This is a genomic window from Enterovirga sp. CN4-39 (assembly GCF_049446235.1).
GTDB lineage: Bacteria > Pseudomonadota > Alphaproteobacteria > Rhizobiales > Beijerinckiaceae > Enterovirga.
Map to the genome: position 1 here is coordinate 229,002 of NZ_JBMSEF010000006.1, position 56,024 is coordinate 285,025.

At 67.5% G+C, this 56,024-nt stretch carries 55 protein-coding genes (2 of these 55 cut by a window edge); 34 read left to right on the top strand and 21 right to left on the bottom strand.

Features of this window, described 5'->3' with window-relative positions; translation table 11 throughout:
* From ACO2SS_RS12660 to ACO2SS_RS12670, 3 genes are all read left to right on the top strand, one after another.
* Positions 1–143 carry the 3' end of a response regulator gene (locus ACO2SS_RS12660; RefSeq protein ID WP_423278022.1) on the top strand. The gene continues 514 nt to the left of window position 1, outside the view, so 143 of the gene's 657 nt are visible here — the last part of the coding sequence; the start codon falls outside the window, past its left edge; its stop codon occupies positions 141–143.
* A 1-nt stretch (position 144) separates the two neighbouring features.
* Complete coding sequence (locus ACO2SS_RS12665; RefSeq protein ID WP_423278023.1) at positions 145–1,479, top strand: ATP-binding protein; 1,335 nt, start codon at positions 145–147, stop codon at positions 1,477–1,479.
* Between the two features lie 74 nt (positions 1,480–1,553).
* Complete coding sequence (locus tag ACO2SS_RS12670; protein WP_423278024.1) at positions 1,554–2,249, top strand: VIT1/CCC1 transporter family protein; 696 nt, start codon at positions 1,554–1,556, stop codon at positions 2,247–2,249.
* 85 nt (positions 2,250–2,334) lie between these two features.
* Here ACO2SS_RS12670 and ACO2SS_RS12675 read toward each other — a convergent pair whose 3' ends face one another.
* Entirely contained in the window at positions 2,335–3,690 is a 1,356-nt protein-coding gene (locus ACO2SS_RS12675; protein WP_423278025.1) for a ferredoxin reductase family protein, read from the bottom strand.
* A gap of 675 nt (positions 3,691–4,365) precedes the next feature.
* Here ACO2SS_RS12675 and ACO2SS_RS12680 point away from each other — a divergent pair.
* Complete coding sequence (locus tag ACO2SS_RS12680; protein WP_423278026.1) at positions 4,366–4,812, top strand: DUF1236 domain-containing protein; 447 nt, start codon at positions 4,366–4,368, stop codon at positions 4,810–4,812.
* Positions 4,813–4,833: 21 nt separating this feature from the next.
* Here ACO2SS_RS12680 and ACO2SS_RS12685 read toward each other — a convergent pair whose 3' ends face one another.
* Positions 4,834–6,273, bottom strand: coding sequence for a pyridoxal phosphate-dependent decarboxylase family protein (locus ACO2SS_RS12685; RefSeq protein WP_423278027.1), 1,440 nt, complete (start codon positions 6,271–6,273; stop codon positions 4,834–4,836).
* Positions 6,274–6,433: 160 nt separating this feature from the next.
* Between ACO2SS_RS12685 and ACO2SS_RS12690 the strand changes: the two genes are divergently transcribed.
* Both ACO2SS_RS12690 and ACO2SS_RS12695 read left to right on the top strand, forming a co-directional pair.
* The gene (locus tag ACO2SS_RS12690; RefSeq protein ID WP_423278028.1) at positions 6,434–7,372 is read left to right on the top strand and encodes a DMT family transporter; all 939 of its coding nucleotides are present in this window, start codon (positions 6,434–6,436) and stop codon (positions 7,370–7,372) included.
* A gap of 100 nt (positions 7,373–7,472) precedes the next feature.
* A complete protein-coding gene (locus ACO2SS_RS12695; RefSeq protein WP_423278029.1) occupies positions 7,473–7,802 on the top strand; it encodes a hypothetical protein in 330 nt (109 codons plus the stop codon).
* Positions 7,803–7,894: 92 nt separating this feature from the next.
* On the opposite strand, the gene fumC is transcribed toward ACO2SS_RS12695, so the two are convergent.
* The gene (gene fumC / locus ACO2SS_RS12700; protein WP_423278093.1) at positions 7,895–9,295 is read right to left on the bottom strand and encodes a class II fumarate hydratase; all 1,401 of its coding nucleotides are present in this window, start codon (positions 9,293–9,295) and stop codon (positions 7,895–7,897) included.
* Between the two features lie 82 nt (positions 9,296–9,377).
* Between fumC and ACO2SS_RS12705 the strand changes: the two genes are divergently transcribed.
* Positions 9,378–10,766 carry a cytochrome P450 gene (locus ACO2SS_RS12705; RefSeq protein ID WP_423278030.1) on the top strand — a complete coding sequence of 463 codons (1,389 nt, stop codon included), beginning with the start codon at positions 9,378–9,380 and terminating at the stop codon, positions 10,764–10,766.
* A gap of 3 nt (positions 10,767–10,769) precedes the next feature.
* Here ACO2SS_RS12705 and ACO2SS_RS12710 read toward each other — a convergent pair whose 3' ends face one another.
* Complete coding sequence (locus tag ACO2SS_RS12710) at positions 10,770–11,366, bottom strand: SspB family protein (RefSeq protein ID WP_423278031.1); 597 nt, start codon at positions 11,364–11,366, stop codon at positions 10,770–10,772.
* Positions 11,367–11,616: 250 nt separating this feature from the next.
* Between ACO2SS_RS12710 and ACO2SS_RS12715 the strand changes: the two genes are divergently transcribed.
* From ACO2SS_RS12715 to ACO2SS_RS12750, 8 genes are all read left to right on the top strand, one after another.
* A complete protein-coding gene (locus ACO2SS_RS12715; protein WP_423278032.1) occupies positions 11,617–12,411 on the top strand; it encodes a thymidylate synthase in 795 nt (264 codons plus the stop codon).
* A 7-nt stretch (positions 12,412–12,418) separates the two neighbouring features.
* On the top strand, positions 12,419–12,898 hold the full coding sequence (locus ACO2SS_RS12720) for a GNAT family N-acetyltransferase (RefSeq protein ID WP_423278033.1): 480 nt from the start codon (positions 12,419–12,421) through the stop codon (positions 12,896–12,898).
* Positions 12,899–12,900: 2 nt separating this feature from the next.
* Positions 12,901–13,431 carry a dihydrofolate reductase gene (locus ACO2SS_RS12725; RefSeq protein ID WP_423278034.1) on the top strand — a complete coding sequence of 177 codons (531 nt, stop codon included), beginning with the start codon at positions 12,901–12,903 and terminating at the stop codon, positions 13,429–13,431.
* 138 nt (positions 13,432–13,569) lie between these two features.
* Entirely contained in the window at positions 13,570–14,751 is a 1,182-nt protein-coding gene (gene hflK / locus ACO2SS_RS12730) for an FtsH protease activity modulator HflK (RefSeq protein ID WP_423278035.1), read from the top strand.
* Complete coding sequence (gene hflC / locus ACO2SS_RS12735) at positions 14,748–15,695, top strand: protease modulator HflC (RefSeq protein WP_423278036.1); 948 nt, start codon at positions 14,748–14,750, stop codon at positions 15,693–15,695. The genes hflK and hflC overlap by 4 nt, the downstream gene beginning before the upstream one ends.
* Before the next feature lie 8 nt (positions 15,696–15,703).
* Positions 15,704–15,898 carry a DUF2065 domain-containing protein gene (locus tag ACO2SS_RS12740; RefSeq protein ID WP_423278037.1) on the top strand — a complete coding sequence of 65 codons (195 nt, stop codon included), beginning with the start codon at positions 15,704–15,706 and terminating at the stop codon, positions 15,896–15,898.
* A 79-nt stretch (positions 15,899–15,977) separates the two neighbouring features.
* Positions 15,978–17,492 (top strand): DegQ family serine endoprotease, encoded by a 1,515-nt coding sequence (locus ACO2SS_RS12745; RefSeq protein WP_423278038.1) that lies wholly within the window; start codon positions 15,978–15,980, stop codon positions 17,490–17,492.
* A 37-nt stretch (positions 17,493–17,529) separates the two neighbouring features.
* On the top strand, positions 17,530–18,051 hold the full coding sequence (locus ACO2SS_RS12750) for a DUF421 domain-containing protein (protein WP_423278039.1): 522 nt from the start codon (positions 17,530–17,532) through the stop codon (positions 18,049–18,051).
* A gap of 3 nt (positions 18,052–18,054) precedes the next feature.
* Here ACO2SS_RS12750 and serB read toward each other — a convergent pair whose 3' ends face one another.
* On the bottom strand, positions 18,055–18,960 hold the full coding sequence (gene serB / locus ACO2SS_RS12755; RefSeq protein WP_423278040.1) for a phosphoserine phosphatase SerB: 906 nt from the start codon (positions 18,958–18,960) through the stop codon (positions 18,055–18,057).
* 48 nt (positions 18,961–19,008) lie between these two features.
* Here serB and miaA point away from each other — a divergent pair, with 48 nt between their 5' ends.
* The 4 genes from miaA to ACO2SS_RS12775 all read left to right on the top strand — a co-directional run bounded on the left by miaA (position 19,009) and on the right by ACO2SS_RS12775 (position 23,199).
* Entirely contained in the window at positions 19,009–19,929 is a 921-nt protein-coding gene (miaA, locus tag ACO2SS_RS12760; protein WP_423278041.1) for a tRNA (adenosine(37)-N6)-dimethylallyltransferase MiaA, read from the top strand.
* 80 nt (positions 19,930–20,009) lie between these two features.
* Positions 20,010–20,897 (top strand): DMT family transporter, encoded by an 888-nt coding sequence (locus ACO2SS_RS12765; protein ID WP_423278042.1) that lies wholly within the window; start codon positions 20,010–20,012, stop codon positions 20,895–20,897.
* Between the two features lie 133 nt (positions 20,898–21,030).
* Positions 21,031–21,198 (top strand): Flp family type IVb pilin, encoded by a 168-nt coding sequence (locus ACO2SS_RS12770; RefSeq protein WP_423278043.1) that lies wholly within the window; start codon positions 21,031–21,033, stop codon positions 21,196–21,198.
* A 147-nt stretch (positions 21,199–21,345) separates the two neighbouring features.
* Positions 21,346–23,199 (top strand): acetolactate synthase 3 large subunit, encoded by a 1,854-nt coding sequence (locus ACO2SS_RS12775; RefSeq protein ID WP_423278044.1) that lies wholly within the window; start codon positions 21,346–21,348, stop codon positions 23,197–23,199.
* Positions 23,200–23,228: 29 nt separating this feature from the next.
* Here ACO2SS_RS12775 and ACO2SS_RS12780 read toward each other — a convergent pair whose 3' ends face one another.
* Positions 23,229–23,600, bottom strand: coding sequence for a hypothetical protein (locus ACO2SS_RS12780; protein WP_423278045.1), 372 nt, complete (start codon positions 23,598–23,600; stop codon positions 23,229–23,231).
* A gap of 227 nt (positions 23,601–23,827) precedes the next feature.
* Here ACO2SS_RS12780 and ACO2SS_RS12785 point away from each other — a divergent pair, with 227 nt between their 5' ends.
* The 7 genes from ACO2SS_RS12785 (at position 23,828) to ACO2SS_RS12815 (ending at position 29,871) form a co-directional block, all read left to right on the top strand.
* Positions 23,828–24,400 carry a F0F1 ATP synthase subunit delta gene (locus ACO2SS_RS12785; protein WP_423278046.1) on the top strand — a complete coding sequence of 191 codons (573 nt, stop codon included), beginning with the start codon at positions 23,828–23,830 and terminating at the stop codon, positions 24,398–24,400.
* Positions 24,400–25,932, top strand: a complete 1,533-nt coding sequence (gene atpA / locus ACO2SS_RS12790; RefSeq protein WP_423278047.1) for a F0F1 ATP synthase subunit alpha — start codon at positions 24,400–24,402, stop codon at positions 25,930–25,932. Before ACO2SS_RS12785 ends, atpA begins: the two co-directional genes overlap by 1 nt.
* A gap of 122 nt (positions 25,933–26,054) precedes the next feature.
* Positions 26,055–26,930, top strand: coding sequence for a F0F1 ATP synthase subunit gamma (locus tag ACO2SS_RS12795; protein WP_423278048.1), 876 nt, complete (start codon positions 26,055–26,057; stop codon positions 26,928–26,930).
* Between the two features lie 29 nt (positions 26,931–26,959).
* Positions 26,960–28,402, top strand: coding sequence for a F0F1 ATP synthase subunit beta (atpD, locus tag ACO2SS_RS12800; RefSeq protein ID WP_423278049.1), 1,443 nt, complete (start codon positions 26,960–26,962; stop codon positions 28,400–28,402).
* Positions 28,403–28,517: 115 nt separating this feature from the next.
* Entirely contained in the window at positions 28,518–28,919 is a 402-nt protein-coding gene (locus ACO2SS_RS12805) for a F0F1 ATP synthase subunit epsilon (RefSeq protein ID WP_423278050.1), read from the top strand.
* Between the two features lie 34 nt (positions 28,920–28,953).
* The gene (locus ACO2SS_RS12810; RefSeq protein ID WP_423278051.1) at positions 28,954–29,469 is read left to right on the top strand and encodes a 2'-5' RNA ligase family protein; all 516 of its coding nucleotides are present in this window, start codon (positions 28,954–28,956) and stop codon (positions 29,467–29,469) included.
* A gap of 75 nt (positions 29,470–29,544) precedes the next feature.
* A complete protein-coding gene (locus ACO2SS_RS12815; protein WP_423278052.1) occupies positions 29,545–29,871 on the top strand; it encodes a DUF1330 domain-containing protein in 327 nt (108 codons plus the stop codon).
* Positions 29,872–29,891: 20 nt separating this feature from the next.
* On the opposite strand, the gene ACO2SS_RS12820 is transcribed toward ACO2SS_RS12815, so the two are convergent.
* The 5 genes from ACO2SS_RS12820 to ACO2SS_RS12840 form a co-directional block, all read right to left on the bottom strand.
* Entirely contained in the window at positions 29,892–30,926 is a 1,035-nt protein-coding gene (locus tag ACO2SS_RS12820) for an esterase-like activity of phytase family protein (protein ID WP_423278053.1), read from the bottom strand.
* Positions 30,923–32,824: a cobaltochelatase subunit CobT gene (gene cobT, locus ACO2SS_RS12825; protein WP_423278054.1), complete on the bottom strand. Its 1,902-nt coding sequence runs from the start codon at positions 32,822–32,824 to the stop codon at positions 30,923–30,925. Before cobT ends, ACO2SS_RS12820 begins: the two co-directional genes overlap by 4 nt.
* Positions 32,824–33,309, bottom strand: coding sequence for a DUF29 domain-containing protein (locus ACO2SS_RS12830; protein WP_423278055.1), 486 nt, complete (start codon positions 33,307–33,309; stop codon positions 32,824–32,826). Before ACO2SS_RS12830 ends, cobT begins: the two co-directional genes overlap by 1 nt.
* A 55-nt stretch (positions 33,310–33,364) precedes the next feature.
* Entirely contained in the window at positions 33,365–34,351 is a 987-nt protein-coding gene (gene cobS / locus ACO2SS_RS12835) for a cobaltochelatase subunit CobS (RefSeq protein WP_423278056.1), read from the bottom strand.
* A gap of 150 nt (positions 34,352–34,501) precedes the next feature.
* On the bottom strand, positions 34,502–35,113 hold the full coding sequence (locus ACO2SS_RS12840) for a J domain-containing protein (RefSeq protein ID WP_423278057.1): 612 nt from the start codon (positions 35,111–35,113) through the stop codon (positions 34,502–34,504).
* Between the two features lie 68 nt (positions 35,114–35,181).
* On the opposite strand from ACO2SS_RS12840, the gene ACO2SS_RS12845 reads away from it, so the two are divergent.
* Positions 35,182–35,457 (top strand): BolA family protein, encoded by a 276-nt coding sequence (locus ACO2SS_RS12845; protein WP_423278058.1) that lies wholly within the window; start codon positions 35,182–35,184, stop codon positions 35,455–35,457.
* Positions 35,458–35,475: 18 nt separating this feature from the next.
* On the opposite strand, the gene ACO2SS_RS12850 is transcribed toward ACO2SS_RS12845, so the two are convergent.
* Complete coding sequence (locus tag ACO2SS_RS12850) at positions 35,476–36,657, bottom strand: MFS transporter (protein ID WP_423278059.1); 1,182 nt, start codon at positions 36,655–36,657, stop codon at positions 35,476–35,478.
* Between the two features lie 284 nt (positions 36,658–36,941).
* Entirely contained in the window at positions 36,942–37,172 is a 231-nt protein-coding gene (locus ACO2SS_RS12855) for a hypothetical protein (protein WP_423278060.1), read from the bottom strand.
* A 363-nt stretch (positions 37,173–37,535) separates the two neighbouring features.
* On the opposite strand from ACO2SS_RS12855, the gene ACO2SS_RS12860 reads away from it, so the two are divergent.
* Positions 37,536–38,669 (top strand): mechanosensitive ion channel family protein, encoded by a 1,134-nt coding sequence (locus ACO2SS_RS12860; protein WP_423278061.1) that lies wholly within the window; start codon positions 37,536–37,538, stop codon positions 38,667–38,669.
* A 10-nt stretch (positions 38,670–38,679) separates the two neighbouring features.
* Here the strand turns inward: ACO2SS_RS12860 and ACO2SS_RS12865 are convergent, their stop codons facing one another.
* A complete protein-coding gene (locus ACO2SS_RS12865; RefSeq protein WP_423278062.1) occupies positions 38,680–39,006 on the bottom strand; it encodes a hypothetical protein in 327 nt (108 codons plus the stop codon).
* A 195-nt stretch (positions 39,007–39,201) separates the two neighbouring features.
* Between ACO2SS_RS12865 and dnaG the strand changes: the two genes are divergently transcribed.
* The 3 genes from dnaG (at position 39,202) to ACO2SS_RS12880 (ending at position 43,866) form a co-directional block, all read left to right on the top strand.
* A complete protein-coding gene (dnaG, locus tag ACO2SS_RS12870) occupies positions 39,202–41,187 on the top strand; it encodes a DNA primase (RefSeq protein ID WP_423278063.1) in 1,986 nt (661 codons plus the stop codon).
* 376 nt (positions 41,188–41,563) lie between these two features.
* A complete protein-coding gene (rpoD, locus tag ACO2SS_RS12875; protein WP_423278064.1) occupies positions 41,564–43,555 on the top strand; it encodes an RNA polymerase sigma factor RpoD in 1,992 nt (663 codons plus the stop codon).
* Positions 43,555–43,866 (top strand): HlyU family transcriptional regulator, encoded by a 312-nt coding sequence (locus tag ACO2SS_RS12880; RefSeq protein WP_423278065.1) that lies wholly within the window; start codon positions 43,555–43,557, stop codon positions 43,864–43,866. Before rpoD ends, ACO2SS_RS12880 begins: the two co-directional genes overlap by 1 nt.
* 317 nt (positions 43,867–44,183) lie before the next feature.
* Here the strand turns inward: ACO2SS_RS12880 and ACO2SS_RS12885 are convergent, their stop codons facing one another.
* The 3 genes from ACO2SS_RS12885 to ACO2SS_RS12895 form a co-directional block, all read right to left on the bottom strand.
* Positions 44,184–46,067 carry a hypothetical protein gene (locus ACO2SS_RS12885; protein ID WP_423278066.1) on the bottom strand — a complete coding sequence of 628 codons (1,884 nt, stop codon included), beginning with the start codon at positions 46,065–46,067 and terminating at the stop codon, positions 44,184–44,186.
* Between the two features lie 2 nt (positions 46,068–46,069).
* Positions 46,070–47,329, bottom strand: coding sequence for a DUF2235 domain-containing protein (locus tag ACO2SS_RS12890; protein ID WP_423278067.1), 1,260 nt, complete (start codon positions 47,327–47,329; stop codon positions 46,070–46,072).
* A 232-nt stretch (positions 47,330–47,561) separates the two neighbouring features.
* Positions 47,562–48,854, bottom strand: coding sequence for an OmpP1/FadL family transporter (locus ACO2SS_RS12895; protein ID WP_423278068.1), 1,293 nt, complete (start codon positions 48,852–48,854; stop codon positions 47,562–47,564).
* 257 nt (positions 48,855–49,111) lie between these two features.
* On the opposite strand from ACO2SS_RS12895, the gene ACO2SS_RS12900 reads away from it, so the two are divergent.
* From ACO2SS_RS12900 to sseA, 3 genes are all read left to right on the top strand, one after another.
* Positions 49,112–49,957, top strand: a complete 846-nt coding sequence (locus tag ACO2SS_RS12900) for a fumarylacetoacetate hydrolase family protein (RefSeq protein ID WP_423278069.1) — start codon at positions 49,112–49,114, stop codon at positions 49,955–49,957.
* Positions 49,957–50,667, top strand: coding sequence for an alanyl-tRNA editing protein (locus tag ACO2SS_RS12905; RefSeq protein WP_423278070.1), 711 nt, complete (start codon positions 49,957–49,959; stop codon positions 50,665–50,667). Before ACO2SS_RS12900 ends, ACO2SS_RS12905 begins: the two co-directional genes overlap by 1 nt.
* A gap of 85 nt (positions 50,668–50,752) precedes the next feature.
* Positions 50,753–51,601: a 3-mercaptopyruvate sulfurtransferase gene (gene sseA / locus ACO2SS_RS12910; protein ID WP_423278071.1), complete on the top strand. Its 849-nt coding sequence runs from the start codon at positions 50,753–50,755 to the stop codon at positions 51,599–51,601.
* A 39-nt stretch (positions 51,602–51,640) separates the two neighbouring features.
* On the opposite strand, the gene ACO2SS_RS12915 is transcribed toward sseA, so the two are convergent.
* The 4 genes from ACO2SS_RS12915 to ACO2SS_RS12930 all read right to left on the bottom strand — a co-directional run.
* Positions 51,641–52,939 (bottom strand): YbfB/YjiJ family MFS transporter, encoded by a 1,299-nt coding sequence (locus tag ACO2SS_RS12915; RefSeq protein WP_423278072.1) that lies wholly within the window; start codon positions 52,937–52,939, stop codon positions 51,641–51,643.
* Between the two features lie 120 nt (positions 52,940–53,059).
* Entirely contained in the window at positions 53,060–53,812 is a 753-nt protein-coding gene (locus ACO2SS_RS12920; RefSeq protein WP_423278073.1) for an amino acid ABC transporter ATP-binding protein, read from the bottom strand.
* Positions 53,813–53,847: 35 nt separating this feature from the next.
* Positions 53,848–55,008, bottom strand: a complete 1,161-nt coding sequence (locus tag ACO2SS_RS12925) for an amino acid ABC transporter permease (protein WP_423278074.1) — start codon at positions 55,006–55,008, stop codon at positions 53,848–53,850.
* Between the two features lie 2 nt (positions 55,009–55,010).
* Positions 55,011–56,024, bottom strand: the 3' portion of a protein-coding gene (locus tag ACO2SS_RS12930; protein WP_423278075.1) for an amino acid ABC transporter permease. It continues 186 nt past the right edge of the window; 1,014 of the gene's 1,200 nt are visible here — the last part of the coding sequence; the start codon falls outside the window, past its right edge; its stop codon occupies positions 55,011–55,013.

Here is a 56,024-nt window from a genome sequence, read left to right on the forward strand (position 1 = left end):
CGGAGATCGAGGACCGGCTCTACGGCTGGGACGAGGAGATCGAGAGCAATGCCGTCGAGGTCCATGTCCACCACCTGAGGTCGAAGCTCGGCAAGGAGGCGATCGAGACCGTCCGAGGCCTGGGCTACAGGATGCGGGCCTGAGATGAAGCAGACATCGCTCCGGCTCCGGCTCTTCCTCGTTCTCCTGCTCGCGACCGGCACCGTCTGGCTCTGTGCGGTCGGCTGGATCTACCTGAGCAGCCGCCGGCAGGTGGAGCATGTTCTCGACACACGCCTGCAGGAGGCGGCCAGGATGGTCAGCTCCCTGATCGCCGCCATGCCGGCAACGGCCCCGCTCGGTTCCGCCGGCGTGCCTGGCGGCCCGCCCGGGGCGCTGGGAAGCTACGAGCGCCAGCTCTCCTGCCAGATCTGGTCCGTCGACGGCCGCATGGTCGCGAGGTCGAGCGGCGCTCCCGAGCAGCGCCTGACGGACCAGGCATCCGGCTTCTCGGAGCGGGAGGTCGATGGCGAGCTGTGGCGGGTCTTCGCCGTCGAGGATGCGGCTAAAGGGGTCCGCGTGCTGGTCGGCGACCGCATCGGCCTCCGCGACCGGCTGATCGCGGACCTCGTGAAAGGACTGCTCTGGCCCGCCCTGCTGATCATCCCGGCTCTCGGGGCGCTGATCTGGCTGAGCGTCGGACGCGGCCTCCGGCCGCTCCGGCTGATGGCGCGGGACCTGTCCTCTCGCGAGGCCGACGATATGCGTCCTATCGCGGTGGAGAGCGCGCCGCGTGAAATCCTCCCGCTCGTCCAGGCGCTCAACGGCCTCTTCCTCAAGGTCGACGCTGCCCGTCGCCACGAGCGCGACCTGACGGCCTTTGCCGCCCACGAGCTGCGCACGCCGCTCGCAGGACTGAAGACGCAGGCCCAGGTCGCTCTTGTCGCCGCCGATCCCGAAATCATCAAGGGTGCCCTGAGGCAGATCATCGGGGCGGTCGACCGGACCTCCCGCCTGGTGCGGCAGCTCCTCGACATCGCGCGCCTCGATGCGACCTCGGGCGAGTTGCCGGTCGGCGAGTTGGCGGTCGGGCCGCTCGTCGCCGAGACCGTCTCGGCCGTGAAGACCCCGCCCGGGGTCGACGTCGTCGTCGATCCCGCGCTCGAAGGCCTGAAGGTCCGGGCGAATCGCGAGTGCCTCCAGCTCGCGATCCGGAACCTGCACGAGAATGCCGTTCAGCACACGACGACTGGCACGGTCGAATGGAGCGTGGCCGGCGACGGACAAGCGATCCTCGTCCGCGACACGGGCCCCGGCGTCCCGGCCGAGGAGCTGCCGCAGGTCACGACCCGGTTCTACAGAGGGCGCAACAAGGCCCCCAGCGGGAGCGGTCTAGGCCTCGCCATCGTCGACATGGCGGTCCGACGCTGCGGGGCGACGCTGCACCTGAGGAATCGGGACGATGCTCCCGGACTTCAAGCGGAGATCCGGTTTACGTGAGGCTGGCGGAGAGCGATGCGCATTGCGCCGCTGGGCCGCGAGAATAGCCTTGTCGGGTTTACGAGGGGGACGGCATGCACCCTTTGCATCGGGAAACGCACCTCATCCATCGGATCGGCTGGCTCCGCGCCGCCGTGCTCGGCGCGAATGACGGGATCATCTCGACGGCGAGCCTCGTGGTCGGAGTCGCGGCCGCCGCGAAGGGGCCCGGCGAGGTCATCGTGGCCGGCGTCGCAAGCCTCGTGGCCGGCGCGATGTCGATGGCGGCGGGCGAGTATGTGTCCGTCAGCTCCCAGGCCGATACGGAACAGGCCGACCTGGAACGCGAGCGGCACGAGCTCGCGACCATGCCCGATGCCGAGCTGAACGAGCTGACGCAGATCTACGTGGCCCGCGGCGTCGAACCCGACCTCGCCCGCAAGGTGGCCGAGCAGATGACCGCGAAGGACGCCTTCGCCGCCCATGCCCGCGACGAGCTCGGGCTTGCCGAGCACGTCGTCGCGCAGCCCGTGCAGGCCGCGCTCACCTCCGCGGCGACCTTCGCGAGCGGGGCCCTCCTCCCGCTCGTCATCGCCGTGCTGGCGCCGACGCATCTGACGGGCGTCGCGGTGTCGGTCGGCTCCCTCGCCGGACTGGCGCTGCTCGGGGCCGTGGGGGCGCGGGCGGGCGGCGCCGGCGTGCTGCGCCCGATGCTCCGCGTCACCTTCTGGGGCGCCGTCGCGATGGGCGCGACAGCCCTCATCGGCGCGCTTGTCGGGCGCGCCATCTGACGGGCACGAAGCCCGCGCAACCTGAAGCGCGCCCCCTCGGGACGCGAGCGTCCTTCCGCCCTCGTCGGCCGGGCGCCCTGTGCACTCACCGCATCGCGAACAGTTCCTGGTGGAACCGCTCGGAGACGCGCAGGCCATGTCGCGCCAAGTCGTCCCGCAGCGCCGCTCCGAAGCCCGGCGGGCCGCAGAACCACACGCTGGCCGCCCGCCACTCCGGAACGGCCGCCCGGATCGCATCGCCGCTGAGCCTGCCGTCGCGGGGGTCGTGCAGGACGTGGAGGCGCACTCCGGCGGCAGCCGCGTCCGCAATCAGCTTCCGGATCGCATCCTCGCTGTACTCGGCCGTGCTGTGGAAGAGATCGACCGGCTGGTCGTGCGGCCGGTCCGGATAGTCGCGTCGGTCCATCGCGATCTGCTTCATGCGGGCAATGAACGGCGTGATCCCGATCCCGCCACCGACCCAGATCTGGCGCGGGCAATCGTCGTCGAAGGTGAAGTAGCCGTAGGGGCCCTCGATCGTCACCGGCTGCCCGATCCGGAGCGCATCCGGAAGGCGTTTCGTGTGATCGCCGAGCTCCTTCGTGATGAAGGTCAGTCGGTGCTCGGACGGGCGCCAGGCGGAGGCTATCGTGTAAGGATGCGCGCCCTCGTCCTCATCCGAGGTGACGAAGGCGAATTGCCCCGGCTTGTGGCCGGGCCAGCCCTGCGGAACATCCACGATGCCCTCGATCACCCGCAGGGTCGGATCGTAGTGCAGCCGCTCGATCGTCCCGGCCGTCTTCCGACCGGCGCCGACGCGCCGAAAGAGCACCACCAGGGCGGCCCACGTCCCCCACGCCAGGAGAACCACGAGCGCGATGCCGAGCGGCGATAGCCAATATGCCGGCCGGACCAGGACCAGCGCGTGCAGCACCAGGGCGACATAGACCACGGCCAGTAGGCGGTGCGTCTTGTAGAACAGCCGGTACGGGATGCGGTCGATGAGCGCGACCGCGATCAGCAGCACGGCAGCGTAGAAGGCCCATTCGCCGACGGTCTCCGCCGTCCCGCGCCAGGTCCGGAGAAATTGCTCGATCGCATGATCCGGAGCCGCGAGGGGTGCGCGCTGCGGGCGCTCGAGCCAGCCGAGGCGCACGGCCCATTTCGGGGCTTCCGACCAGAGCCAGTGCAGGCCGGCCAGGACCAGGGCGCCGATGCCGAGCCACTTGTGCAGCCGGTACATCTTGTCGAGCCCGCCGGCCCACCGCTCCGGCCATTTCGGGCGGGTTGCGACGATGGTGGCAAGGCTCATGCAGGTGATCGCCAGAACGCCGCTCAGCTGGACCATCGACCCGCGCAGCGCAAAGAACCCCGACGGCTCTAGGCTCTCCGGATCTGCCGCCAGCCACAGGGCTCCGACGAGCAGAAGGGCACCCCAGAATGCGATCGTGATGCGCCCCATCCCCGCCTCCGCCCGCTCCGGGGCTCAGCCATCAGGCTGAGTTTGGCCGAGCTTGCGAAGGCAAAACGCCCGGCCTCGTTCTCCCGATCCGGTACCGCACGCAGGGGCAACGCCTCAGCCCGGTCCCCGCGATTCGTGCCAGTGTTCGCGCACCGGCTGTTGCTCCATCTCAATTCGACTCAAAGAGAAGGATTGCGGAGATGAGCAGTGGCGCCAGAACCTGCCTGTTGATCGTGACGATCCTTGCCGCGGGGCAGGCCTCCGCCCGTGAGGGCGTGAGGCCGGGGCGACATCTTGTCGAGTCCACGGCGGTGTCGCGCCAGCAGCATCCGGCACTGACTCCGGCCCGAGCCCAGGCCCGACCGGCTGCCCCCGCCAGGCGACCTCCGATCCAGGTGGATACCTCCGACGACAATGTCGGAGGGGGCGGCTCGTAGGGCGCCTCCGGCAGAGAGCGGCCGGGTCCGTCATTGCGGGCGCGGGTGATCCACAAGGCACCCGCGCCGGACTGGGTTGCCCCCTAAGCCCTCACGCGACGAAGCGGGATTTGGCGCAGCGCGCCACCACTGCGAGCAGCAATCATCGGCCAAACCCGCGAAGGTTGTCCGGGAACCTCGGCCGTTACGGCTCCGTTGAGGCCCCGATTGCCGCACAGGCGGCAGACGGAGGACTTCGATGAGGAACACGGTGTTGATGGCCGCAGCGCTCGCGGCCGGTATTGCTGCGGCCCCGGTCTCGGGCGCGCTGGCGCAGGGTACAATCCCGGGCGCGGCCTCCGGCGCACGCAGCGGTGCTGATACGGGCGCAGCGGTCGGCGGCCCGGTGGGCGGCGTGGTTGGCGGCGTCGTAGGCGGCGCTGTGGGCGCGGCGACCGGTACGGTCGGCGGCATCCTGGGCATCGATACGCGCCCACGCTTCCGGACCTATGTCGAGAGCCGCAACGTCCCGTCCTATCGCTACCGCGAGGAGGTCCGGGTCGGCACTGTGCTGCCGGCCGACGGCGTCACCTATTACGAAGTGCCGGCCGAATACGGCGTGCGCGACTACCGCTACACGGTCGTGAACGACCGCACGGTGCTGGTCGAGCCGCGCACGCGCCGCATCGTCGAGATCGTCGAATAGCGCATCCTTCGCCGGGCGGCCTCAGGCTGCCCGGCTTGCGGCCTCGCGCGCCCGCGGGGCCAGTTCGCGGACCACCGCGAGCGTCGCGAGAACGTCTTCCCGGCTTGTGCCCGTCGCGCCGGCCTGGAAGCGGATGACGAACCGCCCCTCATGCGTCGTCTGCGTGAGGTAGATCCGGCCATCTGCATTGACCGCCTCGACCAGCCCGGCGTTGAGCCGGTCGCGCTCCTCCTCGCTCGTCCCCGCAGGCGCGTACCGGAAGGTGAAGAGCGACAAGATCGGCCGTGTGACGATGGCGAAATCCGGCTCCCGCCCGATCGCTTCTGCGAGTTCGCCCGACCAGGCAATGTGGTCGCGGATCATACTCCGTAGCGCCTCGACGCCGTAGGAGCGGATCACAAACCACAGCTTCAACGCCCGGAAACGGCGGCCGAGCGGCACGGACCATTCGTTGTAATCGACGAAGCCCTCCGCCCCGAGAGTGCGCAGGAAGGGCGGGCGGATGCCCAGGGTATCCGTCAGGGCCTTCGGGTCGCGCACGAAATGGGCCGAGCAATCGAAATTCGTGAACAGCCACTTGTGCGGGTTGAACACGAAGCTGTCGGCGAGTTCCGCGCCCCGCATCAGGACGCGGTGCTCGGGGCAGATCATGGCGGAGCCAGCCCAGGCGGCGTCGACATGCAGGAAGATGTCGTGCGCCCGGGCGATCTCTGCGAGTGCCGCGATGTCGTCGCAGGCGCCGATCGAGGTGCCGCCGAGCGCCGCCACGATCGCGGCCGGCTTGAGCCCGGCCGCGATATCCGCCTCCACGGCCTGCCTGAGGGCCCCGACATCCATCCCGAACAAGGGTCCTGCGGTCGGGATGCGGACGAGGTTACGGTCGCCGAACCCGGCGATTCGGACGGCCTTGTCGACCGACGAATGCACCTGGGCCGAGGCGTAGACGCGCAGCGGCGTCTGCCCGAACAGGCCCTCGCTGTTGCCCCTATGGCCGAGCGCCCGCTCGCGGGCCGTCAGAAGGGCGGCCAGGGTCGATGTCGAGGCGGAATCCTGGATCACGCCGGAGAAGGCTTCCGGCAGGCCGATCATGCCGCGCAGCCAATCGAGCATCCGGGTCTCGAGCTCGGTCGCGGCGGGCGAGGTTTGCCAGAGCATGCATTGGGCCGCGATCGCGGCCGTCACCTGCTCGGCGATGACCGAGGGCGGCGAAGCATTGGCGGGGAAGTAGGCGAAGAAGCGCGGATGCTGCCAATGGGTCATGCCGGGCATGATCACGCGGTCGAGATCGGCGAAGATCCTCTCCATCGGCTCGCCTGCCTCGGGCGGAGCATCCGGGATCTGGCGGAAGATCTGGCCTGGCTCCACCTGCGCCCTCACGGGCCTGCCGGGGAGGCTCTCGAGATAGTCGGCAGACCAATCGGCGGCCTGGTGCGACCAGCGGCGAAATTCCTGGCTGTCCAATGGCGTGCTCCGACTCGCTCGGCCGGCCGAGCCGGCGGTACGTAGAGCGGCCGGACGGGCCCGCCAAGCGGCCTTGGCGCCGCGCGCAGGGCTGGCCTGTCACGGATCGCCGTCGGGGAGGACGGGCGGCTGCTATAAGTATCAGGTCCGATTCGCCGCCGTGTCCGCCCCCCACCCATCCGCGCAGAGCGCCTCCCCCGCCCCGGCGAGTCCTGCCCTCGGCGACGAGCCTGGCCGCGCAATCCTGCTCGTCCTCGCCGCGACGGCGATGTTCTCCGTGTCGGACACGCTGGCCAAGCAGCTCTCGGGATCGCTCCCCGCCATCGAAATCACCTGGCTGCGGTGGATCGGCTTCGTGCTGATCATGAGCCCCTCCATCGTCCTTTCCGGCGGAAGAACGCTCCGGACGCGCGCGCCGGGGCTGCAGTTCCTGCGCACGCTCGGCGTACTCGGCTCGGCGGTCTTCTTCATCGCCGGCCTGCACTACCTTCCCATCGCAAGCGCCTCCGCCATCGCCTTCGTGGCGCCGCTGCTCGTGACGGCCCTGTCGATCCCGTTCCTGGGCGAGCAGGTCGGGCCGCGGCGCTGGGCCGCCGTGGTCGTCGGCCTCATCGGCATGCTCGTGGTGATCAGGCCCGGCAGCGGCACCTTCGGCCTCGCCGCCCTCCTGCCCTTTCTCTCAGCCGTGAGCTGGGCCTTCGCGCTGATCGTCACCCGCAAGCTCGGCGGCATCGACCGGACCTCGACCACGATGACCTATTCGGCGCTGGTCGGACTGGTGGCCCTGACCCTCGCGGTTCCGTTCGATTGGGTGACCCCGAGCCTTTCCCACCTCGGGCTCGCGGCCGCGATGGCCATCGCCTCGACTGCCGCCCAGTTCTTCGTCGTGATGGCCTACCGGCTCGGGCGCGCCTCGGTGCTCGCTCCGGTCTCCTATGTCCAGCTCGTCTGGGCGGGCCTCCTCGGCTTCCTGGTGTTCGGCAACATCCCGGACGGGTGGACGCTCATTGGGGCCGGCATCATCATGGCCAGCGGGATCTACACCGCCCACCGCGAGCGCGTGGCGGCGCGCGCCAAGCGAGGCGGCGCCGGCCGCTGAGGACCGGATTCCGCGATCCGCTTAACTCGGGACAAACCCTGATCTCACCCTCGCCGGGACCGATCGGCATCCTCGCCGTTGTGCCCCGCGGGAGTATCTCATGCTCAAGCGGATTAGCTTCGCCGAGCCGATCGTCGTCTGGCTCGTTCCCGAGTGCCACGATCTCGGGGTTCGCCGGATCTGGGACGTCCATGACGGCCTTGCGGCGCTGCACCGCTACGGTTTGGAGCGGCTGCGCGGCGGCGGCAGGCCCTGCCGCGAGTGGCGGGAAGCCGCCGCGGCCCTGAGCATCGCCCGCCGCTATCCGACACCGAACAGCGTCGCGCATGCCCGGCGCGCGCTCGGCGACGCCGCCGCGAAAGCGGGGGCGCTGGCCGTTCCCGACAGCCTGTCCATGCTAGCTGCCAAAGGCTTCGACTTCGCCCCCTGACCGGGGATCCTCTCCCGCTCGACCCTCGATCACGGGCTGGCACAGCCCGGCTGCAAGGAGCCGGGCTGCTGGGTTCGCGAAGCCCCGCAGGCTCAGCGCGGCGCGATCATGTCCTCCGGACGGACCACGCGGTCGAACTCATCCGCCGTCACGAGGCCGAGCGCGACCGCCTCTTCCTTCAGGGTCGTCCCGTTTTTGTGAGCGGTCTTCGCGATCTTGGCGGCGTTGTCGTAGCCGATCGTCGGCGCGAGCGCGGTAACGAGCATGAGCGAGCGGTCGAGCGCCGCCTTGATGTTGTCCTCGCGCGGCTCGATCCCGACGACGAGGTTGTCCGTGAAGGACACGGAGGCGTCCGCGAGCAGCGTGACCGACTGGAGGAAGTTGTAGGCCATCACCGGGTTGAAGACGTTCAGCTCGAAATGGCCCTGGCTGCCCGCGAAGGTGAGGCTCGCGTGGTTGCCGAAGACCTGGGCGCAGACCATCGTGAGCGCCTCGCACTGCGTCGGATTCACCTTGCCCGGCATGATGGAGGAGCCCGGCTCGTTCTCGGGCAGGGCGAGCTCGCCGAGGCCCGAGCGCGGGCCGGAGCCCAGGAAGCGGATGTCGTTCGCGATCTTGAAGAGGCTCGTCGCGACGGTGTTGATGGCCCCGTGGCTGAACACCATCGCGTCGTGGGCGGCCAGCGCCTCGAACTTGTTCGGGGCGGACGTGAAGGGAAGATGGGTGATGTGCGCGATCTTGTCCGCGACCGCCTCAGCGAACCCGACGGGCGCGTTCAGGCCGGTTCCCACGGCGGTTCCGCCTTGGGCGAGTTCCATGAGGCCCGGGAGCGTCAGCTCGATCCGCTTGATGCCGTTCTCGACCTGCTGGGCATAGCCCGAGAACTCCTGGCCGAGGGTGAGCGGCGTCGCATCCTGGGTGTGCGTGCGGCCGATCTTGATGATGTGGTGCCAGGCCTGCGCCTTGTCGTTCAGCGCGTTGCGCAGCTTCTGTAGGGCCGGCAGCAGGCGATGCACGACCTCCTCCGCGCAGGCGATGTGCATCGCCGTCGGATAGGTGTCGTTCGACGACTGGCTCATGTTGACGTGGTCGTTGGGATGGACCGGCTTCTTGGAGCCCATCTCGCCGCCCAGCATCTCGATCGCGCGGTTCGAGATCACCTCGTTGGCGTTCATGTTGGACTGCGTGCCCGATCCGGTCTGCCAGACGACCAGCGGGAAGTGGTCGTCGAGCTTGCCCTCGATCACCTCCTGCGCGGCCTTGACGACCGTCTCGCCGATCTTGGGGTCGAGGCGCCCGAGTTCCATGTTCGCCTCGGCGGCGGCGCGCTTGACGATGCCGAGGGCCCGCACGACGGCCTTGGGCTGCTTCTCCCAGCCGATCTTGAAGTTGCCGATCGACCGCTGCGACTGGGCGCCCCAGTAGCGGTCCGCCGGCACCTCGATGGGCCCGAACGTGTCGGACTCGGTGCGGGTCTTCTGAACAGGTGACATCATGGCCTCTTCTGATCGCCGGGCGTAAGCCTAGATTGACGGAATGCTGGCCGCTTCATCCTCCACACCGCGCCCGGACGCAATGGAGTCTCGCCCGGCGCTGTTCAGGGCTCCTGCCCCCCGGCCTCTCCGCCGCCCTCCGGACCTGTTCACGTTCTTCCGGGCGGCGCGCAAGAACCCGCTCGAAAGCTGGACCGAGGAGCATTTCGAGAAGCCAATCCTCGCCGCTCAGGGCGTGCTCGGACGCGTGACGGTGCTGAGCGACCCGGCTGCCATCCGGCACGTGCTGCTCGACAACGCCCGAAACTATCGCAAGGACGACCTCCAGCGCAGGGTGCTGGCGCCCGGCCTGGCGAACGGACTCCTCACGGCCGAGGGCGAGGAATGGCGGGCTCAGCGACGGGCGCTGGCGCCGCTCTTCTCCCCTCGCCACGTGGCGGGCTTCGCGGCCGCGATGGACGAGGCGGCGCAGCGGTTGATACGGCGTCTCCTCCGCCGCGGCGACGGACGCACGCTCGACGTCGCGGTCGAGATGACGCGCGTGACGCTCGACGTCCTCGAGCGCACGATCTTCACGCATGGCCTCACGCGCGACCCGGACGCGCTCGGGCGGGCGATCACCCGCTACTTCGACGCGATCGGCCCCGTCGATCCGCTGGACGTCTTGGGTCTGCCGGACTGGCTGCCACGCATCGGCCGGATCAGGGCGCGGCCCGCCCTGCGCTTCTTCGACGAGATCGTGACCGAACTGATCGAGGCCAGGAAGGCGCTGCTGACCTCGGGCGAGTCCGCGCCCGAAGACCTCCTGACCCTCCTCCTAGGCGCGACCGACCCGGAAACCGGCCATGGCCTCAAGGACATGGAGGTGCGGGCGAACATCGTCACCTTCATCGGCGCGGGCCACGAGACCACGGCCAACGCGCTGTCGTGGTCGCTCTACCTCCTCTCGCAGGCGCCGGAGATCCGCGCCCGTGTCGAGGACGAAGCCGATACGGTGTTCGACGAGGAACCGGGCGGCCCGCCGGCCCTGGAGCGCCTTCCGCTGACCCGCGCCGTGGTCGACGAAGCCATGCGGCTCTATCCGCCCGTGCCCTTCATGAGCCGCGCGGCGATCCGCGAAGACCGGATCGGCGCCATGAAGATCCCGGCGGGATCCCTCGTGATGATCGCGCCCTACGTCCTGCACCGCCACCGGAGATTGTGGGAGAATCCCGACAGCTTCGATCCCGACCGCTTCATGCCCGGGCGCCGGGAAACGATCGACCGCTACGCCTACCTGCCGTTCGGTGCGGGTCCGCGGGTCTGCATCGGCTCCTCCTTCTCCGTCCAGGAGGCCGTGATCGTGCTCGCGCGCTTCGTCCATGCGCTGGGATTCGAGCTTGCGGAGGGGCACCGGGTCACCCCCGTTCAGCGGGTGACCCTGCGGCCGGGTGGCGGGCTGCCGATGCGGCTGCGCGCGCGGGCGAACTGACGATCAGTTCTTCTTTCGGAAGGAATCGAGGCTGACCACCTCGGCCGTAGCCGGCGCTTCGGGAGAGGTTTCGGCCTCCTTCCCGGCCGGCTTTTCACTCTCGGCCTCCTTGTCGGCCGAACCGGTCTTGCGCGCGGCCAGCTTGGGACCCGTGCTCTTGCCGGCCGGCTTCGGGGGCGCCAGCGGGATCGGCTGCGCTCCTTCCCCGGGCTCCTCGCCAGCTTCGTCGGCGATCCCGTCGCCCTCGCTGGTCTCGAACTTCAGCCCGAACTGGACGGAGGGATCGAAGAACCCGGTCAGCGCGTCGAAGGGCACGCGCAGACGCTCCGGCACGCTCGCGAAGGAAAGCCCGACCTCGAAAGCCTGCTCGTTGACCGTCAGACTGTCGAACTGGTGCTGAAGGACGATGGTCATGTCTTGCGGATACTTGTCGCGCAGGCGCTGCGAGAGCCGCACGCCCGGGTGATCCGTCCGGAACGACACGTAGAAGTGATGTTCGCCCGGAAGGCCGTCCCGCGCCGCGTCCGAAAGGACCCGCCGCACCACGCCCTTGAGCGCCTCCTGCACGAGTAGGTCGTACCGGATGAGATCCGTCGACATAGAATGCCCTGAACCCTCGTCCCCAGACAGACGGGGACCACCCCATGAGTTGCCCAGCGCCCGCCCGCTCCGTCAAGTGGCAGGACGGCACAGTCGTGACGAATGCCGAACACAAATATCCGGTTCTCGGCGGACCCGGGTGCGGCCTGCGGCCGCGCCGAAACGGATTTCTTGGGATGGCGGCGAACCGGACCGGGATCCGGCTTGAAGCCGCCCGGCGAGGCCCCGATAACGCCCCGGGGATAAAACCATGCTGGCCTATCACGACCTCCTGCGCCGTATCCTCTCCGAGGGTGTGCCCAAGACCGACCGGACCGGGACCGGAACGTTGTCCGTCTTCGGCCACCAGATGCGGTTCGACCTGCGGGAGGGCTTCCCGCTCGTGACGACGAAACGCGTGCACCTGAAATCCATCGTGCACGAGCTGATCTGGTTCCTGCAGGGCGACACCAACGTCGGCTACCTGAAGGGCAACGGCGTCACGATCTGGGACGAGTGGGCGGACGAGCGGGGCGATCTCGGCCCCGTCTACGGCAAGCAATGGCGGTCCTGGGAAGGACCGGACGGCCGGGTCGTCGACCAGATCGCCTGGGTCGAGCAGGAGATTCGCCGAAACCCCGATTCACGCCGCCTCGTCGTCTCAGCCTGGAACCCGGCCGATCTCGACCGCATGGCGCTGGCGCCCTGCCATTGCCTGTTTCAGTTCTACGTCGCGGAAGGCCGGCTCTCGTGCCAGCTCTACCAGCGCTCGGCCGACGTGTTCCTTGGCGTACCGTTCAACATCGCCTCCTACGCGCTGCTCACGCACATGATGGCGCAGGCCACCGGACTTGGCGTCGGCGACTTCGTCCATTCGTTCGGCGACGCCCACCTCTATTCGAACCACCTCGACCAGGCGCGCCTGCAGCTCGACCGCGAGCCGCGGCCCCTGCCCCGCCTGAAGCTCAATCCGGCCATCCGGTCGATCTTCGACTTCGCCTACGGCGACGTTTCCGTCGAAGGCTACGATCCCGCTCCGGCGATCCGGGCGCCCGTGGCGGTCTGATGCGCGCATGACGGTTTCGATCCGGCCCGCCCGGCCGAGCGAGGTGCCGCTGGTTCTCGATCTCATCCGCGAACTCGCGGAATACGAGCGCCTGCTGGACGAGGTCCGCGCTACGAGCGCGGCGATCGAGGCCGCCCTGTTCGGCCCTGACCCGAAGGTCTTCTGCGACATCGCGGAGTGGAACGGCGAGCCGGCCGGTCTCGCGCTGTGGTACTACACGTTCTCCACCTTCCAGGGCCGGCACGGCATCTATCTCGAAGACCTCTTCGTCCGCCCGTCCCATCGCGGACGGGGCCTCGGCAAGGCGCTGCTCGAAAACCTTGCCGCCCGTTGCCGCAGCGAGGCGCTCGGCCGGCTGGAGTGGTCGGTCCTCGACTGGAACGAGCCATCGATCGGCTTCTACCGCTCGCTCGGCGCCGAGCCGGTGGGCGGCTGGACACGGTACCGGCTCGCCGGCCAGGCTCTCGACCGGCTCGCGGGATCGTGACCATGGCTTCGATGCCGCTCACCATTGTCGTCGCTGTGGCGGAGAACGGGGTCATCGGCCGCGACAACGACCTTCCCTGGCGGCTTCGGACGGATCTCGCGCGCTTCAAGCAGATCACCCTGGGCAAGCCGCTCATCATGGGCCGGCGCAACTGGGACTCGATCGGCCGCCCGCTTCCCGGACGCCGGACGATCGTCCTCACCAGGGACAGGGGCTTCAGGGCGGAGGGCGCCGCCCTCGCGCATTCTTGGAACGACGCGGTCGCCACCGCGTCCCTTGCCGCCGAGGAGATGGGGGCCGACGAGATCATCGTGGCCGGTGGGGCGGAGATCTACCGGCTGGCTCTTCCGGATGTTCTCCGTATCAGGATGACGCGGGTACATGCCGCCCCACAAGGCGACGTGGTGTTTCCGGCCATCGATGAAAGCGCATTCGTCCAGACGTTCCGGGAAGATCATCCCGCAGGCGAGAAGGACGAGTACCCATTCAGCTTCATCGATCTCGAGCGGCGGGAAGAGAGCCGGGAAGCTTAACCGCGATTCGCCGCATGGCGTTGACGCGACAGCTTTTCGCTCCCACCTGCCAAACTTGACTGCTAGACAGGCCACTAACACAAGCGCGCGGGCCCTTTCCTGGGCAGGACAGCGTGCAGAAGGGAACGGTTCGACGTAATGCCCTGGAGCAATCAGAGCGGCGGCGGTGGTCCGTGGGGCCAGCGCGGCGGGTCCGGCGGACCTTGGGGTTCCGGCCCGTCCGGTGGCGGCGGGAACCGCCCCCCCGATCTCGAGGACATCATACGCCGTGGTCAGGATAGGCTGAAGGGCATCATCCCGGGCGGCGGAGGCGGCCAGATCGGTGGTCGCGGAATCGGCCTCATCGCCCTGATGGCGCTTTGCGTCTGGGCCGCGACCGGCATCTACACGGTGCGCCCGGACGAGGTCGGCGTGAATCTCGTCTTCGGCCGCTTCGCCGGCCTGAGCCGCGAGGGCCTGAGCTACAATCTGCCCTACCCGATCGGCTCGTATCTGAAGCCGAATGTCACGGCCCTGCGCACGATCGAGGTCGGCGCGCGCTCGGTCGAGACCGCACGTCGCGGCCCGGCCCGGCCCGGCCCCAATGACGAGAGCCTGATGCTGACGGGTGACGAGAACATCGTCGATATCGACTTCACGCTGCAGTGGCAGGTCGACCCGTCGAAGGTCACGGACTTCGTCTTCAACCTTCAGAACCCGGACGGAACGGTGCGCGTGGTCGCCGAAAGCGCGATGCGCGAGGTCATCGGCCGCCGGAACATCCAGAACATCCTGACGACCGATCGCGCGGCGATCGAGGCCGAGGTCATGCGTCTCGCCCAGAACATCCTCAACCAGTACGGGGCCGGCGTGAACGTCATCCGCGTGAACCTGCAGAAGGTCGACCCGCCGTCGCAGGTCATCGACGCCTTCCGCGACGTTCAGGCGGCGCGCCAGGACCAGGATCGCCTGCGCAACGAAGCGGAGACCTATGCCAGCCGCGTCGTTCCCGAGGCGCGAGGCGAGGCCACCCGCATCATCCAGGGCGCAGAGGCCTATCGCGAGCGCTCGGTTGCTGAGGCGACCGGTCAGGCTTCGCGGTTCGCGCAGGTCTATGACGAGTACCGGAAGGCTCCGGACGTGATCCGCGAGCGCATCTTCCTTGAAACAATGGAGCGCGTCCTGGGCGGGGCCGACAAGATCATCGTGGACCAGAATAGCGGCCAGGGCGTCGTGCCCTATCTGCCGCTCGGCGAGCTCAACCGACGACCGGCCCCTGTTCAGGGCGGGCAGACGGGCCAATCGACCGGCTCCGTCGTTCAGCCGGGAGCCAGCCGATGAACGCGACCATCAGAACCGGGCTGCTCGCGCTCGCGGCTGTCGTCGCCATCGCGCTCGTTGCCTCCATGTTCATCGTCCAGCAGACGCAGACCGCGCTCGTGCTGCGCTTCGGGGCGGTCCAGCAGGTGAAATCCCAGGGCGCGGGCCTTCCGTCCGGCCTTGCCCCGGGCCTGCACTTCAAGGTGCCGTTCATCGACAACGTCGTGTACTTCGATCGGCGCGTGCTCGACCTCGACCTCCCGGTCCAGGAAGTCATCGCGTCCGACCAGAAGCGTCTCATCGTGGACGCCTTCGCCCGGTACCGCATCCTCGACCCGCTTCGGTTCTACCAGGCGGTGGCCACGATCCCGGCGGCGAACAACCGGCTCGGGTCGATCATCAACTCGACGGTCAGAAGCGTCCTCGGCGACTCGACCTTCGAGGCGATCGTGAAGAGCGACCGCCAGGCGCTGATGAAGAAGATCTCGGACGAGGTGAACGCGGCCGCGCGCGGCATCGGTGTCGAGATCGTGGACGTGCGCCTGCGGCGTGTGGACCTGCCGGAGCAGAACAGCCAGGCGGTGTTCCAGCGGATGCAGACCGAGCGTCAGCGTGAGGCCACCGACATCCGCGCGCAGGGCACGCAGGCTGCGCAGGGCATTCGGGCTCGGGCCGACCGTGACGTCGCCGTCATCGTCGCCAACGCCCAGCGCCGGGCCGAGGAACTGCGCGGTACCGGTGACGCGGAGCGGAACCGCATCCTCGCCGAGGCCTATGGCAAGGATCCCGACTTCTTCGCCTTCTACAGGTCCATGCAGGCCTACGAGACGGGCCTGAAGTCGGGCGACACCCGGATGCTGCTCTCGCCCGACTCCGAGTTCTTCCGCTTCTTCAAGCGTCCTGACGGGCGCAGCGGGGCGGATGCTCCCAAGACCGCGACAAGCCAACCCGCCGCCCAGCCCTGAGCGGCGGGATGCGGGACCTCGTCGCGGCGCTTGGCCTCGCCCTCGCCATCGAAGGCATCTTGCTGGCGTCCTTTCCGGACGCCATGAAACGAGCCATGATGGAGGCCGCGGCATCGCCCCGCGACCGAATGCGGCTCGTGGGTGTCGTGTCGGCCGTGTTGGGCGTGCTGGTCGTGTGGGCGGCGCGACGGCTCGCCTCATGAGTGAACAACGGGCTTCGGCCCGCGTATAGATGCCCAGGCCGGCGCCGGCAGCAGCCAGGCGCCATTCGAGAGGGTGAAGATGGTTCCGACCTGCGAAACGGCTGGCCGCACAGGCTTCACGGAGCGCGCCCGGCTCGGCGCCATCCGGGGATGCGCCGCCGCGCTCGCCGTCGTCTATTCACTGAGCGCCACGCTGCCGGCCCTCGCCAAAGGCCCGGATTCCCTGGCCGACCTGGCCGCCCAGGTCACGGATGCGGTCGTCAACATCTCTGCCTCGACCACGGTCGAGACCCGCGGGCGGACGATGCCGCAGCTGCCGCCGGGAACGCCGTTCGAGGATCTGTTCGAGGAGTTCTTCAACCGTCGCGGCCAGGGCAACCGGAGCGACGAGAACAATGCGCCGCGTCAGCGCCGCTCGAGTTCGCTCGGCTCGGGCTTCGTGATCGATGCCTCCGGCATCGTGGTGACGAACAGTCACGTCATCGGCGACGCGAACGAGATCTTCGTCGGCTTCAACGACGGGACGAAGCTTAAGGCCGAGATCATCGGCAAGGATACGAAGATCGACCTCGCCGTGCTGCGCGTGAAGCCCGAGAAGCCGCTCAAGGCGGTGCCCTTCGGCGATTCGGAGGTGATGCGCCCGGGTGACTGGGTGATGGCGATCGGCAACCCGTTCGGCCTGGGCGGGTCCGTCTCCGCCGGCATCGTGTCCGCCCGCGGCCGCAACATCGAGTCCGGCCCCTACGACAACTACATTCAGACCGACGCCGCCATCAACAAGGGCAATTCCGGCGGCCCGCTCTTCAACATGAGCGGCGAGGTCATCGGCATCAACACCGCCATCCTGTCCCCGACGGGCGGCTCGGTCGGAATCGGGTTCGCGGTGCCCTCGGCCAACGCGCTGCCGATCATCAACCAGCTGCGCGAATTCGGTGAGACCCGCCGCGGGTGGCTGGGCGTCCGCATTCAGAACGTGGACGACGCCACCGCCGAGGCCCTGGGCCTCGGGGGAGCGCGCGGCGCGCTGATCGCCGGCGTGGACGACAAGGGTCCGGCCAAGCCGGCCGGCCTCGATGTGGGCGACGTGATCACCCGGTTCGACGGCCGCGACGTGAAGGAATCGCGGGACCTGCCGCGCATCGTCGCCTCTACGCCGGTCGGCAAGACCGTCGATGTCACCGTCATTCGCAAGGGGCAGGAACTGACCCGCCAGGTCACGCTCGGCCGCCTCGAGGACGGCGAGCGGGCTCAGAAGGCCGGCCTGAACCAGCCGCCCACGGACACCCCCACGGCGACACGCCGCGCTCTCGGCCTAGAGCTGTCCGGCATCTCCGAAGAGCTGCGCCGACGCTACAACATCAAGGAAAGCGTCAAGGGCGTGGTGGTGACCCGCGTCGATCCGAACTCGGCCGCTGCAGACAAGCGCATCCAGCCCGGCGAGGTGGTCGTCGAGGTGGGGCAGGAGCCCGTGGCCAATCCGGCCGACGTCACCCGCCGCGTCGAGGCGCTGAAGAAGGACGGTCGCAAGTCCGCCCTCCTCCTGGTGTCGAACGCCCAGGGCGAAGTCCGCTTCGTGGCCGTCACGATCGAGTAGGCCTGCCGGTCGCCTCAAGCCTTTCGAGACCAATTCCATGAGCTGGGGCGAGATGCTCGTCCCGCAGACCTCGATCCTCGAGGTCATCCTTCGCGGCAGCATGATGTACGTGCTGCTGTTCCTCGCGCTTCGCTACCTGATGAAGCGCCACGCCGGGCAGGTCGGCATCGCCGACATCCTGGTCATCGTCCTCATCTCCGAGGCCGCGCAGAATGCGATGGTCGGCGAGGCCAAGTCGGTCACCGAGGCCGCGATCCTCGTCGGAACCATCCTGTTCTGGAGCTACGCCATCAACTGGCTGAGCGACCGCGTGCCGTTCCTGCGCAACCTCAGCGGCGGGGACCCGATCCCCCTCGTGCAGGATGGGCGAATGAACCGCCGGAACATGGACCGGGAGTTGCTGACGAAGGACGAGCTGATGAGCCACCTGCGCCAGCACGGCATCGAGCGGCTGGAAGAGGTGAAGCGGGCCTGTCTCGAGCCCGACGGGAACATCAGCGTGATCCGGGTCCGGGGCGGAGACGATGACGGCCCGCCGAAACGGAACCGCGGCGCCTGACCGTCAGGCCGGACGGACGAATTCTTCCGCCGCATAGCCCTGGATGTAGAGAAGCGCCGACAGGTCGCCATGCTCGATCCGGGCATGGGCGGCAGCCGCGACGGCCGGCTTTGCGTGGAACGCGACCCCGAGCCCTGCCTCCCCCAGCATGGCGAGGTCGTTCGCGCCGTCGCCGACCGCGATGGTCTCCGCCGGCTGCAGGCCGAGCCGGTCCCGCAGCTCGACCAGGGTCGCGAGCTTGGCCTCGCGGCCCAGCACCGGCTCCTGCACGGTGCCGAGGAGGCGTGCCTCCTCGACCATGAGGACGTTCGCCCGATCCTCGTCGAAGCCGAGCTTCCGGCCCACGGGCCCGGTGAAGAGCGTGAACCCGCCCGAGACGAGGCACGCATAAGCCCCGTTCGCCCGCATGGTGGCCACGAGAGTGCCGCCGCCGGGGGTCATCGTGATGCGCTCCTTCAGGAGCTGGTCGACGACATCGGCAGGCAGCCCCTTCAGCAGCGCCACGCGCTCGCGCAAGGCAGGTTCGAACGCGATCTCGCCGCGCATCGCCCGCTCCGTGATGGCCGCCACCTCGGTCTTGAGGCCCACCAGATCCGCCAGCTCGTCGATGCATTCCTGCTGGATCATGGTGGAATCCATGTCGGCCAGGAACAGGCGCTTGCGGCGGCCATCCGCCGGCTGGACGACGACGTCGACCGGCTCATCCCGGAGAAGATGACGCAGGGCACCTTCGGCCTCGGCCGGCCGCAGATCTTGCCCGAGAAGCAGGTCGACGGCCTGCCCCTCCGCGAGCACGCGCGTCCCGACTGCGCCGACGCCCGTCCGGCACGTAGCGGCCAAGGCCGGCGTGATGGACGGCCTCTGCGGGTCTGATATCAGGGTTGCGACAAAGAGAGTGGTAGTGGCCACGCGAGGCCCCGTTGAAGGCCTGGCCCGAGCGCCAGCCCCTGGAAGCAGATGGTATCGAGGATTGAGGCGGTCCTCATTGCAGGGCCGACCGCGTCAGGCAAGTCCGCACTGGCCATCGAGGTCGTGCGCGAGGTCGGCGGCACCGTCATCAATGCCGACTCGATGCAGGTCTATCGTGACCTCAGCATCATCACGAACCGACCAACGCCGGAGGAGACCGCCCAGGCGCCCCACCGGCTGTTCGGGGAGGTCGATGGGGCGACGAATTTCTCCGCCGGGCGCTATGTCGAGGCCGCCTCCAGCCTGCTCGCCGACTTGCGTGCGCAGGGCTCTATCCCGGTTTTCGTCGGAGGAACGGGTCTCTACTTCAAGGCGCTGACCGAGGGCCTGTCCGAAATCCCGCCCGTGCCGCAGCTCATCCGCAATCGAATCCGGGCGGAGGCCGAAGGGCGCGCGACGCCGGAGCTCCACGAGGACCTCGCCCGGCTCGATGCCGAGGGGGCGGCGCGGCTGAAGCCGGGCGACCGGCAGCGCATCCTTCGGGCCCTGGAGGTCGTGACGGCCGCGGGAGCACCGTTGTCCTCCTTCCAGCAGGACCGCATTCCAGGCCCCCTGGCGAGCAGCCGTCTGGTCCGCGTCTTTCTCGCACCGGACAGGGCCGAGCTGCGCGCCCGCATCGACCGGCGCTTCGAGCAGATGATCGCGGCGGGCGCGCTGGAGGAGGTCGCCGCCCTGGGTGCCCGAAACCTCGATCCTGCCCTTCCGGTGATGCGTGCGCATGGCGTGCCCGGGCTCCTCGCCCATCTGCGGGGAGAAATTCCCCTCGAAGAGGCCATCCGGCGCGGCCAGGCCGATACCCGGGCCTACGCCAAGCGACAATTCACCTGGGCGCGCCATCAGATGGATGGCTGGACCTGGGCCTCTCCCGAGACCGCCCACACGGCAATCAGGGCGGAGCTGCGGGCGTGAACGCCAGCAGCACGACTAGGATGGGCAGGGATGCAGCGGCGAGGCTTCGCGCCGCGATGAGCCGGCCATAAGAGACCCTCGTGCCTTCCCCATCACGATCCTCCTACCAGTCCGGTCTGCTCTTTCTCGCCGTGACCATTGTCGGATGGGGGCTGAACTGGCCGACCATCAAGGTTCTACTCCGAGACTGGCCTGCCCTCTTCGGCCGCGGCAGCGGCGGAATGGTCGCGGCGTTGCTGCTCGGCCTCGTCGCCGCCTCGCGCGGGGAGAGGCTGGCGCTTCCGGGCCGGAGCATCGGGCGGCTCGCCGCGGCGTCCTTCACGAACGTCTTCGCCTGGATGGGATTCGTCACTGTCGCCATGCAGTGGATGCCGGTCGCGGACGTGGCGCTCCTCGCTTACACGATGCCGCTCTGGGTCTGCCTCCTGGAGTGGCCGATTCGCGGGGTCAGGCCGACCGGCCGGCGGATCGCGGCGCTTGCGCTCGGCTTCGGCGGCGTCGTGGTCCTGCTTGGAACCGAGACGGGAGGAACCCACGGCCCGACCTGGATGCTCGGAGCCGCCCTCGCGCTCTCGTCAGCTATTCTGTTCGCGGCCGGCACGCTGCTCCTGAGGCCCGTTCCGGACATCAGCCCGCTCGTCTCGACAACGTGGCAGGTCGGCCTGGCCTGCACGCCGATGGCCTTGATCGGCCTCGTCACTGAATTCGACAGGATCGGCCCGCTCACGCCGGGCGGGACGATGGCGTTCCTCTACATGGTTCTTCTTCCCATGGGGGCCTGCTACGTGACCTGGTTCGCCGCGCTCAAGCGCCTGCCGGCGGGCACGGCCGCCATCGGGATGCTCCTCGTGCCGATCGTCGGAATCGTGTCGGCCATCCTGCTCCTCGGGGAGCCGCTCGGGCCGCGCGAGGTGGTCGCGATCCTCCTGACGATGAGCGGGGTGGCTCTCGCGATCCACCGTGACTGACAGGACCGCCCCGGTCGTTAACCATTTTTCCGACTGCGTTAACCACTCGTTAACCATAATTGTTCAGCCGCAGAGCAGGCTCCGAACCGAACCGGCTCCCGATCGTAGCCCCTCCTGTAGGAGGCGCGATCGCATGAACATCATGAAACGCTTTGGTAAGGACGAGAGTGGCGCGACGGCGATCGAGTACGGGCTGATAGCCGCTCTGATCGCAGTGGTGATCATCGGTGCTCTCTCGATGATCGGCACGAGCCTGAACGCGAGCTTCACGCAGATCGGAACATCGCTCGGCACCCGCTGACGGCCGCTCGCCCGCCGAAAGTCTCTTGACCGGTCGGACCCGAGGGTCTACGGGCTCTCGGGTTCGACCGGAGGGGCAAGTGCCCGCAATCCTTATCGTATCGGAGGCGCCATCGACGGAGCGGGTCTGACCCGTTTTATCCGGCTGGTGGCGCATGCAGGGTCCCTCGGGGCCCTTTTTTATTGCTCCGAACGATGCGCGAGGAAGGAAGAGGAGCGGCAGATGAGCGAGTATATGACCGGGGCCGAGATGGTCGTCCGCGCCCTCCGCGATCAGGGCGTAGACCACGTCTTTGGGTACCCGGGCGGGGCCGTACTCCCGATTTACGACGCGCTCTTCCACGAGCCGGCGCTCACGCACGTCCTCGTCCGCCACGAGCAGGGCGCCGTGCACGCCGCAGAGGGCTATGCCCGCTCCTCGGGCAAGGTCGGGTGCGTGCTCGTCACCTCCGGGCCTGGTGCGACGAATGCCGTGACGGGCCTTGCCGACGCGATGATGGATTCGATCCCGGTCGTCTGCATCACCGGGCAGGTCCCGACGCATCTCATCGGCACCGACGCCTTCCAGGAATGCGACACGGTCGGCATCACGCGCCACTGCACGAAGCACAATTACCTCGTGAAGTCGGTCGAGGACCTGCCGCGCATCCTGCACGAGGCCTTCTTCGTGGCGACCCATGGCCGTCCGGGCCCCGTGGTCATCGACCTGCCGAAGGACGTGCAGTTCAAGTCCGGCCTCTACGAGCGGCCGGGCGACAACGGGCACAAGACCTACCGGCCGGCTGTCGAGGGAGACTCCCTCAAGATTCGCGCCGCGGTCGAGATGATGGCGCGGGCAAAGCGTCCGGTCTTCTACACGGGCGGCGGCGTCATCAATGCCGGGCCGCGCGCCTCGGCGGCGCTGCGGGAACTCGCCCTGCTCTCCGGGTTCCCGGTGACCTCGACCCTGATGGGCCTCGGGGCATTTCCGGCCTCTGACCCGGCCTTTCTCGGCATGCTCGGCATGCACGGGACCTACGAGGCCAATCACGCCATGCACGATTGCGACGTCATGATCGCGGTCGGCGCCCGGTTCGACGACCGCATCACAGGCCGGCTGGACGCCTTTTCGCCGGGATCGAAGAAGATCCACATCGACATCGACCCGTCCTCGATCTCCAAGAACGTCAAGGCCGATGTCGGTATCGTGGGCGATTGCGCCAACGTGCTCGAGGAAATGCTCCGGGTCTGGCGCGAGACCTCGCCGGAGGTGGACAAGGCGGCCCTGCAGGAGTGGTGGGAGGCAATCGAGAGCTGGCGCGCGCGCGACTGCCTCGCCTATCGGCCGTCATCCGAGATCATCAAGCCGCAATACGCCATCCAGCGGCTCTACGAGCTGACGAAGGACCGCGAGACCTACGTTACGACGGAGGTCGGCCAGCACCAGATGTGGGCTGCGCAGTTCTTCAAGTTCGACCAGCCGAACCGCTGGATGACATCGGGCGGGCTCGGGACGATGGGCTACGGCCTGCCGGCCGCGATCGGGACGCAGCTCGCGCATCCCGATGCCCTCGTCATCGATATCGCCGGCGAGGCGTCCATCCTCATGAACATGCAGGAGATGTCGACGGCCGTGCAGTATCGCCTGCCGGTCAAGATCTTCATCCTGAACAACGAGTACATGGGCATGGTTCGCCAATGGCAGGAGCTTCTGCATGGCGGCCGCTACTCGCAGAGCTACTCGGAATCGCTGCCCGATTTCGTGAAGCTGGCGGATGCCTATGGCGGCGTCGGCTTGCGCTGCCAGGATCCGGCGAAGCTGGACGACGCCATCCGCGAGATGCTCGCCGTCAACGACCGGCCGGTCATCTTCGACTGCCTCGTGGACAAGACGGAAAACTGCTTCCCGATGATCCCGTCAGGCAAGGCGCATAACGAGATGATCCTCAACGATTATCTCGGAGAGACCGGCGCAGAGGACCTGGGTTCGGTCATCACCGAGGAAGGCAAGCTCCTGGTTTGAGCCCCTGAGCGCGGCGCCCGCCGCCGCGCTCACCCATCTCCGAGTATGAACTGGCAGGCGCGACGGAAGCCCTTTCCGCCGGCGGCAGTCTGGTAGCCGGTGAGAAAGCCGCCGCGACCGCTGACGTCCCCCGAATAGCGGGCCTCGTAGCCGGGCCCCTTCCCGGCGAGGCTCAGGCGGCCGCCGGACAGGGTTCCGGTCCCCGTCTCGCGGCCGGACCCGAGCCTGATCTCGTATGTCCCCCGCCCTCCCCCGACCGTAGCCGTGCCGCTCGCCCGCACCGGCCCGGCGCCGCCGGCGGCGTCACAGGCGAGCCTCACCGGATAGGTGCCGTCGGCGCGCTGGGCGAAAGCGGCGGCGGGCAGGAGAAGCATGGCAAGGACGATCGGGGTGCGGATCAAGGCGGTTCCTTTCCGGGTTCGCGCTAGCTAATCATTCGGGCTCTTCCGCGCGAGCCCGGATGGGTACTCGCCTTGCGGCACCCGGATGTGCGTGCTAGGGCACCGATATGCCTTGCGAGCGCCCCTCTCGGGCGGGCGGATCCGGGCGACCAACTTCCAGACGTGCCGGGCTGGGCGCGCTGCTTCGAGCGGAGCGGCGGGTTCGGGCGAACAGCGACGAGTGACAGGTGGCGGACAAAGGCAAAGCTGAAGCTCATGGCGTATCGGGCGTCGCCGGCCGCTACGCCTCCGCCCTGTTCGAGCTCGCGCGCGAAGAGAATGCGATCGACCAGGTCTCCCGTGACCTCGACAGCTTCGACCGTATGCTGTCCGAGAGCCCGGACCTCGTCCGGCTCGTGAAGAGCCCCATTTTCTCCTCGGAAGAGCAGTCCAGGGCGATCGGCACGATCCTCGATCGGGCCGGCATCCGCGGTCTCGCCGGCAATCTGATCCGGCTCGCGGCGGCCAACCGCCGCCTCTTCGTCCTCCCCGACATGATCCGCGCCTACCGGGCGCTCGTCGCCAAGTCGCGCGGCATCGTGTCGGCCAGCGTCACCGTGGCCGAGGAGCCCTCGCCCCGGATGCTGAACGACATCAAGACCGCGCTCCGCGAGATGGCGGGCGCCGAGGTCGATGTCGCCGTCAAGGTCGATCCGGCGCTGATCGGCGGGCTGGTCGTGAAGATCGGCTCCCGCATGGTCGATGCGTCGCTCAAGACCAAGCTCAACTCCATGCGAATTGCGATGAAAGAGGCCCGGTAATGGATATCCGCGCCGCCGAGATCTCGGCGATCCTCAAGGACCAGATCAAGAATTTCGGCACGGAAGCCGAGGTTTCCGAGGTCGGCCAGGTCCTCTCCGTCGGCGACGGCATCGCGCGCTGCTACGGGCTCGACAACGTCCAGGCGGGCGAGATGGTCGAGTTCGAATCCGGCGTCCGCGGCATGGCGCTGAACCTCGAGCAGGACAATGTCGGCGTCGTCGTGTTCGGCTCCGACCGTGAGATCGCCGAAGGCCAGACGGTGAAGCGCACGGGCGCCATCGTCGAGGTGCCGGTCGGCAAGGGCCTGCTCGGCCGCGTCGTCGACGCGCTCGGCAATCCGATCGACGGCAAGGGCCCGATCCAGGCGACCGAGCGTCGCCGCGTGGACGTGAAGGCGCCGGGCATCATCCCGCGCAAGTCCGTGCACGAGCCGATGGCCACGGGCCTGAAGTCGGTGGACGCCCTGATCCCGATCGGCCGCGGCCAGCGCGAGCTCATCATCGGCGACCGCCAGACCGGCAAGTCGGCGATCGCGCTCGACACGATCCTGAACCAGAAGCCCCTGAACGTCGAAGGCGCCCCGGAGAGCCAGAAGCTCTACTGCGTCTACGTCGCCATCGGCCAGAAGCGCTCCACGGTCGCCCAGTTCGTGAAGACCCTGGAGGAGAACGGCGCGCTCGAGTACTCGATCATCGTCGCGGCCACTGCCTCCGACCCGGCCCCCATGCAGTTCCTGGCGCCCTTCGCCGGCTGCGCCATGGGCGAGTTCTTCCGCGACAACGGCATGCATGCCGTGATCACCTATGACGATCTGTCCAAGCAGGCCGTCGCCTACCGCCAGATGTCGCTGCTGCTCCGCCGTCCGCCGGGCCGCGAGGCCTATCCGGGCGACGTCTTCTACCTGCATTCCCGCCTGCTCGAGCGCGCCGCCAAGATGTCGGACGCGATGGGCGCGGGCTCGCTGACGGCGCTGCCCATCATCGAGACGCAGGCGAACGACGTGTCGGCCTACATCCCGACCAACGTCATCTCGATCACGGACGGCCAGATCTTCCTCGAGACCGACCTGTTCTACCAGGGCATCCGCCCGGCCGTGAACGTCGGCCTCTCGGTGTCGCGCGTCGGCTCCGCCGCGCAGACGAAGGCGATGAAAAAGGTCGCCGGCAAGATCAAGGGCGAGCTCGCTCAGTACCGCGAGATGGCTGCCTTCGCGCAGTTCGGCTCCGACCTCGACGCCACGACGCAGAAGCTGCTGAACCGCGGCTCGCGCCTGACCGAGCTCCTGAAGCAGCCGCAGTTCTCGCCGCTGAAGATGGAAGAGCAGGTCGCGGTGATCTATGCCGGCGTGAACGGCTACCTCGACGCGCTCCCGGTCAACCGCGTGCGCGCCTTCGAGGACGGCCTGCTCGCCACCCTCCGCGGCAAGCACGGCGAGATCCTCGAGTCGATCCGCAGCTCCAAGGACCTCTCCTCCGAGACCGAGGCCAAGCTGAAGGGCGTGGTCGAGGCCTTCGCGAAGTCCTTCACCTGACATTTGCGCCGTCATGGCCGGGCTCTGGCCCGGCCATCCACTTTCCCGGCTCGGCGCCTCTGGCGTGGATGCCCGGGCCGAGCCCGGGCATGACGGGCGACGAGGCCTAGAGCACAGACGCGATGCCTTCGCTAAAAGACCTCCGGAACCGCATCGCCTCGGTCAAGGCGACGCAGAAGATCACCAAGGCCATGCAGATGGTCGCGGCCGCGAAGCTGCGCCGCGCGCAGATGGCTGCAGAGGCTGCCCGGCCCTTCGCCGAGCGCATGACGTCCGTCATGGCCAATCTCGCGGGCGGCATCACGATCGGCCCCGACACGCCGCGCCTCCTCGCCGGCACCGGCTCGGACCAGACGCATCTTCTGGTCGTCTGCACGGCCGAGCGCGGCCTATGCGGCGCCTTCAACTCCTCCATCGCGCGCCTCGCGCGTGACCACGCCCTCCGCCTCATGAACGAGGGCAAGACGGTCAAGATCCTCTGCGTCGGCAAGAAGGGCTTCGACATCCTCCGCCGGCAGTTCGAGCGCCAGATCATCGAGCTCGTCGATCTCCGCTCGGCCAAGCAGGTCGGGTACGAGCATGCCGACATGATCGCCGGCAAGGTGCTGCGCCTCTTCGAAGAGGGCCAGTTCGACGTCGCGACCCTGTTCTATTCGCGCTTCCGCTCCGTCATCCAGCAGATCCCGACCGCGCAGCAGATCATCCCGGCGCAGTTCGAGGCCGCCTCGCCGAGCGGGACGGACGCCGTCTACGAGTACGAGCCGGATGAGGGTGAGATCCTCGCCTCGCTTCTGCCGCGGAACGTGACCATCCAGATCTTCCGGGCGCTCCTGGAGAACGCCGCCTCCGAGCAGGGCGCGCGCATGAGCGCGATGGACAACGCCACCCGGAACGCGGGTGACATGATCAAGAAGCAGACGCAGACCTACAACCGGTCGCGTCAGGCCATGATCACCAAGGAACTCATCGAAATCATCTCGGGCGCCGAGGCGCTCTGAGCACGAACGCAGGACTAGAGGGAAGCATCATGTCAGCCGCTTTGGCCATGCCGCCGGTCAGCACGACCGGCCATATCACCCAGGTGATCGGCGCCGTCGTGGACGTGCAGTTCGACGGCCACCTGCCGGAGATCCTGAACGCGCTGGAGACGACCAACCAGGGCAACCGCCTCGTCCTCGAAGTTGCCCAGCAGCTCGGCGAGAACACGGTCCGCTGCATCGCCATGGACACGTCCGAAGGCCTCGTCCGCGGCCAGGAGGTGCGTGACACCGGCGCCCCGATCCGGGTGCCCGTCGGTGCCGGGACGCTCGGCCGCATCATGAACGTCATCGGCGAGCCGGTGGACGAGGCCGGCCCGGTTCCGGCCGAAGACCTGCGCGCCATCCACCAGCCGGCTCCCTCCTATGCCGACCAGGCGACGGAAGCCGAGATCCTCGTGACGGGCATCAAGGTCGTCGACCTCCTCGCCCCCTACGCGAAGGGCGGCAAGATCGGCCTCTTCGGCGGCGCGGGTGTCGGCAAGACCGTGCTCATCATGGAGCTGATCAACAACGTCGCGAAGGCGCACGGCGGCTACTCGGTCTTCGCCGGCGTCGGCGAGCGCACCCGCGAGGGCAACGATCTCTATCACGAGATGATCGAGTCGGGCGTGAACAAGCATGGCGGCGGCGAGGGCTCCAAGTGTGCCCTGGTCTACGGCCAGATGAACGAGCCTCCGGGCGCCCGCGCCCGCGTCGCGCTGACCGGCCTCACGGTCGCCGAGCATTTCCGCGACCAGGGCCAGGACGTGCTCTTCTTCGTCGACAACATCTTCCGCTTCACGCAGGCGGGCTCCGAGGTGTCGGCGCTTCTCGGCCGCATTCCGTCCGCGGTGGGCTATCAGCCGACCCTCGCGACGGACATGGGCAACCTGCAGGAGCGCATCACCACGACGACGAAGGGCTCGATCACCTCCGTGCAGGCGATCTACGTGCCGGCGGACGACCTGACCGACCCGGCGCCGGCGACCTCCTTCGCCCACCTCGACGCCACGACCGTGCTGTCGCGCTCCATCGCCGAGAAGGGCATCTACCCGGCCGTGGATCCGCTCGACTCCACCTCGCGCATGCTCTCGGCGAGCATCCTCGGTGAGGAGCACTACACGGTCGCCCGCCAGGTGCAGCAGGTGCTCCAGCGCTACAAGGCGCTGCAGGACATCATCGCGATCCTGGGCATGGACGAGCTCTCGGAAGAGGACAAGCTCACCGTCGCCCGCGCCCGCAAGATCGAGCGCTTCCTGTCCCAGCCGTTCTTCGTCGCCGAGGTCTTCACCGGCTCGCCGGGCAAGCTCGTGGCGCTCGAAGACACGATCAAGGGCTTCAAGGGCCTGGTCGAGGGCAAGTACGACCACCTTCCGGAGGCGGCCTTCTACATGGTCGGCACCATCGAAGAGGCGGTCGAGAAGGCCCAGCGCCTCGCCGCCAGCGCGTAACGCGCCACGCAGTCATCGCCGGGCTTGTCCCGGCGACCCCGCTCCGGAGCGAGTGCCCCTCCGAAACGGGATGGCCGGGACAGCCCGGCCATGACGCCCTGAATAGGATTTCCTGATGGCCACCATGCATTTCGAGCTCGTCTCGCCCGAGCGCATCCTCTTCTCCGGCGACGTCGAGGCGGTCCTGCTGCCGGCGACCGAAGGCGACATGACGGTGATGCCGGGCCATGCTCCCGCGATCACCACCCTGAAAGCCGGTTTCGTGGTCGCGACCGACCAGAAGAACCATGGGGAGCGCGTGCTGGTCCGCGGCGGCTTCGCTGAGATCAACGCCTCCGGCGTGATCGTGCTGGCGGAGCGGGCGACCCCGGTCGAAGAGCTGACGCCCGAGAAGATCGCGCACGAGATCACCGAACTCGAGACGCGCCGCGACGGCAGCGACGACGACGCCGCCCGCCGCGCCTACGACGAGATGATCGGGCAGCTCAACGAAGCGCGCGAGACGCTCAAGCTCTGACGATGAGCGGCATCTGCCGCTTTGGGCTTCCAGGATGAGCGAGCCCGACCGGCCGCTCATCCTCACACTGGCCTTCGACGGCGCGAGCTTCGCCCGTCTCGACGAACTCCGGCGCCGCTACTTCCCGCCCGAGCGCAATCAGGTCCCGGCCCACCTGACCCTCTTCCACGCGCTACCCGGCGAGAACGCCACCCTGATCCGGCGGGAACTGGCCGAGATCTGCCTGCGGCAGAAGCCCTTCGAGATCGAGGCCACCGGCCTTCGGGCGCTGGGCAATGGCGTGGCTATCGCCTTCTCTTCACAGGAACTCGTCGGCCTGCGACAGCGCCTCGCGCGCGAGTGGCGCGACTGGCTGAGCCCGCAGGATTCCGCGAAGATCGCCCCCCACGTCACGATCCAGAACAAGGTCGGCGCCGATGTCGCGCGCGCGACGCTCCGCGAGTTGGAGGCGAGTTTCCGCCCCTTCTCGGCTCGCGCCGAGGGCCTGAACCTCTGGCGCTATCTAGGCGGGCCCTGGAAGCTGGAAAGAAGCTTCCGGTTCGGTGGCTAGCGTGGCGCCATTACCGGGCAGGTAATCGACCTCGGGCGACCCGATCCTCATCATCCCGGCGTTAGAACGGAGACGATGATGAGCACCTTCGCGATTGCCCGGCTGCAGGACGTAGAGGTCGGGCCCGACATCGTCCACTATCTCGAACGCATCGACGCGACCCTCGCACCGTTCGGCGGACGCTTCCGGGTCCACGGCGACCCCTATGACGTGATCGAGGGAAGCTGGGCGGGTGATGTGGTGATCATCGAGTTCCCTGACCGCGCGGCCGCCCGGAACTGGTACGGCTCGGCCGCCTACCAGGCCATCCTGCCCCTGCGCACGGAGAACGCCGCCTGCGACGTGATCCTGATCGACACCGTGGACGAGGGCCACCGTGCAACGGACATCCTCGCCGGGTGACTGCCCTTCCGGCGCGAGCCCTATCCCAGGCTGAACTCAAGCAGGATCGTTCGCTGTGCAGCCGAGAAGTTATCGTCAGAGATCAGGGTGAGGATCTGCCGGCCGGAAGCCGGGTCGAGATGGAGGGCCATCCCCTCCATGTTGTCGATCTCGTATTTCCTGTCGGCCTCGAAGATCACCTCGCCGTCCACCAAGGCCCCCGGCCGAAAGGCATCGGCCCCAAGCCGACGGATCCGGCAGGCGACACCGGTCAGGAGGCGACATCGTCTTTCCAGCAGTAGTGCCTCACCGGAGGGCAAGAAGGCGAGGTCGGTGATGTCGAAGCCCTCGGATCGGACGACATCGAATTCGAACGGCTCCCCGCCGAGCACCCAGCCAGCCGTGGGTTGATCGTCCCCGGCCCTGGCCCGTTCCGCGATCGTGACGAGCCGTCCGGCGAGCGGTCGGCCTTCCGGCACGATCGCCAGCGCCTCCAGGCCTTCGTTGGACGACAGTCGCTTGACGGCGGGCGGGACCGGCAGGGGAAATCCCCTCGCCGGTACGCCGTTCTGGGCCCAGGCGTAGCGCCTGATCTCCTGAACCCGTTCGAAGCCCACGAAGGCCTCCCCACCCGCAATCGCCAGGCACTCGGAATCCCATCCGTTGCCCCGCCGCAGGGCGGTGCCGTTCTCGCCGAGAATCGGGGCCACGGCCGCGTCCGTCAGGCCCGAGGTCCGGCCGTCCTGCGCGAGAACGCGGGCCGTCAACCACTCCGCGCGATCGGAGACGGCAACGATCTCGCTGCCATCGGCCGAGCGCCACAACCCCGACCAGCCGCCGAATTCGGGACTTCGGGAGGACAGGACGAGACCGGAGCGGAACGTGAGCCCGCCGAACTGCGTCCGATCAGGCTCGCTCGGAAGCAGCGCCGGAATCGGCGTGGCCTCCACTGTGATCGGCCCATCTCCGGGCGGCAGGCCCGGCTCGGCGGCGAACAGCCGGGACGCAGCCGCGAGCCCGGCTGCGGCGACGCCCCCGAACCCGAGAGCGAGCGCCGCCCGTCTGTTGAAGCTCAAGCGGCGTGCCGCGTCCGGCCGAAGCGTCCGTTCACGGGAGGCGGGGCGGATTCGTCGAAGAGTTCGGCGAGCTTCTCCGTCATCACGCCGCCGAGTTCCTCGGCATCGACGATGGTGACAGCGCGCCGGTAATAGCGCGTGACGTCGTGGCCGATTCCGATCGCGATCAGCTCGACGGGCGAGCGTGTCTCGATCTCCTCGATGATGAAGCGGAGATGCCGCTCCAGGTAGTTCCCAGGATTCACCGACAGCGTCGAATCGTCGACCGGCGCGCCGTCCGAGATCACCATCAGGATCCGGCGCTGCTCCGGCCGCCCGAGCAGGCGCTTATGCGCCCAGTCAAGCGCCTCGCCGTCGATGTTCTCCTTGAGAAGGCCTTCGCGCATCATCAGCCCCAGGTTCTTCCTAGCCCGGCGCCATGGTGCATCGGCAGATTTATAGATGATGTGACGAAGGTCATTCAGGCGGCCTGGATTGGCCGGCTTGCCGGCCTGCAGCCAGGACTCACGCGACTGGCCGCCCTTCCAGGCCCGGGTGGTGAAGCCCAGGATCTCGACCTTGACGCCGCAGCGCTCGAGCGTGCGGGCCAGGATGTCGGCGCAGGTTGCCGCGACGGTGATCGGCCGCCCGCGCATCGACCCGGAATTGTCGATCAGCAGGGTCACGACCGTGTCGCGAAACTGCATGTCCTTCTCGTGCTTGAACGATAGGGGCTGGTGCGGATCGAGCACGACGCGCACGAGCCGCGCCGGATCGAGAATGCCCTCCTCGAGGTCGAACTCCCACGAGCGGTTCTGCTGCGCGAGAAGCCGCCGCTGAAGGCGGTTCGCCAGCCGGCCGACGACGCCCTGGAGATGGGAGAGCTGCTTGTCGAGATAGGCCCGAAGACGGGAGAGTTCGTCCGGATCGCAGAGCTCGTCCGCCTCCACGACCTCGTCGAACTTGGTAGTGAAGGCCTTGTATTCGGGCCCGCGGGACTCGTTGGCCCGCGTCGGTGGCGGCCGCCAGGATTCTGAGGCAGCCTCGGAATCGCTGTCCTCGGATTCCTCGGGCAGCTCTCCAGACGGGGCATCCGCCGCCTCCATGGCGCCGTCCTCGAGCTCGTCGGCAGCCTCGTCCTGAAGCTCGACTTCAGCCCGCTCGCCCTGGCGCTGCTCCTCGGCCTCGCCCTCGCCGCCCTGTTCCTCGCTTTCCGCCTCGCCTTCGTCCTCCTCGTCCTGCTCATCGCGGTCGAGGGCGCTCTCGTCCGACATGTCGAGGGACGAGAGCAGGTCACGGATCGAGCGCGCGAAGTCGCGCTGGTTCTCGATGTTCTTCAAGAGGCCGTCGAGATTGCGACCCGCCTTCGCCTCGATGTGGTCTCGCCAGAGATCGACGATCTTGGCCGCGGCCTCCGGCGGCTTCAGGCCCGTGAGCCGCTCGCGGACCATCAGGGCGACGGCGTCCTCGAGCGGCGCGTCCGCGCGATCCGTGATGTCCTCGTACTTGCCGCCGCGATGATAGCGGTCCTCGATCATGGCCGTGATGTTGTCGGCGACGCCCGTCATCCGGCGCGACCCGATCGCTTCGACCCGCGCCTGCTCCACGGCATCGAACAGGGCGCGCGCCGCCTGGCCCTGCGGGGCATGCCGGCGATGCACGGCCGCGTCATGGCACGCGAGCCGGAGCGCCATCGAATCCGCATGGCCGCGCACGATGGCGACATCATCCGCGGACAATTTGCGCGGCGGCTCGGGCAACCGAGCCTTGCCGCTCATCAGGATCGGCCGGTCGGACGCGTAGGTGACTTCGAGGTCGGGCTGGCGCGCGAGAGCCCGCATGGCGCCCGCGATGGACCGCTTGATTGGCTCGTTCGGGGCTTCCTTGCGGTCGCCCGGCTTGCGATTGGAGATGGACATCAGACCTTCGGATCCGCCTCGAACGGCCGCAGGAGCAGGTCGTCCCAAGTGTAGGGGCACTCGGGCGGGAACTCGCTCACATCGAAATGTGTCTCGAGCGATGCCCAGTCGCGTGCGCTTGGATAGATCTCCGACAGAGCCTCCTCCCGACGCGGCTTGAGGCCCGGGTTCTGGCGAAAGAGCCTGTCGAGCCGCCTTCGCTGCTCGCGGATCGAGAACACCCAGCTCGGCGTCCAGAGCTCGGGCTGCTGGTCCCACTTCAGCATGTGCATCACAAGCACGCGCAGGGCGCTCTCGAGCTTAGCGAATTCGCTCCTGCCCACGTCGCTCAGCTCCTCGGCGATGTTCTCCGCATCGATCTCGTCGAGCCGGCCGGCGCGGAGCAGGGCCACCTGCTCCTGCACCCAGGTATAAAGATCCTCGTCGTAGCGCGTGGATGCACCCGCGCGTGCCTCGGGCCTGTTCCTGACCGCGGACTGGCTCATGATGCCCTCCGTTGCCGAGGCCCGACCATAGCAGATCCAGCAGCGGTCGCGGCGCTCAGCTCAGCGCCACGTTGACCGCGCTCTCCGGCAGCTCCTTGCCGAAGCAGCGCTGGTAGAACTCCGCCACCAGCGTCCGCTCGAGCTCGTCGCACTTGTTCAGGAAGGTCACCCGGAACGCGAACCCGATATCGCCGAAGATGTCGGCGTTCTCGGCCCAGGTGATCACCGTGCGGGGCGACATCACGGTCGACAGGTCGCCGTTGATGAAGGCGTTGCGGGTCAGGTCCGCCACCCGCACCATCTTGCCGACGATGTCGCGCCCTTCCGGGGTCCGGTAATGGTGCGCCTTCGAGAGGACGATCTCGACCTCCTCGTCGTGCGGCAGGTAGTTCAGCGTCGTCACGATGGACCAGCGGTCCATCTGCGCCTGGTTGATCTGCTGGGTGCCGTGATAGAGCCCGGTCGTGTCGCCGAGGCCGATCGTGTTGGCGGTCGCGAAGAGCCGGAATGCGGGGTGCGGTCGGATGACCCGGCTCTGGTCGAGCAGGGTGAGGCGACCGGAGGATTCCAGCACCCGCTGGATCACGAACATGACGTCCGGACGGCCGGCATCATACTCGTCGAACACGAGCGCGATGTTGTTCTGGTAGGCCCAGGGCAGGATCCCGTCCTTGAACTCGGTGACCTGCTTGCCGTCCTTCAGCACGATCGCGTCCTTGCCGACGAGGTCGATGCGCGAGACGTGGCTGTCGAGATTGATGCGCACGCAAGGCCAGTTCAGCCGCGCCGCGACCTGCTCGATATGGGTCGACTTGCCGGTGCCATGGTAGCCCGTGACGATCACGCGCCGGTTGCGCGCGAAGCCGGCCAGGATGGCGAGGGTCGTCGGCGGATCGAAGAGGTAGTCCGGATCCGTGTCGGGCACATGCGGGTCGGGCTGCGAATAGGCAGGCACTTCCAGGTCGGAATCGATCCCGAAAACCTGCCGAACGGACACCTTCATGTCCGGCATGCCAGGAACGGTGTTGTCAGTGACGAGCATCGAGAAGCCTCTTCGGCGGCGGCTCAGCGAGAGCCCTGCCGCCCTTGTCACGGCGATCGGCGGGTAGGCGACCTGGGATTACGCCCTGTCCTTAACGGCGCCCCGCCGCTGGCGCAATTTGCACCGGCGCCGAATTCCCTTGCGCTCCCGTCAGCACAGGCCGGCCGCCTTGAGCGTGTCGTGGGCGTTGATGATGTCGCGCAGCCGCGGCTCGTAGGATCGATCCCCGCCATGCGCGTCCGGATGGAAGCGTTTCACCAGGACCTTGTACTGCGCCTTGATCTCGACCGCACCGGCGCTCTCGTCGAGACCGAGCGTCTCGAGGGCAGCCATGACGGGACCCGGCCTGCGGGGCTTCGCCGGCTCGGGAGTCGCCCGCGTCCCCTCGAAGCCTGCCGAGCGCATGACGCCGAGCGGGTCGAGGTAGTCGAATTCTTCCGGGTTCGCTGCGCCATCCCGCCTGCGGCGTCCGCCGTTGACGGACATGTTCCAGGTCGGGCGGTGCCCGACCGCCGCCTCCTTCTGGTACTGCTGGACGTCCTCGTCCGACATGCCCGAGAAATAGTTGTAGGCGGCGTTGTACTCGCGGACATGGCTCAGGCAGAAGCGCCAGTACTCGCCCTCCCGGCCCCTCCCCTTCGGGGCCCGGTGGAGGCCGGGTTCCGAACAGCCCGCGCGCTCGCACACGGCCGCCTCCTGACGCGGCTGCTCGCAGCGCGGCTTGATGCGGACCTTGTCGAAAAGCGGCGAGTTGAGACCCATGACGGACCGATTATTGATGGGGCAGGACGAAGCGGCAAGCCGTCGGCGAGCGACGGAGAGCAGGGAGCATGATCGTGAGCTTACGTGAGCGGATGGCCGAAATCGTGACCCGGGAGCTTCGGCCGACCGAGCTCAGGATCGACGATGAGTCGCATCTTCATGCCGGGCATGCCGGCTCGCGGGAAGGCGGGGAGACCCATTTCAGGATCGATGTCGTGTCTGAGGCCTTTATCGGCAAGAGCCGCGTGGAGCGGCACCGCATGGTGAACGAGCTCATGACGGATGCGTTCGGCCGGGACGGGCTCCACGCCCTCGCGATCAGGGCGAGAGCGCCAGGGGAGTGAAGCCCCTGCCGCACGGGCTCAGCGCCGCTCGCGGGGCGTCAGGAGATAGATCGACAGCGCACCCGCCACCACGATGCCGAACCCGGTGAACAGCGTTCCGTAGATCTCCTGCGCCGGGGTGCCCGCGATTTCGGCAGCCCGGACATAGCGCCCGGAGAGCCACTGCCCGAGGCCTGCCCCGCCCATGAAGGCGAGGTTCATGATCGTCACCCCCTGCCCGAGGAGATGTGTCGGCATGAAGGAGCGGGCATGCGCCATGAGAATGGCGAAGGGTGCCCCGAAAGCGCCGACGAAGAACAGCAACCCGAGGGCGACAGCGCCCGAATGGCCGCCGAACAGCCCGAGCGCCAGCCAGCCGACGACCGTGGCCGTGAAGCCCGCCACCGCCGTGCGCTTCGCATTCCCGGCCAGCCTGTTGAGGGGCGCATAGAGCAGCGCACCTGCCGCCATGACGAGGCCCAACGCGGTCGCGCTGAGGCTCCGCTCGGCCGCATCGAAGTGGTGCACGTTCTCCAGGTAGGGCGCGATCCACAACCCACGCGTAGCGATGACGCAGGCGTAGCCGACGAGCGCGATCGGGAAGATCGGCCAAAGCTGCCGGAGCGCGAGGATCTTTTTTGCGCCCTCGAGCGGCGACACATGGCCGCCCGGCGCGACCGCGCGGGGCGGATCGCGAATGACGCAGGCCACATAGATCAGCGTCGCGACCGTCAGTCCGGCCATGCCCATCATGGCAGGACGCCAGCCGAACGCACCGACCGCGAGGGCAAGCGGCATCCCGGAGAGGGGGTCTCCGAGCGAGCCCAGCCCGAGGAGCAGCGACGACATCGTCGCGAAGCGTGCGGCCGCGTAGGTGCGGGCGATCAGATAGAACCCGGCCATCAAGACCGGCGCGCAGCCGCCTCCGATCAAGGCCATGGCGATCAGGCCCTGCGGGAAGTCGCGCGCGAACGCCAGGAGGGCCGCCCCGACTACGGCCGAGCTCATCCCGACAGAGAGCGTCCGGCGCGGGCCGAAGCGGTCGAGCGCGATGCCGACCGGGATCTGGCAGAAAGCGAAGGCGAGGAGGAACGCGGCCTGGAGGCTCGCAAGCCCGGCCGCGTCGAGCGCCAGATCGCGCGAGAGATCGCCGGCCACGACGGCCAGGAAGGCGCGGTAGAACTGGCTGAGAACGTAGGAGGAGAGAAGGGCGAGGAACACGATGTCGGCCGGACGACCCGCGGGCGAGTCGCCGCCTGCCTAACATCCAGGCAGTGTCACGTCGAACGTACCTGGACGCGAAACGGGCATGCAACGATCGCGTGCCGGCGCGACATCCTCAGGCAATGTCGAAGGCCCACAAGCCGCCTCCGAACGAGGAGGCTCGACATGGCCGCCCATATCATCCCCACCGTGCTCGGCATTCTGGCCCCGCTGTCGGCCATCCTGTGGCTTCTGACCCGCGGTATCTGAGCCCCGCCTGCGCGGCCCCCGTCAGGATGATCTCACCCCCTGAGCCGCCCGCTTGAGCGCCCCTTCGGCTGCCGCCAGCGCGCATACCCGGTGGAGACGAGCTTCGACACGGCGATACCGTCCGCGACGGATACGGCGAGGGCCAGCCTCACGTCGCCATTGGCGAGCCTGAGGTAAGCGTCCACGGCCGCAGCGATCTCCCCCTCCGCATCGGCGGCCAGTTCTGCCGCGGATAGTCGCTCCCCCCGTCGAATATCGGCCATGCCCGTGCGCCCTGAATCGTGTTGTTCCTATTTTGTTCTGGGCACGCGGAGAGTCAACGCGGAATGCGAAAACGCCCGGCCATCGCTGACCGGGCGCCTCGCTGTCGAACGGTTGGACCAGGCCGCCCGAGCAATCGCCCGATATGGCGACTCGAACTGAGGCGGGATTGCGTCCGCGGCCGAGAAATGATGCTGACAGCCGACTTCGGGGACGGTTCGACGCGTTCACGACGCCCGCGCGATGCGGTTTTCGGGTACCCTCGTCGCTCTAGCTGCAGCGCAACATCGAAGCGGGGCCGTTCGGAACCGGACGGAGCCCGGGTCATTCCCCTTTCGGCTGCGGGGCCGATAGCGGGAGATCGCATGCCGGATTTGAATGCGGCGTTCCGGGACATCGTGGACCGGCTCAACTGGCTGCCCGACTGGGTCGTCACCTTGCTTGTGCTCGGCGGAGCGACGGCCCTCGTCCTCGGCCTTCACGGTGTGCTGACCCGCCAGCTCCAGCGCATCGTCAGCGCTCGCGGGCTGTTCTGGCGCTCGCTCGTACAGCGCACCTTCGGCCCCGGCCGGCTGGCGCTCGTGATCGCGGCCGTCAGCGCTGCGACGCCCATCGCGCCGATCCCGTGGGAATGGCAGTCCGGCCTGCGCCACATCCTGCTCGTCGCGACGGTCGCTCTCGTCGGCTGGATCGCCGTGACGGCCATCCATATCGCGACGACGATCTACCTGCGGCGCTTCAAGCTCGATTCGGAGGACAACCTCCTGGCGCGCAAGCACGTCACGCAGATGCGGATTCTCCAGCGCGCGGCCGTGACCCTTGTGGCGCTGATCACCACGGCAATCGCGCTCATGACCTTCGAGCCCGTCCGGCAATACGGCGTCAGCCTCCTGGCCTCCGCGGGCGCGGCCGGCCTGATCCTGGGCCTCGCTATGCAGCCGGTGCTCGGCAACCTCGTCGCCGGCATCCAGATCGCGATCACGCAGCCGATCAGGCTCGAGGATGCGATCATCGTGGAGGGCGAGTGGGGCTGGGTCGAGGAGATTACCTCGACCTACGTGGTCGTGCGGCTCTGGGACTGGCGCCGCCTCGTTCTGCCGCTCACCTACTTCATCCAGAAGCCCTTCCAGAACTGGACGCGCGAGGGCGCCTCCCTGATCGGAAGCGTATTCCTCTATCTCGACCACACCGCGCCGATCGACGCGATGCGGCGCAAGCTCAAGGAAGTCGCCGCCGCCTCGCCGCTCTGGGACAAGCAGGTCGTCAACCTGCAGGTGACCGATGCGAAGGAGGCCGTGATCGAGGTGCGCATCCTGGTGAGCGCCCGCAACGCGCCCCAGGCCTTCGATCTGCGCTGCGAGGTCCGCGAGAAGATGATCGGATGGCTGCGGGAGAACCACCCCGAAGCCCTGCCCCGGCGCCGGGCCGAGCTCGTCCGCGACACGCTCTCGCTCCATCGGCAAGACGCGATGCCGGCGATCGAGGCCGCCGCAGCCTGACGGGCGGCTCTCAGGTGCAGTCGTTGCGCTGCGCCTGGATGCGCGTGATCCGCCCGCGCCGGTCTTCCTGCCAGTCGATGCGGGTCTCGCTGAAGCAAGGCAGGTTCTCAGGGTTGAACAGCGCGCTGTTCAACCGCGTCACGGGATCCGAATAGAGCGTGAAGCCTTCCCGGATGAGTTCGTCCCGCAGCCACTTCGCTGACGAGCCCGGCGGATGGTTGCGGGCGATGCGCGCCTTGAAGCCCTGATCGCCGGGGACCCCGGCGGCGATGGGCGGGAACTCGGGCGCGCAGCTAGCGAGCGCGGCGGCAAGGCTGAGGAAGGAAAGAAGGCGCACGACAAACTCCGGACCCCGGCAACCCTAGCGCTCCCGCGCCGCCGGCGGGAGGTCCCGGTCCTTGGACGACCTGGGGAACGCTGGCGATTGTTCCTTTTTTGTTCTGTTGATAAGCTGTTGGCATTCCCGGCCCGGCATCGCTCCGTGGCAAAGACGGGCGCTGGGCGTGGTAGATTGGCGGCAGGCAGAACATCCGTGCGCTACCCCCCTCACATCCTCGACGAGATCCGCGCCCGGTTGCCGGTCTCGAGCGTCGTCGCCCGAAAGGTCCGGCTGAAGAAGGCCGGCCGCGAATGGAAGGGCCTGTCGCCCTTCAATGCGGAGAAGACCCCCTCCTTCTACGCCAACGACCAGAAGGGTTTTTACCACGACTTCTCGTCGGGGAAGCACGGGGACATCTTCACCTTCCTGATGGAGACGGAAGGCCTCTCCTTCCCGGAAGCCGTGGAGCGGCTGGCCTCGGAAGCCGGCGTCGACCTGCCGAAGGCCAGCCCGGAGCTGGAGCGCGTCGTCGAGCGCCGGCGCGACCTCTACGACGTGCTCGAAGCAGCCTGCCGCTTCTTCGAGAGGCAGCTCGCCCAGCCGGCGGGCCAGAAGGCGCTTGCCTATCTGGAAGGGCGCGGCATCGGGGCCGAGACGCGCCGGGAGTTCCGCATGGGCTTTGCCCCGGACGCCCGGACGGCGCTGTTCGACCACCTCCGGAGCGAGGGCATCGACCGCGACCTGATCCTGCGAGCAGGCCTCGCGATCGAACCCGAGGACGGCCGCTCGCTATATGACCGGTTCCGGGGGCGGGTCATCATCCCGATCCAGGACATGCGCGGACGGGTCGTAGCCTTCGGCGGTCGCGCGCTCGCCCCCGACCAGCAACCCAAATACCTGAACAGCCCGGAGACCGAGCTCTTCCGCAAGGGCGAGCTCGTGTTCAACGCCCATCGCGCCCGCGAGCCGGCGCACAAGGCGAATTCCGCCATCGTCGTGGAAGGCTATCTCGACGCCATCTCCGTCTTCCAGGCCGGCATCCGGAACGTCGTCGCGACGCTCGGCACCGCCTTCACGGAGGAGCAGATCGCGCTCCTCTGGCGCCTCGCGCCCGAGCCCGTGATCTGCTTCGACGGGGACAAGGCCGGCCGCAACGCCGCCTTCCGCGCGGTGGATCGCATCGTCCCTTCCCTGAAGACAGGCTTCACATTCCGGTTCGCCTTCCTGCCCCCCGGCCAGGATCCGGACGATGCTGTCCGGCAATCGGGCCCCGATGCATTCCGGGCGATCGTCGAGGAAGCGAAGTCGTTCTGGGACGTGATCTGGCTGCGCGAAACGGAAACAGCCCGGCTCGACAGCGAGAACGGCCAGGCCGTGTTCGAGACCCGGATCCGGGAGGTGGTGGGCCAGATCGCCGATCCCACCCTCCGGCGCCGCTACGAACTGACGGCAAAGCTCCAGGTCACGGACTTCCTCTGGCAGCTCGGCAAGCGGAACGCCCGCGCGCGGCTTCGCGACACAGTCGCCATGCCGTCACTGCCCAAGCTCTTCTCGGCCGAGCCGACCCGGCTCATCGGCCTGGAGCGCGTGTTCCTGGGCATGTGCGTCCACTACCCGGACCTTGTCGAGCAGAACCGGGATCGCGTCGCCTCCATGAATTTCCGGGGCGAGCATGAGGGAACGCTCTTCCGGGACTTCGTGGCCGACCTGCTGCGGGTCATCGACGAGGACGACACGCGCTCTTTCCGCGACTTCTACAACCTGCTCTCGGATGGCTTCTTCCCCGCGCTGAATTTCCTGCACGGCCGGGAAGACCGGCAGGCCTCCCGGCCCTGGGGCCATAATCTCTTTGCCCGCTTCCCGGTCCTCCAGCGCAGCGTCCCGGAGCGCTTCATCGAGGAAAGCTTCTCCAACTTCATGGAGCTGCTCTGGCTTCGCGACCTCGAGGACGAGTTGAAGGACGGGGTCGAGTCGATGCCGCCCGATGCGGATGACGGCTACTCGCTGTGGCTCGTCCACCTGCAGCAGGACATCCTGGAGAATCGCGAACGCATCCTGCGCAAGGAGCTCGAGCTGGCCGAGGAGGCGACCTTCTATCGCTCGGCCGGCGGTGGAAATCTCGTGGCGGCCGACCCGCGCGGAATGATGCTGCGCCAGCTCGCCGTGGACCTGATCGCGCCACCGGAACAGGCCGCCTGATCCCGTCGCGAGCCTCCTACCGCCTTGATGCGGCAGGGCTTCACCTTGCATTGGCGGGTTCCGGCGCTAAATAGCACTTGGCAGGAGCTGCGCTAGGCAGGCCTGGAAGCGGACGGCTGCCGGTTGAGCAGCTTCCGCCGCCGGACATGCCCTACCCTGGCGCGGCAGTGCCGAATCGGCCTATCGCGCAGGAGATGCGTTTGGCTGGGAAAAGAGATCTTGGTTAACGGTCGGTCAGGCAGATCGGCCGTATAATCATCGAACGAGCTGCGGGGTGGCAGGCGGCAACGCCTTGCTGCCTTTCGTGCGTATCCGAAGTTCGAGCTTGGCCATGCGTGCGACTGGCCCGAGAGCTCGGCTTAAGGCAAGGCTGATCATGGCGACGAAGACCACCGAAAGGCAAGAGGCCGAGGCGGCTCCCGAGCAGCAGACCGACGGGCCGCTGCTCGACCTGAGCGATGCCGGTGTCCGCCGGATGATCAAGAACGCCAAGCGGCGCGGCTATGTCACCTACGACGAGCTGAACGAGGTTCTGCCTCCGGACCAGAACACCTCCGACAAGATCGAGGACATCTACGCGATGCTCAACGACATGGGCATCAACGTCGTGGAGCCCGAGGAGGCCGACGACGGCCAGAAGGAGGGCGAAGGCGGCGAGGAGGAGGAGGCCGAGGGGACCGAGGTCGCCGAGATCACCCCGGCGCGCGCCGTCGCGCTGCGGCCGGACGCGCCCGCCAAGGAGCCGACCGACAGGACGGACGATCCCGTCCGCATGTACCTGCGCGAGATGGGCTCGGTGGAGCTCCTGTCCCGCGAGGGCGAGATCGCGATCGCCAAGCGCATCGAGGCCGGCCGCGAGGCCATGATCGCGGGGCTCTGCGAAAGCCCCCTCACCTTCCAGGCCATTATCATCTGGCGCGACGAGCTCGTCGAAGGAAAGGTGCTGCTTCGCGACATCATCGACCTCGAGGCGACCTATGCCGGCCCTGACGGCAAGGGCGGCCCGAAGGAAGGCGAAGAGGCCGAGGGCGACGAAGACGTCGAGGCTGAAGGTCCGCGTCCGCCGGAAGGCGACATGGACGACGACGACATGGAGAACAACGTGTCGCTCTCGGCCATGGAAGCCGAGATCAAGCCCCGCGTGCTCGAGATCTTCGACAACATCGCCGAGAACTACAAGAAGCTGCGCCGCCTCCAGGTGGAGCATGTCGAGCAGCGGCTGCAGAACAAGCAGCTGACGCCGGCGCAGGAGCGCAAGTACAAGCAGCTGAAGAACGACGTCATCAAGGACGTGAAGTCGCTCTCGCTGAACGGCGCCCGGATCGAGGCGCTCGTCGAGCAGCTCTACGACATCAACAAGCGGCTGATCAGCCACGAGGGCAAGCTGATGCGGCTTGCCGAGTCGCATGGCGTGGCGCGCGACCAGTTCCTGCAGCACTACCAGGGCTACGAGCTCGACCCGAAATGGGTCCTGCGCGTGTCGAAGCTCGGCGGCCGGGGCTGGCGGGAATTCGTCGCCAACGGCAAGAACCAGATCCACGACCTGCGCGAGAACATCCACACGCTCGCGTCCGAGACCGGCCTCGAGATCCAGGAGTTCCGGAAGATCGTCTCCATGGTCCAGAAGGGCGAGCGCGAAGCCCGCCAGGCCAAGAAGGAGATGATCGAGGCGAACCTGCGCCTCGTGATCTCTATCGCCAAGAAGTACACGAACCGCGGCCTGCAGTTCCTGGACCTGATCCAGGAGGGCAATATCGGCCTGATGAAGGCCGTCGATAAGTTCGAGTACCGGCGCGGCTACAAGTTCTCGACCTATGCGACCTGGTGGATCCGGCAGGCGATCACCCGCTCGATCGCCGACCAGGCCCGCACGATCCGCATCCCGGTGCACATGATCGAGACGATCAACAAGATCGTCCGCACCTCGCGCCAGATGCTGCACGAGATCGGCCGCGAGCCGACCCCGGAGGAGCTGGCCGAGAAGCTGGCGATGCCGCTGGAGAAGGTCCGCAAGGTCCTCAAGATCGCCAAGGAGCCGATCTCCCTCGAGACGCCGATCGGCGACGAGGAGGACAGCCATCTCGGCGACTTCATCGAGGACAAGAACGCGGTCCTCCCGATCGACGCGGCGATCCAGTCGAACCTGCGCGAGACGACGACGCGCGTTCTCGCCTCGCTCACCCCGCGCGAGGAGCGGGTGCTGCGCATGCGCTTCGGCATCGGCATGAACACCGACCACACGCTCGAGGAGGTCGGCCAGCAGTTCTCGGTGACCCGCGAGCGCATCCGCCAGATCGAGGCTAAGGCGCTGCGGAAGCTCAAGCACCCGAGCCGCTCGCGGAAGCTCCGCAGCTTCCTGGACAACTGATGTCCTGGCTCTCGCGCCTCTTCGGCGGCGGCAAGGAGCAGGAGCCCGCCGCCCCTGCCCCGACGGCCGAGATCGAGCATCGCGGCTTCACGGTCCGGGCCGAGCCCTACAAGTCCGAGGGCGGCCAGTACCAGGTCGCCGGCACGGTGCTGAAGGAGATCGACGGCGAGCAGCGCGAACACAGCTTCGTCCGCGCCGACCGCCTCGCCTCTCTCGAGGACGCGACCGCCATGTCGCTCCAGAAGGGCCGCCAGATCGTGGACGAGCAGGGCGAGCGGGTGTTCAAGCAGCCATCGGCGAAGCGGAGCTAGGCGGCCGCGCTAGCCGTCCATCCGCCTTCTGCGGCTACGCCATAACAACTTTTGGTGGCATTCACCTAGCTTTCAGCGACGGTCCGGCATATATCGGTGCATGGGACGTTTGGGGGAAGCCGACATGATCCGCTTCTGGTTTGCCACCCTCGCGGTCGCGCTGATGACCTTCGCGATCATTGCGGACGCGGTTGCGAAGCCCTCGGTGAGCGGCGGCGTGTAGATTCGGCGGACACGTGACTGACGGCCCATATCGGCCGGAGTGCCCGCAGGAGATTTAGCACTCGATTGAACCCGCTAGCAGCGGGACGCGCCATTCAGGGCCTCGAGAGCATCAGCGGTCGAGTTGAAGTTCCTGACCGCTTCGGCCTATCGAAGCGCCTGTTCTGCATCCTCTGCATCGCGGATCTTGGCGCAGGACGCTCCCGATTCCCCTCGTTCATTACAAGTCTGAATAGGAGTTCGCGGCGTTTCCGGGCGACATTCTTCGCCTTGCACAGGTGAATGATCTTGCTCTCCTGTGAGTCGCTTCGCTCCGCGAGCGCGGCATAGGCCAGGTAAGCCGTGCTTAGCAGCACCTCTTCACGATCCTTCGCCTGGTCCTTCGACCGATCGAGGCATTCCGGAGCGGCTTCGTCGAGCTGCTTCACCCACTCTGCCCAGTGATGCCAATCGAGCCGCTCATCGTGGCCGTGCTTTCGGGACAAGACCGCAGAGTAGTTCACGAAATTGTTCACTGCCTCGACATGCGTCCGCAGAAACGATTGAAGCTGATTTGAGCTCCTCAACGTGCGACAGGCCGGCACGGAGCCACGCCGCGCCACGACTTTCGCGATTTCGTACTCTGAGAGCACGTCCTCCCAGCCGGGCGATTCCAAGACCTTCTGCCCCTGCGCGACCTGCCGACGCGCTACTTCAACCGCATAGCCCAGATCTGCATCATCGAGCCTACTCCTGAACAGTAACTGGGCCAGGTTCGTCGTGCCGCGCCAGATTGCGAACTGGCCCTGAGGGTGGCTCTCTGCGCGAGCCTCAGCCCGTTCGAGCCAGCGTTCGAGCACGCCCAGCGCTCCGGCCAGCTCCCCTTCGAGGGCGAGAGACCACGCCATTACGCTCGCGCCATACGGCAGCCGGTTAGAAAATATTTCGTGCGACTCGCCGAACCTTTCTATCCTCTCGAAAGAGACCTCTACTTCTTTTGATCTGGTAAGACACTCCTCCCTGCTCTGCGGAACGCTCAACTTCTGAGCACGATCCGTGGCGACAGAAAATAATTCATCCACACTCCTGTCGCGCGCTTCGTAGGCAACGGAAAGTTCCTGCGACAATATCGATTCCAGATCAGCGCGCAGAGCAACCCAATCTGCACGATACTCTGCTGAGATCTTGATTTGGTCTGCGTGAATGTCGCGCTCTCTCGCGGCGGCCAGACGACCGCGATTGTGGGCAAAGCCACTCAACGCTCGCGCGAAACGGATGCCCTCTGGCGGTGAGCCAACCTGTGCTCGCCGCTCGTGAGTGCCGATCAGGATCAGCGACATCGGTACGATCACGTCGCGCGCGAACCAGAGTTCGGACTGTAGAGCCGGTAAGCGGTGATCACTATTATTGCCGACCGTCGTCGCCCAGTTCTGGGCGTCATACTCAACCATAAGACCCAGAAGCTTGAACGGTTCGAGCCCCCAAGCGACCCGGTTGGAGCCTGCATCGGGGGCACTACGGGTAATGGCAGCCAATGGGTCTGCCTGCCTCGGGGACGGCGCCGCGGTTATCGAGGCAAACTGGACGCCCGATCCTGCAACTGTAAGACTCTGCATTCTCCTAAACCAGCCGTAACGCGCGTCGGTCAGCACAAGAATGGAGAGGAGCGCCGAAATGCCGAGCGCAGCGAGCATTGGGATGGCATACCCAGCGCCAGCTCCTATGACAGAGAGCACGTAAAATAAAAGCGAGCCAATCCCAACTCCCATCACGAACTCGAACAGTGGCAACCTGATATAACCGACCATGGTCCTGAATGCGTCATCCGCCAAAGACTTATCTAGATGATCAACGAGATACACGACTGGCATCGACGACGCGAAAACAATGGTAAATACAGCAACACGTTTGATAAAAGTATTCGGCGGCCAGAACGGCTCACCTTGCGTTACGCGGAATGCGAGCGTCAGGCCGAGGAGCAGACCCGAGAGGAACAGCATGCTCAGTTCGCTCCTCGCTCGGCCGCACCTGCGGTGGCCAAATTGGCTGAGCTGTGCCCGGTCCCAAAGCGCTGCGGCACGGCCTGACTCCAGCACCCCTCGTGACGAGGCGGCGGCGCGTGCCTTGGATGCGGCCGCGCGCTGCGGAGGATCTCCAGTTCGAATTGGCCCGGCTCGGACACCGGAACGCCGGTAAGATCCTTCGGCAGGTTTTTGGGCAGCCAGTTCGCCTTATCCGCTCCAGCCGCACGTGCGGCGGTCCAGCGCTCGACCACACTCCAATGCAGCTTCTCGCTGATCACTTCCTGCGGCGTGCCGCCCTCCTCGATCGGCGGTCGCCCGGACAGGACGGGACGCGGATAGGGCGACAGAAGGCGAAAGAGCAGGTTGCCGGAATTGTGCAGTTCGCATCCGGGACAGGGGCAATATTCCTGGCCGATGAAGTCCGGATCGAGTTCCAGCCCAGACACGGACATACGGTCCATCATCCAGACCAGCGCCGTGTCCGACAGTCCTGAAGCGCTAAATCCCCCGCCGACATCGGAATGGACGCCCGCGAACCAAACCTGTTCGACGTTCGCCCGCTTCGTGCCCTTCGGCTGCAACCACAAGGTCGGCTGGAAAGGCCCCCTTGCTTCGTCAATCGCAATCGCATGGTAGGCGTGCTCGACATGGGCTCCGAGTTGCCGATCATGGAAGCCAAGAAGCTTCGCCGTGATCGCCGCCCCCCAGCCGGAGATGAACAGGCCAGACGAAATTCCGTAGCTGCCGACGGTGTCCCAGACGCCCAGAGCTTTCACCGCGACCGGATGGTGGAACCACGCAGCCTCCGGAGCGGTGTGAGAGGGTTTGCCCGCCTGGCCTCCCTCGGCAGGCCTCGGACCTGCGCGCTTGCCCGGCCGCCGCTTCGGCGGGAGCCGGTAGTACTTCCAGGCCTCGTCAAAGCGCTCGAACTCTTGGCGCCTCAGCACGCCGATGACCCCGATGAGAGCCGCGAGGGCGCGGCCCGTGAAGGCTCCGCGTGAGAAGCCCAGGATATAGATTTCGTCGCCCGGCTCGTAGTTCAGGGTGAGGAAGGTGTAAGCCCGGTGCACGTTGCTGCGGACGCCGGCGCCGAGCACGCCGCCGAGCAGCCTGTCAATCGGCCCGCCGGTGCCCACGCCCGAATTGTAGTAGACGACCTGCCGCGTTCCATCGCTCGCCACGGGAATGACCGATTGGGCGAACTTCACGACGTTCGTGACCTCGTCGGGCGCCTTCACCTTGTTTCAGGTGCCGTCCAGGCAGATGACGATGCGCTTGAATGGGCGCTGCGGGTCTTCGCTTTGACGATCCCCCATTGGCTCGATCCGCCCTTAAGTTGCAAATACACAACCTAAAGGAGAGACGTTCGTCAAGCGGCCTTCGACGCGTGGTGCCCAAACAAAGAAGGGCCGCGATCCAGTTGGATCACGACCCCTCGATTTTGGGAGGCCGGCCTGCGCCGGCCGGAATTCAGTACTTGCGGATGATCGGTGCGGGCTCGGCGACCTTCGGATCGTCCCAGCGATACCGGGCCGAGAAGGAGACGAGGTTCACGTCGGCCTGCACGTCGCCGAAGAACGGGATGGCGCCGTTGTAGAGCGGATTCCCGGGCGCGATCGCGATGCGCTTATTCCCGACCGCGAAGTAGTGGGCGTAGGACGCGTTGAGCGTCAGCTTGTCATTCCAGGCGTAGCTCGCGCCGACCGAGGCGTGGACGCGGTCCGTGTCCGGCAGCCGCGTGGAGCGGTTGCTCGCGTCCATCGGAGACCACTCGTAGCCGACGCCGGCCCGCAGGGCGAGTTGCGGGTTCCACTGGTACTCGCCGCCGAGCGATACGAGGTAGCCGTCCTTGTAGTTGAGCGGGAACGATCCGATCGCCGTTCCGGTCGCATCGGCACGGATCGCCGGGGCGCGCAGGCGGCTCCAGTTCATCCACTCGAAGGCGGCGCTCAGCCGGAAGTCGGGCGTGATCGCCTGGGTGACGCCGAACGTCAGCTGGTCGGGGAGGCTGACCTTCACGCGGATCGGGACCACCCCGACGGCCGGGTTGCGGAACGTGCCCGTGAGGCTGTGGTCGATCGTGGAGCGATAGCCGACGCCGATGACGGTGCCGGGGGTCGGCGTGACGGTGACGCCCACCGTTCCGCCCGCGGCCCAATCGTCGCCTTCGAGGATGGCGTTCCCGGCACCCGGCAGCGGGCCGAGGGCCGTGTTGAGGCGTACCTTGAAGTACTGGACCACCGGGCCGGCGCCAATGGAGAGCCAGTCATTCACTTTGTAGGCGACGAGCGGAGCGAAGCTCAGCGATACGATCCGGGAGGAGCGGGAATAGGTCTGGCCGGCCCAATTGACGTTCGGCTTGGTCACGCTGCCGAAGGGAGCCGCGCTCGCGATGCCGACCCAGATCCGGTCGGTGAGCTGGCGGGAGCTGTAGGTCGCCGGGACCGCCGCGTCCTGCGCGACGTCGCCGGAGCCGCCGAAGCCGATCGTGGGCGTCGGCAGGGTGGGCGTGATGCGCGCATAGGCGTCCACGTACGTGATGTTGTACTCGCTCTGGAAGCCCGGGTGCATCGTGAGCGTGGCCGGGTTCCAGAAGGCCGAGGAGACGCCGGCGGCGCCCGCCGCGGCACCCGCATAGGCCTGACCGATCGCGATCGTGCTCTGGCTCCGAAGGCCGAAGGCGCCCGCCTGGGCTCCTCCCGTGGCTCCGGCCAGGATCCCCGCCGACGCAACCCCGACCAGTAGTGAACGGCCCAACCTCATTCGTTTCCTCAAGTCGTCTGTCGGATACTGCGAATCGCCGTACCCCGGAAGGTGTAGTGACTGTGTAGGAGCCACGCCCTTGCCGCAATCTTCGGCAGTGCCGATCTCCGCCGGACACACCGGGGCGGGCGGGAATCCGGCCACTCCGTTGCGCCGCGGCCACATTTTTGCCGCGCCTTCCGGGAGCCCGATCGGCTAGGGATATTGCAGCCGAGGATTCCGACGCTACAGATCGGGGCCGCCAGGGAGGATTGTCGATGAAGCTTGTGCGCTACGGAGAGGCCGGTCGGGAAAAGCCGGGGCTTGTGGCTTCGGACGGTTCGATCCGGGATCTCTCGGGCAAGATCCGGGACATCGACGCGGAGGCGCTCTCCTCAGGCTTCTCGGCCCTGCGTGGCCTCGACCCGTCGAGCCTCCCTGCCGTCCCGGCGGGCACGCGCCTCGGCTGCCCGGTGGCACGGGTCGGCCATTTCATCGCCGTCGGCCTCAACTATGCCGATCACGCCGCGGAGGCCGGACAGCCCATTCCTGCCGAGCCGATCCTGTTCTCGAAGGCGCCGTCCTGCATCGTTGGGCCGAACGACGACGTGATCATCCCGAAAGGGTCCGGCAAGACGGACTGGGAGATCGAGATCGCGATCGTGATCGGACGGCGCGCCTCCTATGTCGGAGCGGACGAGGCGCTGAGCCATGTCGCTGGCTACACGGTCTGCAACGACGTCTCCGAGCGCGAATTCCAGTTGGAACGGTCGGGCCAGTGGATGAAGGGGAAGGGCTGCCCGACCTTCGGCCCGCTCGGCCCCTGGCTGGTCACTCCGGACGAGATCCCGGACGTGCAGAACCTCGCCATGTGGCTCGACGTGAATGGCGAGCGGATGCAGACGGGGAACACCAACACGATGATCTTCGACTGCGCGCAGATCGTCTCCTATTGCTCGCAGTTCATGACACTCGAGCCGGGCGACGTGATCACGACCGGCACGCCTCCGGGCGTGGGCCTCGGCATGAAGCCGCCGCGCTACCTGAAGCCGGGCGACGTCGTGACGCTCGGGATCGAGAAACTCGGCGAGCAACGCCAGAACATAAAGGCATTCCAGGCCTGATGACCGAACCGCTGTTTCGGGACGACGCTTACCTTCGCGCCGCCCCCGCCACCGTCATCGCCGTGACGCCCGAGGGCGGCGTCGTGCTCGACCGGACCGTCTTCTACGCGCAGGGCGGGGGCCAGCCCGGCGATGTCGGCCGGCTCCTTCGCCAGGATGGCTCCGCGATCCAGGTTGCGAACACCGTCTACGGGCCGGACCGGGCGAGCATCGTGCACGTCCCGGCGCCGGACCAGGCGCCGCTGCAGGTCGGGGAGCAGGTCACGGCCGAGCTCGATTGGGAGAGGCGATTTCCCCGCATGCGGGTGCATACCGCCCTGCACCTCCTCAGCGTGGTCCTGCCCTACCCGGTCACCGGCGGGTCGATCGGCGACGGCGATGGCCGGCTCGACTTCGACATCCAGGAAGCTGGGCTCGACAAGGCCGAATTGACCGAGAAGTTGCATGCGCTCGTCGACCGCGATGCGCCGGTCTCGTTCCGCTGGATCACGGACGAGGAACTCGATGCCAATCCCGGGCTGGTGAAGACCATGTCCGTGAAGCCGCCCCGCGGATCCGGCCGCGTGCGCCTCGTCGAGATCGACGGCATCGACCTCCAGCCCTGCGGCGGCACCCATGTCCGGCGCACGGGCGAGATCGGGCAAGTCGTCGTCAGCGACATCGAGAAGAAGGGCAAGCAGAACCGCCGCGTCCGGATTCGGCTGGGCTGAGTTCTGCGCGTCACGGTCGGGCCTTAGGCCCGCCGGCCCCAATCCGGAAGCAGCGCCTCGCGGACAAGCGGGGCAGGAGCACAACATGGCCAGGATCGACATCGTTTCCCCGCAATGGCTTGCGGAGCGCTTCGGCGACCCGAGCGTGGTCGTGCTGGACGGATCCTATTACCTGCCGACGCAGGGGCGCGACGCAGATGCCGAGTACCTGGAGGCGCATGTTCCGGGTGCGATCCGGTTCGACATCGATACCGTGAAGGACAGGTCGTCGCCCCTCCCGCACATGCTGCCGGAGCCCGACGAGTTCGCGGCCGCGGTCGGCGCGATGGGCATCTCCGACCAGCACACGATCGTGGTCTATGACGGGCTGGGCCTGTTTGCGGCCCCGCGCGTCGCCTGGACGTTCCGGACCTTCGGCGCGCCTCGGGTCGCCGTGCTGGATGGCGGCCTTCCGGCCTGGCGGGAAGCCGGCTTTCCGGTAGAGCGCGGCGAGCCGGAGCCGCGCGATCCCGTCGAGTTCACGCCACGCTACGACGAAAGCGCGGTCGCGAGCCGCGAGGATGTCGCGCGTGCGCTCGCGGAGGGCACCGCCCTCGTCCTCGATGCGAGGTCGCCCGCCCGTTTCTCCGGGGAGGAACCCGAGTACCGGCCGGGCCTGCGCTCGGGCCACATGCCGAGCGCCCGCAACCTTTATTACGGAAACCTCCTTCGCGAGGGACGCATCGCCGATGCGGCGGACATCGAAGCGGTGCTCGCTGCGGCCGGCGTCGACGGATCCCAGCCGATCGTGACGACCTGCGGTTCGGGCGTCACGGCCGCCATCCTGGTGCTTGCGATCGAGCAGACCGGCCGGCCGGCTCCCGCCCTCTACGATGGGTCTTGGGCCGAATGGGGCTCCCGGGACGATACTCCCGTCGCCACCGGCCCGGCCTGAGCGCCGCCCGCTCACCTGGATGCCGCCCGTGACCCTGTATCAGGCAGGGTTGGTGCGCACCGTCAGCATGTCGGCGACGGCACACACGGCCCCGATCGCGTAGGCGGCGCTCGCGAAGACCATCACGGCATCGGGACCGACGCCATCCGCGAGCGCGCCTGCGATGACCGGCCCGACGAGTTGCCCGACCCCGAGGGAGGCGGTCGCCAGGCTGAACAGGCGGGCGTAGGCTGCATCGCTCGTGCGCTCCCTGACATAGGCGGTGACGATCGCGGGCGTGGAAGCGAGGCCGAGGCCGACCAGGAGCGCACCCGCGAGCGGCGCGACGCCCCCCGGCGCGATCGCAGCCGCCGAGCCTGCCGCCCCGGCAAGACTGGCCAGGATCAGCGCAAACGGCTTCCAAGCGCGCGACCAGAGGATCGCCGCCCCGAGGATCGAGCCGGCGATCGAGCCGAGCCCCAGGGTGACCCACGACGCCACGACCGTGGCCATCGGGGCGTTCGCCTGGGCAAGCCGGCCGCCCACGAAGGTGGAATACGCGATGTAGCCGACGCCGAACATGAAGTAGGCGCCGAACAGGCCGAGCCAGGATGGCCACGGTCTGCTGGCGGGCGAGGTGGAATCCGTGTGGCCCTGCCTCGGCCTTCCGGCGGTGGTACCGATTCGATGACCGCGCCCGACCTCCCAGGCAACGAGGAGGGCCAGGAGCGCGGGCAGGCAGAACGCCCAGCGCCAATCTCCCGGCTCGTGGAGCAGGAAGGGAGCCGAGAGCCCGCTTGCGATGATGGCGGTCCCGATCCCCGCCCAGACGGCAGTGCTCACAACGGGGCGCAAATCCGGACGCGTCCGCTCGAATACGACCACGAACAGGGCGAGAAGCCCGACGCCAGCGCCGAGCCCGGTGAGCACCCTGCCGACCGCGAGCGTCGGGATGTCGCTCGCCAGCCCGTTCGCCAGCGCGCCGAACGCGAAGACGACATGCCCCCAGCGGGCCAGCGCCGACATGGAGGCATAGCGCCCGAAATAGGGCGCCAGGAGCGTCCCGGCGAGATAGGCGGCGAGGTTCGCCGCACTCAGCGCGCCGCCCGCAAAGAAGGTCAGGTCGAGGTCGCGCCGAAGCGCCGGCAGGACCGTCCCGAAGCTGATGCGCGCGACGCCGATATCGAGCGCCATCGCCAGGAAGGCCCATGCGATCAGGCGACGTGGCAGGCGAGCCTCCGCCAACATGGTCGGGCGAGCGCCGCCGAGGCTCGGCTGGAAGCCGCTGCCTAGTATCCGGACCCCGGCCCGGGGCTCCACAATCCCCGCGGCGGGCTGTCCCTCGGCGGAATCGGCCATGGATCAGAGCCTCCGAACCGTGCCGCTCGCGTTTCGATCGCGGCGGATGGCAGGATCGGATGGCTCTGTTTCGCGCTCATGGCGGCCGACGGGATCCGCATTTCAGGCGTAAGCCCCGCCCTAGTGCAGGATCTGGCTCAGGAAGAGCTTCGTGCGCTCGTGCTGCGGGTTGCGGAAGAACTCGTTCGGCTCGTTCGCTTCGACGATCTGGCCCGCATCCATGAAGATGACGCGGTTCGCGACCTGCCGGGCGAAGCCCATCTCGTGCGTGACGCAGAGCATGGTCATCCCCTCCTCGGCGAGGCCGACCATGGTGTCGAGCACCTCCTTGACCATCTCGGGATCCAGAGCGGAGGTCGGCTCGTCGAACAGCATGATCTTCGGGCTCATGCAGAGAGAACGCGCAATGGCGACGCGCTGCTGCTGGCCGCCCGAGAGCTGGCCCGGATACTTGTTGGCCTGTTCGGGGATCTTGACGCGGGTGAGATATTTCATGGCGACCTCTTCCGCGTCCTTCTTCGCCATCTTCTTCACCCAGATCGGGGCGAGCGTGCAGTTCTCCAGGATCGTCAGGTGCGGAAACAGATTGAAGTGCTGGAACACCATGCCGACTTCGCGGCGGATCTCGTCGATCTTCTTCAGATCGTTCGTGAGTTCCGTCCCGTCGACGATGATGCGGCCCTTCTGGTGCTCTTCCAGGCGGTTGATGCAGCGGATCATCGTCGACTTGCCGGACCCCGAGGGCCCGCAGATGACGATGCGCTCACCCCTTCCCACGGAGAGGTTGATATCGCGCAGGACGTGAAACTCGCCGTACCACTTGTTGACGCCGAGCAGTTGGACGATCGGCTCGCCCGCCGCGGGTTTCGCCATTGTGGATGATTGTTGGGCCATGGCCGCCATGAGGGTCACCGTCTTTGTCCAGCCGCGAGCCGTCGCTCGACCATGAGCGAGTAGCGCGACATCCCGAAACAGCACAGAAAGTAGAAGAGCGCCGCGAAAGCGTAGCCCGTGTTGGACACGGTCGGCGCTGCCCATTGCGGGTCGATGCGGGCGGATTCGATCGTCTTCATCAGGTCGAAGACGCCGATCACGTAGACGAGGCTCGTGTCCTTGAAGAGGCCGATGAAGGTGTTCACGATCCCCGGGATCACGATCCTCAGCGCCTGCGGCAGGACGATGAAGAACATCATCTTCCAGTAGCCGAGGCCGAGCGACATCGCGCCCTCGTACTGGCCCTTCGGCACCGCCTGCAGGCCACCGCGCACCACTTCCGCCATGTAGGCGGAGGCGAAGATCGCCACGCCGACCAGCGGCCGCAGCAGCCTGTCCACCGTCATGCCGGCCGGCAGGAAGAGCGGCAGCATCGTGTTCGCCATGATGAGCACGGTGATGAGCGGCACCCCGCGGATCACCTCGATGAAGATCACCGAGGCGAGCCGCACCAGGGGGAGCTTCGAGCGCCGGCCGAGCGCCAACAGGATGCCGAAGGGCAGCGAGAACACGATGCCTACGACCGAGACCAGCAGGGTCACCAGGATCCCGCCCCAGAATGCGGTCGCGACGGGCTCGAGGCCGATGGCGCGCCATCCCGCGAGGAGGACGAACGACGCGATGGGGAAGACGAGGAAGAAATAGACGGCGCCGAGATCGCGCCGTGGCGCCTTCAGCCAGAGCAGCCACCCCAGGCCGAAAGCCAGCATCGCGAACCAGATATCCACGCGCCAGCGCTGATCGACCGGATAGGCCCCGTAGGTGAAGTAGCCGATGCGGTCGACCACGAAGGCCCAGCAGGCCCCGATCGGCCTGCCCGCCATGTCCTCCCGGCAGGCAGCCCGGTCAGCGCCGGTCCAGACCGCATCGATGAACAGGAAGCGAACCAGCGGCGGGACGACCTGGTAGAGCAGGAACAGGACGACGAGCGTCAGGACCGTATTCGTGACCGACGAGAACATGTTCTGCCTCGCCCAGGCGAGCGGTCCGCGGACGAGATTAGGCGGCGGCAGGGCTTCGCTCTGCCGCGTCTGGACGTAGGAGAGGGAGGGCCCGGAGAGCGATTGAACGGCCATGGCTAGCGCTCCACCAGCGCCTTGCGGGCATTGTACCAGTTCATGAAGCTCGCAGTCGCGATCGATATGGTCAGGTAGACCGCCATCGTGATCGCCACGCACTCGATCGCCTGGCCGGTCTGGTTGAGCACGGTGCCCATGAACACCTGGACGAGGTCCGGGTAGCCGATCACGACGGCGAGCGAGGAGTTCTTCGTCAGGTTCAGGTACTGGCTCGTGAGCGGTGGAATGATCACCCGCATGGCTTGCGGGATGACCACGAGCCGAAGCGTCTGCCCCGGTGCGAGCCCCAGCGCATAGGCCGCCTCGGTCTGCCCCCTGGACACGGCCAGGATGCCCGCCCGCACGATCTCGGCAATGAAGGCCGCCGTGTAGACGGTGAGCCCGAGCGTGAGCGCGACGAGTTCAGGGAAGACCTGGAGTCCGCCCCGCAGGTTGAAGGTGCCCTTGATCGGGAAATCGAAGGAGATCGGGTTGACGGCGACGAGCGCCAGCACGGCCCAGGCGAGGAGCGGCAGCCCCAGGACGAAGCCGAGCGTGGCACGGATCACCGGCGATTGCTGGCCGGTCGCGGCCTGCTTCCGGTGGGCCTGGATCGCGTACACGACCGCGGCCGCAACGCCGATCCCGAGCGCGGCGAGCACGACCCAGACATCGTTCGCGAAGAGCGGCTTCGGGATGTAGAGACCGCGGTTGTTGAGGAAGACACTGCCGCCGACCGCAACCGAATTGCGGGGATCGGGCAACGACCGCAGCACGGCGATGTACCAGAACAGGAGCTGCAGCAGCAGCGGCAGGTTCCGGACCACCTCGACATACACCGTCGCGGCCCGGGCCACGATCCAGTTGGAGGACAGCCGCGCGACGCCGATGACGAAGCCGAGAATGGTCGCAAGCACAATCCCGATCGCGGCGACGAGGAGCGTGTTCAGGAGCCCGACCACGAAGGCCCGGCCGTAGGTCGAACTCGCCGAGTAGGGAATCAGGGTCTGGCTGATGTCGAAGCCGGAGGTCGA

What these genes read in the sequence shown, in the direction of transcription:
- ACO2SS_RS12860 (WP_423278061.1), top strand. Translation starts at nt 37,536, where the DNA reads ATGCCGGATTTGAATGCGGCGTTCCGGGACATCGTGGACCGGCTCAAC.
- ACO2SS_RS12855 (WP_423278060.1), bottom strand. Translation starts at nt 37,172, where the DNA reads ATGGCCGATATTCGACGGGGGGAGCGACTATCCGCGGCAGAACTGGCC.
- hflC (WP_423278036.1), top strand. Translation starts at nt 14,748, where the DNA reads ATGAACGCGACCATCAGAACCGGGCTGCTCGCGCTCGCGGCTGTCGTC.
- hflK (WP_423278035.1), top strand. Translation starts at nt 13,570, where the DNA reads ATGCCCTGGAGCAATCAGAGCGGCGGCGGTGGTCCGTGGGGCCAGCGC.
- ACO2SS_RS12915 (WP_423278072.1), bottom strand. Translation starts at nt 52,939, where the DNA reads ATGGCCGATTCCGCCGAGGGACAGCCCGCCGCGGGGATTGTGGAGCCC.
- ACO2SS_RS12715 (WP_423278032.1), top strand. Translation starts at nt 11,617, where the DNA reads ATGCTGGCCTATCACGACCTCCTGCGCCGTATCCTCTCCGAGGGTGTG.
- cobS (WP_423278056.1), bottom strand. Translation starts at nt 34,351, where the DNA reads ATGCTCGTCACTGACAACACCGTTCCTGGCATGCCGGACATGAAGGTG.
- ACO2SS_RS12665 (WP_423278023.1), top strand. Translation starts at nt 145, where the DNA reads ATGAAGCAGACATCGCTCCGGCTCCGGCTCTTCCTCGTTCTCCTGCTC.
- ACO2SS_RS12750 (WP_423278039.1), top strand. Translation starts at nt 17,530, where the DNA reads ATGAGCTGGGGCGAGATGCTCGTCCCGCAGACCTCGATCCTCGAGGTC.
- ACO2SS_RS12880 (WP_423278065.1), top strand. Translation starts at nt 43,555, where the DNA reads ATGTCCTGGCTCTCGCGCCTCTTCGGCGGCGGCAAGGAGCAGGAGCCC.
- ACO2SS_RS12920 (WP_423278073.1), bottom strand. Translation starts at nt 53,812, where the DNA reads ATGGCGAAACCCGCGGCGGGCGAGCCGATCGTCCAACTGCTCGGCGTC.
- ACO2SS_RS12900 (WP_423278069.1), top strand. Translation starts at nt 49,112, where the DNA reads ATGAAGCTTGTGCGCTACGGAGAGGCCGGTCGGGAAAAGCCGGGGCTT.
- ACO2SS_RS12695 (WP_423278029.1), top strand. Translation starts at nt 7,473, where the DNA reads ATGCTCAAGCGGATTAGCTTCGCCGAGCCGATCGTCGTCTGGCTCGTT.
- miaA (WP_423278041.1), top strand. Translation starts at nt 19,009, where the DNA reads ATGGTATCGAGGATTGAGGCGGTCCTCATTGCAGGGCCGACCGCGTCA.
- ACO2SS_RS12830 (WP_423278055.1), bottom strand. Translation starts at nt 33,309, where the DNA reads ATGAGCCAGTCCGCGGTCAGGAACAGGCCCGAGGCACGCGCGGGTGCA.
- ACO2SS_RS12745 (WP_423278038.1), top strand. Translation starts at nt 15,978, where the DNA reads ATGGTTCCGACCTGCGAAACGGCTGGCCGCACAGGCTTCACGGAGCGC.
- atpA (WP_423278047.1), top strand. Translation starts at nt 24,400, where the DNA reads ATGGATATCCGCGCCGCCGAGATCTCGGCGATCCTCAAGGACCAGATC.
- ACO2SS_RS12810 (WP_423278051.1), top strand. Translation starts at nt 28,954, where the DNA reads ATGAGCGAGCCCGACCGGCCGCTCATCCTCACACTGGCCTTCGACGGC.
- ACO2SS_RS12720 (WP_423278033.1), top strand. Translation starts at nt 12,419, where the DNA reads ATGACGGTTTCGATCCGGCCCGCCCGGCCGAGCGAGGTGCCGCTGGTT.
- ACO2SS_RS12680 (WP_423278026.1), top strand. Translation starts at nt 4,366, where the DNA reads ATGAGGAACACGGTGTTGATGGCCGCAGCGCTCGCGGCCGGTATTGCT.
- ACO2SS_RS12710 (WP_423278031.1), bottom strand. Translation starts at nt 11,366, where the DNA reads ATGTCGACGGATCTCATCCGGTACGACCTACTCGTGCAGGAGGCGCTC.
- ACO2SS_RS12905 (WP_423278070.1), top strand. Translation starts at nt 49,957, where the DNA reads ATGACCGAACCGCTGTTTCGGGACGACGCTTACCTTCGCGCCGCCCCC.
- ACO2SS_RS12895 (WP_423278068.1), bottom strand. Translation starts at nt 48,854, where the DNA reads ATGAGGTTGGGCCGTTCACTACTGGTCGGGGTTGCGTCGGCGGGGATC.
- sseA (WP_423278071.1), top strand. Translation starts at nt 50,753, where the DNA reads ATGGCCAGGATCGACATCGTTTCCCCGCAATGGCTTGCGGAGCGCTTC.
- ACO2SS_RS12885 (WP_423278066.1), bottom strand. Translation starts at nt 46,067, where the DNA reads ATGCTGTTCCTCTCGGGTCTGCTCCTCGGCCTGACGCTCGCATTCCGC.
- ACO2SS_RS12770 (WP_423278043.1), top strand. Translation starts at nt 21,031, where the DNA reads ATGAACATCATGAAACGCTTTGGTAAGGACGAGAGTGGCGCGACGGCG.
- ACO2SS_RS12670 (WP_423278024.1), top strand. Translation starts at nt 1,554, where the DNA reads ATGCACCCTTTGCATCGGGAAACGCACCTCATCCATCGGATCGGCTGG.
- rpoD (WP_423278064.1), top strand. Translation starts at nt 41,564, where the DNA reads ATGGCGACGAAGACCACCGAAAGGCAAGAGGCCGAGGCGGCTCCCGAG.
- atpD (WP_423278049.1), top strand. Translation starts at nt 26,960, where the DNA reads ATGTCAGCCGCTTTGGCCATGCCGCCGGTCAGCACGACCGGCCATATC.
- fumC (WP_423278093.1), bottom strand. Translation starts at nt 9,295, where the DNA reads ATGTCACCTGTTCAGAAGACCCGCACCGAGTCCGACACGTTCGGGCCC.
- ACO2SS_RS12725 (WP_423278034.1), top strand. Translation starts at nt 12,901, where the DNA reads ATGGCTTCGATGCCGCTCACCATTGTCGTCGCTGTGGCGGAGAACGGG.
- ACO2SS_RS12705 (WP_423278030.1), top strand. Translation starts at nt 9,378, where the DNA reads ATGGAGTCTCGCCCGGCGCTGTTCAGGGCTCCTGCCCCCCGGCCTCTC.
- ACO2SS_RS12675 (WP_423278025.1), bottom strand. Translation starts at nt 3,690, where the DNA reads ATGGGGCGCATCACGATCGCATTCTGGGGTGCCCTTCTGCTCGTCGGA.
- ACO2SS_RS12805 (WP_423278050.1), top strand. Translation starts at nt 28,518, where the DNA reads ATGGCCACCATGCATTTCGAGCTCGTCTCGCCCGAGCGCATCCTCTTC.
- ACO2SS_RS12740 (WP_423278037.1), top strand. Translation starts at nt 15,704, where the DNA reads ATGCGGGACCTCGTCGCGGCGCTTGGCCTCGCCCTCGCCATCGAAGGC.
- cobT (WP_423278054.1), bottom strand. Translation starts at nt 32,824, where the DNA reads ATGTCCATCTCCAATCGCAAGCCGGGCGACCGCAAGGAAGCCCCGAAC.
- ACO2SS_RS12925 (WP_423278074.1), bottom strand. Translation starts at nt 55,008, where the DNA reads ATGGCCGTTCAATCGCTCTCCGGGCCCTCCCTCTCCTACGTCCAGACG.
- ACO2SS_RS12795 (WP_423278048.1), top strand. Translation starts at nt 26,055, where the DNA reads ATGCCTTCGCTAAAAGACCTCCGGAACCGCATCGCCTCGGTCAAGGCG.
- ACO2SS_RS12845 (WP_423278058.1), top strand. Translation starts at nt 35,182, where the DNA reads ATGATCGTGAGCTTACGTGAGCGGATGGCCGAAATCGTGACCCGGGAG.
- ACO2SS_RS12840 (WP_423278057.1), bottom strand. Translation starts at nt 35,113, where the DNA reads ATGGGTCTCAACTCGCCGCTTTTCGACAAGGTCCGCATCAAGCCGCGC.
- ACO2SS_RS12815 (WP_423278052.1), top strand. Translation starts at nt 29,545, where the DNA reads ATGATGAGCACCTTCGCGATTGCCCGGCTGCAGGACGTAGAGGTCGGG.